At 59.2% G+C, this 53,935-nt stretch carries 61 protein-coding genes and 3 pseudogenes (1 of these 64 running past the window's edge); 36 read left to right on the top strand and 28 right to left on the bottom strand.

The window, feature by feature from the left end; genetic code table 11:
* Positions 1-269: 269 nt before the first annotated feature.
* The gene (locus tag ACS5Q1_RS03710; protein WP_473096925.1) at positions 270-503 is read right to left on the bottom strand and encodes a hypothetical protein; all 234 of its coding nucleotides are present in this window, start codon (positions 501-503) and stop codon (positions 270-272) included.
* A gap of 104 nt (positions 504-607) precedes the next feature.
* On the opposite strand from ACS5Q1_RS03710, the gene ACS5Q1_RS03715 reads away from it, so the two are divergent.
* Together ACS5Q1_RS03715 and ACS5Q1_RS03720 are read left to right on the top strand one after the other, a co-directional pair.
* Positions 608-1,537, top strand: coding sequence for an RNA-guided endonuclease InsQ/TnpB family protein (locus ACS5Q1_RS03715; protein WP_473096926.1), 930 nt, complete (start codon positions 608-610; stop codon positions 1,535-1,537).
* Positions 1,538-1,546: 9 nt separating this feature from the next.
* The gene (locus ACS5Q1_RS03720) at positions 1,547-1,825 is read left to right on the top strand and encodes a zinc ribbon domain-containing protein (RefSeq protein ID WP_473096927.1); all 279 of its coding nucleotides are present in this window, start codon (positions 1,547-1,549) and stop codon (positions 1,823-1,825) included.
* Between the two features lie 452 nt (positions 1,826-2,277).
* On the opposite strand, the gene ACS5Q1_RS03725 is transcribed toward ACS5Q1_RS03720, so the two are convergent.
* The gene (locus ACS5Q1_RS03725; RefSeq protein ID WP_473097004.1) at positions 2,278-2,466 is read right to left on the bottom strand and encodes a transposase; all 189 of its coding nucleotides are present in this window, start codon (positions 2,464-2,466) and stop codon (positions 2,278-2,280) included.
* A 695-nt stretch (positions 2,467-3,161) separates the two neighbouring features.
* Between ACS5Q1_RS03725 and ACS5Q1_RS03730 the strand changes: the two genes are divergently transcribed.
* Positions 3,162-3,317 carry a DUF1127 domain-containing protein gene (locus ACS5Q1_RS03730; RefSeq protein ID WP_473096928.1) on the top strand — a complete coding sequence of 52 codons (156 nt, stop codon included), beginning with the start codon at positions 3,162-3,164 and terminating at the stop codon, positions 3,315-3,317.
* Positions 3,318-3,574: 257 nt separating this feature from the next.
* Here ACS5Q1_RS03730 and ACS5Q1_RS03735 read toward each other — a convergent pair.
* The 3 genes and pseudogenes from ACS5Q1_RS03735 to ACS5Q1_RS03745 all read right to left on the bottom strand — a co-directional run.
* Positions 3,575-3,781: pseudogene (locus tag ACS5Q1_RS03735) on the bottom strand (DDE-type integrase/transposase/recombinase); the annotation flags it as partial.
* Between the two features lie 530 nt (positions 3,782-4,311).
* Entirely contained in the window at positions 4,312-4,500 is a 189-nt protein-coding gene (locus ACS5Q1_RS03740; protein WP_473096929.1) for a hypothetical protein, read from the bottom strand.
* 16 nt (positions 4,501-4,516) lie between these two features.
* On the bottom strand, positions 4,517-4,702 hold the full coding sequence (locus ACS5Q1_RS03745; protein WP_473096930.1) for a hypothetical protein: 186 nt from the start codon (positions 4,700-4,702) through the stop codon (positions 4,517-4,519).
* A gap of 964 nt (positions 4,703-5,666) precedes the next feature.
* On the opposite strand from ACS5Q1_RS03745, the gene ACS5Q1_RS03750 reads away from it, so the two are divergent.
* The gene (locus ACS5Q1_RS03750; RefSeq protein ID WP_473096931.1) at positions 5,667-5,876 is read left to right on the top strand and encodes a cold-shock protein; all 210 of its coding nucleotides are present in this window, start codon (positions 5,667-5,669) and stop codon (positions 5,874-5,876) included.
* Positions 5,877-5,958: 82 nt separating this feature from the next.
* Here ACS5Q1_RS03750 and ACS5Q1_RS03755 read toward each other — a convergent pair whose 3' ends face one another.
* The 5 genes from ACS5Q1_RS03755 to ACS5Q1_RS03775 all read right to left on the bottom strand — a co-directional run bounded on the left by ACS5Q1_RS03755 (position 5,959) and on the right by ACS5Q1_RS03775 (position 10,555).
* On the bottom strand, positions 5,959-6,633 hold the full coding sequence (locus ACS5Q1_RS03755; RefSeq protein WP_473096932.1) for a hypothetical protein: 675 nt from the start codon (positions 6,631-6,633) through the stop codon (positions 5,959-5,961).
* Between the two features lie 168 nt (positions 6,634-6,801).
* On the bottom strand, positions 6,802-7,869 hold the full coding sequence (locus tag ACS5Q1_RS03760; RefSeq protein WP_473096933.1) for a sulfate/molybdate ABC transporter ATP-binding protein: 1,068 nt from the start codon (positions 7,867-7,869) through the stop codon (positions 6,802-6,804).
* Entirely contained in the window at positions 7,853-8,734 is an 882-nt protein-coding gene (cysW, locus tag ACS5Q1_RS03765) for a sulfate ABC transporter permease subunit CysW (RefSeq protein WP_473096934.1), read from the bottom strand. The genes ACS5Q1_RS03760 and cysW overlap by 17 nt, the downstream gene beginning before the upstream one ends.
* Positions 8,727-9,575 carry a sulfate ABC transporter permease subunit CysT gene (gene cysT, locus ACS5Q1_RS03770; protein WP_473096935.1) on the bottom strand — a complete coding sequence of 283 codons (849 nt, stop codon included), beginning with the start codon at positions 9,573-9,575 and terminating at the stop codon, positions 8,727-8,729. Before cysT ends, cysW begins: the two co-directional genes overlap by 8 nt.
* Positions 9,576-9,577: 2 nt before the next feature.
* On the bottom strand, positions 9,578-10,555 hold the full coding sequence (locus ACS5Q1_RS03775; RefSeq protein WP_473097005.1) for a sulfate ABC transporter substrate-binding protein: 978 nt from the start codon (positions 10,553-10,555) through the stop codon (positions 9,578-9,580).
* A 717-nt stretch (positions 10,556-11,272) separates the two neighbouring features.
* Between ACS5Q1_RS03775 and ACS5Q1_RS03780 the strand changes: the two genes are divergently transcribed.
* The 3 genes from ACS5Q1_RS03780 to ACS5Q1_RS03790 all read left to right on the top strand — a co-directional run bounded on the left by ACS5Q1_RS03780 (position 11,273) and on the right by ACS5Q1_RS03790 (position 13,398).
* Positions 11,273-11,941: a peroxiredoxin gene (locus tag ACS5Q1_RS03780; protein ID WP_473096936.1), complete on the top strand. Its 669-nt coding sequence runs from the start codon at positions 11,273-11,275 to the stop codon at positions 11,939-11,941.
* 143 nt (positions 11,942-12,084) lie between these two features.
* Complete coding sequence (locus ACS5Q1_RS03785) at positions 12,085-12,519, top strand: OsmC family protein (RefSeq protein WP_473096937.1); 435 nt, start codon at positions 12,085-12,087, stop codon at positions 12,517-12,519.
* 18 nt (positions 12,520-12,537) lie between these two features.
* Positions 12,538-13,398, top strand: coding sequence for a sulfurtransferase (locus ACS5Q1_RS03790; RefSeq protein WP_473096938.1), 861 nt, complete (start codon positions 12,538-12,540; stop codon positions 13,396-13,398).
* 4 nt (positions 13,399-13,402) lie between these two features.
* On the opposite strand, the gene ACS5Q1_RS03795 is transcribed toward ACS5Q1_RS03790, so the two are convergent.
* The 4 genes from ACS5Q1_RS03795 to ACS5Q1_RS03810 all read right to left on the bottom strand — a co-directional run bounded on the left by ACS5Q1_RS03795 (position 13,403) and on the right by ACS5Q1_RS03810 (position 18,041).
* Positions 13,403-14,599 carry an O-succinylhomoserine sulfhydrylase gene (locus ACS5Q1_RS03795; protein ID WP_473096939.1) on the bottom strand — a complete coding sequence of 399 codons (1,197 nt, stop codon included), beginning with the start codon at positions 14,597-14,599 and terminating at the stop codon, positions 13,403-13,405.
* 91 nt (positions 14,600-14,690) lie between these two features.
* Entirely contained in the window at positions 14,691-16,307 is a 1,617-nt protein-coding gene (gene cysN, locus ACS5Q1_RS03800; protein WP_473096940.1) for a sulfate adenylyltransferase subunit CysN, read from the bottom strand.
* Entirely contained in the window at positions 16,307-17,293 is a 987-nt protein-coding gene (gene cysD, locus ACS5Q1_RS03805; protein ID WP_473096941.1) for a sulfate adenylyltransferase subunit CysD, read from the bottom strand. The genes cysN and cysD overlap by 1 nt, the downstream gene beginning before the upstream one ends.
* Positions 17,277-18,041: a phosphoadenylyl-sulfate reductase gene (locus tag ACS5Q1_RS03810; protein ID WP_473096942.1), complete on the bottom strand. Its 765-nt coding sequence runs from the start codon at positions 18,039-18,041 to the stop codon at positions 17,277-17,279. Before ACS5Q1_RS03810 ends, cysD begins: the two co-directional genes overlap by 17 nt.
* A gap of 184 nt (positions 18,042-18,225) precedes the next feature.
* Here ACS5Q1_RS03810 and ACS5Q1_RS03815 point away from each other — a divergent pair, with 184 nt between their 5' ends.
* The 5 genes from ACS5Q1_RS03815 to ACS5Q1_RS03835 all read left to right on the top strand — a co-directional run bounded on the left by ACS5Q1_RS03815 (position 18,226) and on the right by ACS5Q1_RS03835 (position 25,580).
* Entirely contained in the window at positions 18,226-18,687 is a 462-nt protein-coding gene (locus ACS5Q1_RS03815; protein WP_473096943.1) for an Lrp/AsnC family transcriptional regulator, read from the top strand.
* A 156-nt stretch (positions 18,688-18,843) separates the two neighbouring features.
* A complete protein-coding gene (locus ACS5Q1_RS03820; RefSeq protein WP_473096944.1) occupies positions 18,844-20,595 on the top strand; it encodes a diflavin oxidoreductase in 1,752 nt (583 codons plus the stop codon).
* 11 nt (positions 20,596-20,606) lie between these two features.
* Positions 20,607-22,325: an NADPH-dependent assimilatory sulfite reductase hemoprotein subunit gene (locus tag ACS5Q1_RS03825; RefSeq protein ID WP_473096945.1), complete on the top strand. Its 1,719-nt coding sequence runs from the start codon at positions 20,607-20,609 to the stop codon at positions 22,323-22,325.
* Positions 22,322-23,845: a siroheme synthase CysG gene (cysG, locus tag ACS5Q1_RS03830; protein ID WP_473096946.1), complete on the top strand. Its 1,524-nt coding sequence runs from the start codon at positions 22,322-22,324 to the stop codon at positions 23,843-23,845. Before ACS5Q1_RS03825 ends, cysG begins: the two co-directional genes overlap by 4 nt.
* An 811-nt stretch (positions 23,846-24,656) precedes the next feature.
* On the top strand, positions 24,657-25,580 hold the full coding sequence (locus tag ACS5Q1_RS03835; RefSeq protein WP_473096947.1) for a GGDEF domain-containing protein: 924 nt from the start codon (positions 24,657-24,659) through the stop codon (positions 25,578-25,580).
* A gap of 68 nt (positions 25,581-25,648) precedes the next feature.
* Here ACS5Q1_RS03835 and ACS5Q1_RS03840 read toward each other — a convergent pair whose 3' ends face one another.
* Positions 25,649-26,026: a hypothetical protein gene (locus tag ACS5Q1_RS03840; protein ID WP_473096948.1), complete on the bottom strand. Its 378-nt coding sequence runs from the start codon at positions 26,024-26,026 to the stop codon at positions 25,649-25,651.
* A 409-nt stretch (positions 26,027-26,435) separates the two neighbouring features.
* Here ACS5Q1_RS03840 and ACS5Q1_RS03845 point away from each other — a divergent pair, with 409 nt between their 5' ends.
* The 3 genes from ACS5Q1_RS03845 (at position 26,436) to ACS5Q1_RS03855 (ending at position 28,526) form a co-directional block, all read left to right on the top strand.
* The gene (locus ACS5Q1_RS03845; RefSeq protein WP_473096949.1) at positions 26,436-26,852 is read left to right on the top strand and encodes a hypothetical protein; all 417 of its coding nucleotides are present in this window, start codon (positions 26,436-26,438) and stop codon (positions 26,850-26,852) included.
* A 12-nt stretch (positions 26,853-26,864) separates the two neighbouring features.
* Positions 26,865-27,185, top strand: coding sequence for a DUF6894 family protein (locus ACS5Q1_RS03850; RefSeq protein ID WP_473096950.1), 321 nt, complete (start codon positions 26,865-26,867; stop codon positions 27,183-27,185).
* A 202-nt stretch (positions 27,186-27,387) separates the two neighbouring features.
* Positions 27,388-28,526, top strand: a protein-coding gene (locus tag ACS5Q1_RS03855; RefSeq protein WP_473096951.1) for an IS3 family transposase whose coding sequence is annotated in 2 segments (ribosomal slippage) — positions 27,388-27,655 and positions 27,655-28,526 — 1,140 coding nt in all. Because the reading frame shifts where the segments join, the coding sequence is not laid out codon by codon here.
* Between the two features lie 58 nt (positions 28,527-28,584).
* On the opposite strand, the gene ACS5Q1_RS03860 is transcribed toward ACS5Q1_RS03855, so the two are convergent.
* A complete protein-coding gene (locus ACS5Q1_RS03860) occupies positions 28,585-28,710 on the bottom strand; it encodes a hypothetical protein (RefSeq protein ID WP_473096952.1) in 126 nt (41 codons plus the stop codon).
* 243 nt (positions 28,711-28,953) lie between these two features.
* Between ACS5Q1_RS03860 and ACS5Q1_RS03865 the strand changes: the two genes are divergently transcribed.
* The 5 genes from ACS5Q1_RS03865 (at position 28,954) to ACS5Q1_RS03885 (ending at position 30,994) form a co-directional block, all read left to right on the top strand.
* Positions 28,954-29,223 (top strand): hypothetical protein, encoded by a 270-nt coding sequence (locus ACS5Q1_RS03865; protein ID WP_473096953.1) that lies wholly within the window; start codon positions 28,954-28,956, stop codon positions 29,221-29,223.
* Positions 29,224-29,687: 464 nt separating this feature from the next.
* Complete coding sequence (locus ACS5Q1_RS03870; RefSeq protein ID WP_473096954.1) at positions 29,688-30,032, top strand: integration host factor subunit alpha; 345 nt, start codon at positions 29,688-29,690, stop codon at positions 30,030-30,032.
* 26 nt (positions 30,033-30,058) lie between these two features.
* Positions 30,059-30,265 carry a hypothetical protein gene (locus ACS5Q1_RS03875; protein ID WP_473096955.1) on the top strand — a complete coding sequence of 69 codons (207 nt, stop codon included), beginning with the start codon at positions 30,059-30,061 and terminating at the stop codon, positions 30,263-30,265.
* A 100-nt stretch (positions 30,266-30,365) separates the two neighbouring features.
* Positions 30,366-30,635, top strand: coding sequence for a hypothetical protein (locus ACS5Q1_RS03880; protein ID WP_473096956.1), 270 nt, complete (start codon positions 30,366-30,368; stop codon positions 30,633-30,635).
* Positions 30,636-30,739: 104 nt separating this feature from the next.
* Positions 30,740-30,994 (top strand): hypothetical protein, encoded by a 255-nt coding sequence (locus ACS5Q1_RS03885; protein WP_473096957.1) that lies wholly within the window; start codon positions 30,740-30,742, stop codon positions 30,992-30,994.
* A gap of 229 nt (positions 30,995-31,223) precedes the next feature.
* On the opposite strand, the gene ACS5Q1_RS03890 is transcribed toward ACS5Q1_RS03885, so the two are convergent.
* Positions 31,224-31,490 (bottom strand): dodecin family protein, encoded by a 267-nt coding sequence (locus ACS5Q1_RS03890; protein ID WP_473096958.1) that lies wholly within the window; start codon positions 31,488-31,490, stop codon positions 31,224-31,226.
* 118 nt (positions 31,491-31,608) lie between these two features.
* Between ACS5Q1_RS03890 and ACS5Q1_RS03895 the strand changes: the two genes are divergently transcribed.
* The 4 genes from ACS5Q1_RS03895 (at position 31,609) to ACS5Q1_RS03910 (ending at position 33,857) form a co-directional block, all read left to right on the top strand.
* Positions 31,609-31,941 carry a hypothetical protein gene (locus ACS5Q1_RS03895; protein WP_473096959.1) on the top strand — a complete coding sequence of 111 codons (333 nt, stop codon included), beginning with the start codon at positions 31,609-31,611 and terminating at the stop codon, positions 31,939-31,941.
* A gap of 604 nt (positions 31,942-32,545) precedes the next feature.
* Complete coding sequence (locus ACS5Q1_RS03900; RefSeq protein WP_473096960.1) at positions 32,546-33,286, top strand: calcium-binding protein; 741 nt, start codon at positions 32,546-32,548, stop codon at positions 33,284-33,286.
* A gap of 89 nt (positions 33,287-33,375) precedes the next feature.
* Entirely contained in the window at positions 33,376-33,603 is a 228-nt protein-coding gene (locus tag ACS5Q1_RS03905; RefSeq protein WP_473096961.1) for a DUF6894 family protein, read from the top strand.
* Positions 33,604-33,734: 131 nt separating this feature from the next.
* The gene (locus tag ACS5Q1_RS03910; protein WP_473096962.1) at positions 33,735-33,857 is read left to right on the top strand and encodes a hypothetical protein; all 123 of its coding nucleotides are present in this window, start codon (positions 33,735-33,737) and stop codon (positions 33,855-33,857) included.
* 70 nt (positions 33,858-33,927) lie between these two features.
* Here ACS5Q1_RS03910 and ACS5Q1_RS03915 read toward each other — a convergent pair whose 3' ends face one another.
* From ACS5Q1_RS03915 to ACS5Q1_RS03925, 3 genes and pseudogenes are all read right to left on the bottom strand, one after another.
* Complete coding sequence (locus ACS5Q1_RS03915; RefSeq protein WP_473096963.1) at positions 33,928-34,215, bottom strand: excalibur calcium-binding domain-containing protein; 288 nt, start codon at positions 34,213-34,215, stop codon at positions 33,928-33,930.
* Positions 34,216-34,226: 11 nt separating this feature from the next.
* Positions 34,227-34,421 (bottom strand): sunset domain-containing protein, encoded by a 195-nt coding sequence (locus tag ACS5Q1_RS03920; RefSeq protein WP_473097006.1) that lies wholly within the window; start codon positions 34,419-34,421, stop codon positions 34,227-34,229.
* Between the two features lie 54 nt (positions 34,422-34,475).
* A pseudogene (locus tag ACS5Q1_RS03925) lies at positions 34,476-34,751 on the bottom strand (thermonuclease family protein); the annotation flags it as partial.
* A 91-nt stretch (positions 34,752-34,842) separates the two neighbouring features.
* Here ACS5Q1_RS03925 and ACS5Q1_RS03930 point away from each other — a divergent pair.
* From ACS5Q1_RS03930 to ACS5Q1_RS03940, 3 genes and pseudogenes are all read left to right on the top strand, one after another.
* Positions 34,843-35,103 (top strand): annotated as a pseudogene (locus tag ACS5Q1_RS03930) (site-specific integrase); the annotation flags it as partial.
* A complete protein-coding gene (locus tag ACS5Q1_RS03935) occupies positions 35,076-35,975 on the top strand; it encodes a tyrosine-type recombinase/integrase (RefSeq protein ID WP_473096964.1) in 900 nt (299 codons plus the stop codon). The pseudogene ACS5Q1_RS03930 and the gene ACS5Q1_RS03935, both read left to right, overlap by 28 nt.
* Entirely contained in the window at positions 35,968-38,226 is a 2,259-nt protein-coding gene (locus ACS5Q1_RS03940) for a tyrosine-type recombinase/integrase (protein WP_473096965.1), read from the top strand. The genes ACS5Q1_RS03935 and ACS5Q1_RS03940 overlap by 8 nt, the downstream gene beginning before the upstream one ends.
* A 343-nt stretch (positions 38,227-38,569) precedes the next feature.
* On the opposite strand, the gene ACS5Q1_RS03945 is transcribed toward ACS5Q1_RS03940, so the two are convergent.
* Positions 38,570-39,064, bottom strand: a complete 495-nt coding sequence (locus ACS5Q1_RS03945) for a P-loop NTPase family protein (RefSeq protein WP_473097007.1) — start codon at positions 39,062-39,064, stop codon at positions 38,570-38,572.
* Between the two features lie 84 nt (positions 39,065-39,148).
* Positions 39,149-39,637, bottom strand: coding sequence for a P-loop nucleotide/nucleoside kinase family protein (locus tag ACS5Q1_RS03950; protein ID WP_473096966.1), 489 nt, complete (start codon positions 39,635-39,637; stop codon positions 39,149-39,151).
* Between the two features lie 1,088 nt (positions 39,638-40,725).
* On the opposite strand from ACS5Q1_RS03950, the gene ACS5Q1_RS03955 reads away from it, so the two are divergent.
* Positions 40,726-40,926, top strand: coding sequence for a hypothetical protein (locus tag ACS5Q1_RS03955; protein WP_473096967.1), 201 nt, complete (start codon positions 40,726-40,728; stop codon positions 40,924-40,926).
* 651 nt (positions 40,927-41,577) lie between these two features.
* On the opposite strand, the gene ACS5Q1_RS03960 is transcribed toward ACS5Q1_RS03955, so the two are convergent.
* On the bottom strand, positions 41,578-41,754 hold the full coding sequence (locus ACS5Q1_RS03960; protein ID WP_473096968.1) for a hypothetical protein: 177 nt from the start codon (positions 41,752-41,754) through the stop codon (positions 41,578-41,580).
* An 87-nt stretch (positions 41,755-41,841) separates the two neighbouring features.
* Between ACS5Q1_RS03960 and ACS5Q1_RS03965 the strand changes: the two genes are divergently transcribed.
* The 5 genes from ACS5Q1_RS03965 to ACS5Q1_RS03985 all read left to right on the top strand — a co-directional run bounded on the left by ACS5Q1_RS03965 (position 41,842) and on the right by ACS5Q1_RS03985 (position 46,691).
* On the top strand, positions 41,842-42,822 hold the full coding sequence (locus tag ACS5Q1_RS03965) for an NUDIX hydrolase (protein ID WP_473096969.1): 981 nt from the start codon (positions 41,842-41,844) through the stop codon (positions 42,820-42,822).
* Between the two features lie 158 nt (positions 42,823-42,980).
* Entirely contained in the window at positions 42,981-43,979 is a 999-nt protein-coding gene (nadA, locus tag ACS5Q1_RS03970; protein WP_473096970.1) for a quinolinate synthase NadA, read from the top strand.
* Between the two features lie 9 nt (positions 43,980-43,988).
* Positions 43,989-45,584, top strand: a complete 1,596-nt coding sequence (locus ACS5Q1_RS03975) for an L-aspartate oxidase (protein ID WP_473096971.1) — start codon at positions 43,989-43,991, stop codon at positions 45,582-45,584.
* On the top strand, positions 45,581-46,456 hold the full coding sequence (gene nadC, locus ACS5Q1_RS03980; RefSeq protein WP_473096972.1) for a carboxylating nicotinate-nucleotide diphosphorylase: 876 nt from the start codon (positions 45,581-45,583) through the stop codon (positions 46,454-46,456). Before ACS5Q1_RS03975 ends, nadC begins: the two co-directional genes overlap by 4 nt.
* A gap of 82 nt (positions 46,457-46,538) precedes the next feature.
* Positions 46,539-46,691 carry a hypothetical protein gene (locus ACS5Q1_RS03985; protein WP_473097008.1) on the top strand — a complete coding sequence of 51 codons (153 nt, stop codon included), beginning with the start codon at positions 46,539-46,541 and terminating at the stop codon, positions 46,689-46,691.
* A gap of 197 nt (positions 46,692-46,888) precedes the next feature.
* Here the strand turns inward: ACS5Q1_RS03985 and ACS5Q1_RS03990 are convergent, their stop codons facing one another.
* Complete coding sequence (locus ACS5Q1_RS03990; protein WP_473096973.1) at positions 46,889-47,527, bottom strand: hypothetical protein; 639 nt, start codon at positions 47,525-47,527, stop codon at positions 46,889-46,891.
* 396 nt (positions 47,528-47,923) lie between these two features.
* On the opposite strand from ACS5Q1_RS03990, the gene ACS5Q1_RS03995 reads away from it, so the two are divergent.
* Together ACS5Q1_RS03995 and ACS5Q1_RS04000 are read left to right on the top strand one after the other, a co-directional pair.
* The gene (locus tag ACS5Q1_RS03995; protein WP_473096974.1) at positions 47,924-48,481 is read left to right on the top strand and encodes a hypothetical protein; all 558 of its coding nucleotides are present in this window, start codon (positions 47,924-47,926) and stop codon (positions 48,479-48,481) included.
* 314 nt (positions 48,482-48,795) lie between these two features.
* Complete coding sequence (locus ACS5Q1_RS04000; protein WP_473096975.1) at positions 48,796-50,016, top strand: HPP family protein; 1,221 nt, start codon at positions 48,796-48,798, stop codon at positions 50,014-50,016.
* 312 nt (positions 50,017-50,328) lie between these two features.
* On the opposite strand, the gene ACS5Q1_RS04005 is transcribed toward ACS5Q1_RS04000, so the two are convergent.
* From ACS5Q1_RS04005 to ACS5Q1_RS04015, 3 genes are all read right to left on the bottom strand, one after another.
* Positions 50,329-51,363, bottom strand: coding sequence for an RNA-guided endonuclease InsQ/TnpB family protein (locus ACS5Q1_RS04005; RefSeq protein WP_473096976.1), 1,035 nt, complete (start codon positions 51,361-51,363; stop codon positions 50,329-50,331).
* Positions 51,364-51,527: 164 nt separating this feature from the next.
* Entirely contained in the window at positions 51,528-51,857 is a 330-nt protein-coding gene (locus ACS5Q1_RS04010; protein WP_473096977.1) for a PilZ domain-containing protein, read from the bottom strand.
* A 256-nt stretch (positions 51,858-52,113) separates the two neighbouring features.
* Positions 52,114-52,464: an HU family DNA-binding protein gene (locus ACS5Q1_RS04015; protein ID WP_473096978.1), complete on the bottom strand. Its 351-nt coding sequence runs from the start codon at positions 52,462-52,464 to the stop codon at positions 52,114-52,116.
* 688 nt (positions 52,465-53,152) lie between these two features.
* On the opposite strand from ACS5Q1_RS04015, the gene panD reads away from it, so the two are divergent.
* Positions 53,153-53,605: an aspartate 1-decarboxylase gene (gene panD, locus ACS5Q1_RS04020; protein WP_473096979.1), complete on the top strand. Its 453-nt coding sequence runs from the start codon at positions 53,153-53,155 to the stop codon at positions 53,603-53,605.
* A 240-nt stretch (positions 53,606-53,845) separates the two neighbouring features.
* Here panD and ACS5Q1_RS04025 read toward each other — a convergent pair whose 3' ends face one another.
* Positions 53,846-53,935, bottom strand: partial view of a type II toxin-antitoxin system RelE/ParE family toxin gene (locus tag ACS5Q1_RS04025; RefSeq protein ID WP_473096980.1) — the final stretch only. The gene runs 252 nt beyond the window's last position; only the last 90 of its 342 coding nucleotides appear in the window; the start codon falls outside the window, past its right edge — the gene reads right to left on this strand; the stop codon is at positions 53,846-53,848.

The raw sequence follows: 53,935 nt of genomic DNA on the forward strand, positions 1-53,935 counted from the left end.
AAAGAGCGGAATGCCAGCCGGTGGACGAAGCAGCCGCCCTGGTGCCCTTCCGGCCTGAAAACCAGAGCATCGACATCTTGCCGCCATGTCGGGTCGTCAGAAGGCATTTTGGCGAAGGCCGTTCGCACATAGACATGGCTGACGCGCGATCATGCTTTGGCCCTCCTGCTTCAAGAGGTATATGTCCATGATCCAGTCCTTTTCCTCGCGGAGCGATTGATGGACATTCCCGATCCAATCCGCGACCTTCTCAATTCTACCCACGATGATCATGCTGATCGTTTCGTCCGGCATACCGCAATAGGCACCCAGTAGATGTAGGAATTGCGGACGATGCAACTGGTCAGATCCACGATGAAGCGACGGTAAATTTCTTTACGGACTTCGATAAGTTCGTTGATGGGAGAGCCATTGTCGATCATAAAGAAGATGTCGACTTTGTTGAGGGCCTCAATCGCCCGAACGGTCATAGGATCGAGATTTCTCGAGCCGAGACCGATCAAGTAGATCCTTTCATCGTTTCTTCGGCAGGAAACCCTGGCCTTTAGCCCTGGGGAGGAATGCCGCCCTTCTTGCTAACTGGGGCGAACGTATGTAGAACAAAGCCATGCTGTTCCGGCGCGGCTTTGTTTTTGAGCTTTACCCCGATTCGAGCCATGACGTGTTCCTCCGGCAGGGCATCGGCGTGTGCCGTCTGGTCTATAACCTAGGACTGGAACAGCGGCGAGATCACTACCGAAACTTCAAGCGGTCCACCGGCGGTAAGCTCAATTATGTGGCCCAGGCCCGGGAGCTGACGGCCTTGCGCCGGGAGTTCGACTGGATCGCAGCGGTGTCTCAGACGGCGCAGCACCAGGCGTTGCGGGACCTCGATAAGGCCTATCAGAATTTCTTCGCCGGCAGAGCAAAATATCCGACGCCGCGGAAGCGCGGTATGAACGATACGATCCGCTTTCAGGGCCGTGAGTGCGAGGTGAAGGCGCTCAACGCCAAGTGGGCAGCGGTAAAGCTGCCGAAGTTCGGCTGGGTCAAGTTCCGCCGCACACGGGATTTGCCAGGCGTGCTGAAGAACGTCACCATTTCGCTGAAAGCGGGCCGATGGCAGGTGACGTTCTGCTGCGAGTACGAGCGAGCAGTAGGTGCTCATCACGGTCCAGCGGTGGGCGGAGATGTCGGCATCGCGAACACGATCACACTGTCGACCGGCGAGATGATGTCACTGCCGATGGAGCGCATAAACGTGCTCAAACGGCAGCGGAAGCGAATTCAGAGAGCGGTTGCCCGCGGCCGGCTCGGATCGACGCGGAATCGGCGAGTAAAGCTGAAGGCTGCGCGGATCTCAGCCCGAATTGCCCGGATCCGGCGCCACTGGCAGCACGAAACCTCGAAGGCGTTGGCCGGGAGGTTCTCGGTGGTCGTGTTCGAGGATCTCAAGATCCGGAACATGACGGCGAGTGCGAGAGGAACCATAGAGGAGCCAAGTCGCAACGTCCGGCAGAAGGCTGGGCTGAACGAGGCCATCCTCGATCGGGGCTGAGGCGAGCTCGTGCGTCTGACTGAGTACAAGCTGGAAGAACGCGGAGGCCACGCTGCGTTTTCCGATCCGAGACGAACCTCGCAGGAGTGCTCCTCCTGCGGGCATGGCGATCCTGAGAGCCGCAAGAGCCAAGCGGTGTTCCGGTGTGTCGCCTGTGGCTTTGAACTCCATGCCGATGTGAACGCGGCGCGGAACATTTTACGGCGGTGGAACACACCGTTACGGGACGTGGACGGTTCTTGCTCTAAGCACCCGGACGAAGCGTCAACTCGAAAGGTGGCGGCGTAAGCTGTCACCCTGAAAATCCCCGCCTTTCAAGGCCGGGGAAGATGTTAACAAGAGTTCGTTTCAAAAAGCGAGTCACGGCCTTTTGGTCTTGGTCGACCGTATTGCATGATCAGCCGGTGAGCGTCCTCAGCCCACCGGATGTCTTTGCTTCAGCAGTGCGGACGGACTTCGGTCGCCTCAGGTCCAGCATACAACTGATGGCACGACCTGCAGTGGCGATCTCGGTCGCGGGATGCCGCCCCGCCCGCGAGTGTTGCGCTCCACCGACCACTCGTTTCGGCCGGCTGACGGCGGTCCTCACCAAAGCCCATCGAGGGTCCCCTGACCTCTTCTGCCAAGCCATGGTCCGTGATGCTTTGACGATGCCGATCACGCTAGGCCAGGTTCGCTTGTTACTGATCGCTCAACCCTGCCGCTGATCGAGGTGGAATGATCACATCAATATCAGAGTGTCACTCGACGACAGTGCGGTGGACGCCGGCCTGATTGTAGGCTCCATCTGCGACGAGGGAAGCAAGAGGAGCTGTCATCCGATCAGGCAAGGGCTCAACCTGCGTGCCATCGTCAACCTCGCTGGTCGTTAGTTCTGAGGCGAGAATCTGTCCGGTGTCTGCATCAACACCGATAGGTGCTTGCGCCAGGAGCGGCGCCTGCGGACATCATGCTTCCCGCCGGCCACTCGCCGGGCCCGCCGGGTCCCAGGCCTGTGCTGACCAGCCAGTGTGGTGCGAGGTGCGGCCTGCCAAGCGGAAAACGGTTCCGCGGAGAATTACACCGTGAGGCTTCCGCGCTGTCGCAGGGCAGTGTCATATCTGGCCTTGTTCCCCGCTTTGTGCCGCTGTCTGGGATGCAATGACGGCGAGCGCATGGACCTTGAAGGGCATGGCGGATCTTTGTCCAGACGGCGAACAGGCCGCTACGCTACCCGGCTCCGATCACCTACTTGCCCATGCGTGCAAAGGCCATCCGTGATCTCGGCTCAACTTGCACTGCCATTGATTGGGCTTGGTGCAGCCTTCCGGAGAGGATCCTCTCACTGGCTGCGGCACAAAATCTCCTACTTCCCACAGAGCCTCTGAACGGATTTTATGCGCCTCACCTCCTTGCTCACTGTCAGAAAGGAATGGAGGTAGAAGAAGCCTTCTACAGAACGCCCTTGTGATGCCCCGTGAGCAATCCGATTAACAATTTATGACAACAGCATGCATCGTGAGCATGTCTGCCTCAATTTTAGCATCACTGCAATTTTTTGCGTCGCACAGTTATAAATGTTGCACCGCACAGGCAAAAACAGCAGCTACCAGCCCTCACACTAGCGAATTGATAGGAGTTCCTCATGTTCGTGTCCCACGTCCTTGCTAAGTTCCGGGCTTACTGGCGTTATCGCGCGACAGTCAACGAGCTATCCAGGCTCTCCGATCGTGAACTCAATGACCTCGGCATCAGGCGCTTTCAGATCGACAGCATCGCTCGCCAAGCCGACTTGGGCTAATGTATATCTGCACTGCAGCAAAATTTCTCGCCCGCTCTTTGGCGGGCGTTCGCGTTCTAGACAACCTGCGTCATAGACTCCCCCTTCCCTCGGTTGTGTCTCTAGTTCGGAGCAATGGTGAGGAAACGACAACCTCCAACGAAATGGATTGAGATAAGTCCGCCTGCTCTGGGCTGGCAGATCAGACCCTAGCCGCTAGGGTGCTCCCGTACACTTGGGCTCGAGCTAACGAGTTGGAAGGGAACTTTGCTACACCTTCATGCCGCGATCTGCTCGAACTGCCCTGCAAGTGAGAGGTTCGAATGACAGGCGTACTTTACCTGCCCTTTGCGCATCATCTGAATCATCTCGATCTCGCCCACGATCACACGAGTGCTAGCCGGAGATTTGAAGCCGAGCATTGAACGAATGCGGCGTTTGATCCGCCGATGGTCCTGCACAATATAATCATTCAGATAGCGGCTTTATCACATCCGGATCGACTTCAGCTTGGGCTCTGACTTATCCTGCAACCGATTGCGATATCTTAGGATAGGATCGATTCTCGGTTGATCTGGCTGTCATCGATGCCGAGCCGCTCGGGACAGCGACGCCTCACTCGGCCATCATCTCCTCCAAGTTCTGCAGGCTCCGATTTTAGGCTAACTACCAACGGACGCAGAGAACGACCATTGTCTAATCGAAATACCTGCCCTTAAACACGTTGCCCTGCCTTTGAGACTTCAGTCGCAGTGGCGAGTAAGCGGAAATAAAAGTTGCGACTGAACCTTGAATACGTCAGGCAATGATCTGACAGACTATCTCGCAGAGAAAACCCATGACAAATGAGAAATATGGGAACCAAGGGAGACACGAGTGATGTTCCGGGTCGCAATCCACCCCAGTCTCTAATTCCGTTTCAAATATGGTTCGTTGTCGTGGATGCCTGCTTAGTCTAGATGTTGAACTGGCTCGGGCAGGACACCTCAAAACACCGGATGACGTGTTCGACCTCTTACGTCAGTTCCGTGCCCAGGCGCGAGACGATCAGGATCGTCTCGCAATGCCTCTGACCAACATGATTCCGCTTGAACTGATCCATGGTCACACGAGAAATTTCGTTGGCGGCCTGCACACGGAATGCTGAGAGAAAGAGCGTGGTCACAATGGCGACGACCGTAATCAATAGAGCCTTGGTGTTCATGCTGATCTCGGATTGTTTAGCGACGATACTTGGTGAACTTTGCGCGTGCGGCCCGGCTGGCATCCTCGATTGAGGGAAAGATCACCAGATCAAGCGACTTGAATGCCAAACCGGCAGCGAAGAAGCGGAAGCCGCCATCAGTGGCAACAACGATCCCGGCTGTAACGTCATCGACTTCAATGACATGCGTGGTATGTGACATGATGCAGGCCTCCTGCCGCCAGCAGGGAGCTGGCAGATGCAATTTTCTCAAGACGGAATCAGGGGCAGGATTTCAGAGGCGACACCCATCCTGGCTGTCGCGAAGCCGACACGCTGGGTGCCGCAGGATGAGGTTCAGCAACGGAACAATCATGACCGCAATCCTTTGATCGGATCACGAGGCACATGGTGCGCATCGTGACGCTTTAGCGTTTGGTGTCGCGGCGCAAGCTGCTCACTTCAAATCACCGCGGCTGCTTGAGTAGTGAATACGTTCAAACAGCCCAGTTATGGTGCCCGTACTCCCTCAAGCTGTCAACGAGAATGTTCTTTTAAAAGAACGCACGATTTGAAGACGTTTTACTCTCAAGCTACGCTTAGGATGAGAAGAATCTCTCCGTTGACAAGTTGGAAGCGGGATTTTCTTCGATGCGGTAAAACGTTCTTTCCCTTAGAAGTGCAACTCGTCTTGTCGGATGCTCGTTTCGTTTGAACAGTGCGCGTCACTCTGCACTATGCTCCTGATGGTCTCATCCTCAGCAGAAAAACGTAGCTGCTGGGAGCCGGTTGGATAAGACAGTATGATATCTGTTTGTGGTCTCATTGTCGGCGCTGACCGCGAGCCAGTTGTTTCGGTGACTAGGCGCTTCGTAGAGTGGCAAAGCACAGACGGTCAGCGATCGTTCCAGCCTCTGAAGGTGCTCCAGCTGTGAGCGCATTTAGAGGATCGCTACAGCTGATACAGCCACATACGCGAGCGCAGGACTTGCGAGTGCGCCTCTGAGCTGCACTTAGATTTTCTGAACTGCCTGCGTCTTCCCATTTTCGAAGCAAGCTGACTTGATCGCATCCGCTGAGCAGTTAGAATGCTCCTCGTATTGAGACGCTGCACCGCCCAACGCGAAAGCGGTATGGGTTTTGGATGTGGCCTCTCGCAGTTCTGCACAACAGAGGGAAGAATTTTCGTGGCGACAGGAACAGTCAAGTGGTTCAACGAGCAGAAGGGTTATGGCTTCATTCAGCCGGATGACGGCGGCAAGGATGTGTTTGTGCATATCAGTGCGGTCGAACGCTCGGGCCTGCGCGGCTTGGCGGAAGGGCAGAAGATCTCCTATGAGGTTCAGGCGGATCGCCGCACCGGCAAAGAATCGGCCGTGGATTTGAAGACGTCCTAATCAGGGCCGCATGCGCTCAATCGGGCCGCTCCGCAGGGGCGGCCGTCTGCCCCACCGAGAATTTCAGCGCACATCGGACGTATCAGCGCCCGCGAGGGCTCAGGGATCGGGCGAGTTCCCGGATGACGCTATCCTCGATTTCAAGGTCGTTCAGATCCTGCTCGTCGTCTGCTTCGGCCTCAGCCTCAGCTGACTTCAAGGGTGCAACAGGCTGAGGAGCCGCCGCTTGTGGCTGTTGGGCTCCAAAGCGGCCATCCAGGGTATCGAGCAGGCTATGGAGCGCCGTGTCTGTAACCTCAACCTCAGGCGCGGAAGGGGGCCCGGCCAGAGCCATGGAGCGGGCCTGGTAAGCAGGGTTCCCCGTGACCTCCGGGCCAAACCAGGCCAGCGGCTGAAACATGCGGGTCTGTTCAACTGTGACCGTAATTAAATCCAGCGGTCCCGGTGTGAGGAAACGGCGGAGAGTGACCGGTTGAGGGTCAATATTCAGGCTGACCTTCAGGTACTCCACCCGTCCAGCAGTCAGCTCCAGCAGAGCCTCTGCGTGAGAGCGGGGGATGTCCGTAGCCTGCTCGACTGGGCCGGCTGGTTGATTGGCGACCAGGATGAGCTGACCCGTCTCGCCCTCGATCTGCACATGAGTGCCGCGGCCCGAGCGATCCGGAAAGTAGCCCTGCCGGATGCGGTAGCCTCCCCTCTCCTTCTCGATCAGACGAGCAAGGGAGGGAGCGAGCAGAAAGACGCGAGCGGTGCTCATCAACTATCAGCCTTCCACAAAGGGTGTCGCTGGTTGCCCCAGCTAAGGTCAAGTTACGGTGTGAGGATGGATAGGAAGGGGGCAGCCACCGTTTCACGTCAGCAGATTGCCGGCGCATCTCGCTTGTCCTGTCAGCACGAAACCAGTCAGTGCCTGATGCCGGCACTCTCAGCCCTCCCGGAAGATCACACCGTCCTGGATGTCGAGACCGATCTCCTCGCCAACCCTTAGGTTCGTCACAAGAGGAGCCTCGATCTCGAGTCTCGTTCCATCAGCTTGCGTCACCTCGATCCGGCGCATGGACCCAAGGCGCCGAACGCCACTGATGAGGCCCTGATGATGTCCATGGCCGGCGTGTACCGGCTTCAGATGCCATGGACGGCAATAGAGGCTCGCCTGTCCAATGGTCGATTTCGGTGCAGCTACAGGAACAAGCTTTCCGTTCACCAGCACCCGCCCGTCGCGGATTTCGGCATTGAAGCGAGCAGCCTGACCGAGAAAGGTCATCACAAACGGCGTTGCGGGATGATCCTGGACATCATCGGGGCTACCAACCTGTTCGAGATGTCCGCGGTTAAGGACAGCGACCCGGTCTGCCAATTCCAGGGCTTCATCCTGATCGTGGGTGACGAAGACGGTCGTCTTTCCGGTGCGCTCGTGGATGTCACGCAGCCACGCCCGGAGATCCTTGCGCACTTTGGCATCAAGGGCCCCGAACGGCTCGTCGAGCAACAGGACGCGCGGCTCGACAGCGAGCGCTCGCGCCAAGGCCACACGCTGGCGCTGGCCGCCGGAGAGCTGCGACGGAAACCGGCTCTCGTAGCCAGAGAGCTGAACCAGATCGAGCAGCTCGGAAACGCGGCGCCGGATCTCGTGCTTAGACGGACGGTTTGCGCGCTCGCGCACCTTCAGACCATAGGCGATGTTGTCGGCAACGCTCATGTGCTTGAACAGGGCATAATGCTGAAAGACGAAGCCTACCTGACGCTTCTGCACCGGCAAAGTGGTGGCATCCAGACCACCGAAGAAGACCTGCCCCCGATTGGCCTCCACCAATCCGGCAATGATGCGCAGGAGCGTCGTCTTTCCGGAACCCGAGGGGCCAAGCAGCGCCAGGAGTTCTCCGGGACGGACATCCAGATGCACATCGTGAAGCGCGGCCGAACCCGCGAAGTGCTTCGTCACGCCTGCAATGCGGATATCGACCGCCTGGCTCCGCTCAATGGGATGAGCCACCGGCAAGATCGGCTCCGTGACGCCACTCGAGGAAAGACTTGAGCGCCAAGGTGACGAGGGCGAGGCCAGCGAGGAGCGAGGCAACGGCAAAGGCCGCAACGAAGTTGTACTCATTGTAGAGAATCTCCACATGAAGCGGGATGGTGTTGGTCAAGCCGCGGATGTGGCCCGACACGACAGAAACCGCACCGAACTCGCCCATGGCGCGCGCGTTGCACAGGAGGACGCCATACAGCAGCCCCCATTTGATGTTGGGCAGCGTCACCGTCAGGAACGTGCGCCAACCACTGGCCCCGAGGGTCAGGGCGGCCTCTTCCTCTGCCGTTCCCTGCTCCTGCATGAGAGGGATGAGCTGGCGTGCCACGAAGGGAAATGTCACGAAGATCGTAGCCAAGACGATCCCCGGCAATGCAAAGGCAATCTTGATGCCATGCGCCATGAGCCAAGGTCCGAACAATCCCTGCGCGCCGAAAAGAAGCAGGTAGATCAGGCCCGACACGACCGGCGAGACGGAAAACGGCAGGTCGATCAGGGTGATCAGCAGGCTCTTGCCCTTGAACTCGAACTTGGCGATGGCCCAGGACGCCATGAGACCGAATACGAGATTCAGAGGCACCGCGATTGCAGCGACTGTTAATGTCAGCTGGATCGCCGCCAGCGCATCGGCCTCCTGGAAAGCGGCAAGGAAGCCCCCGAGCCCTCGCCTGAAGGCTTCGGCGAAGACGACGACGAGTGGCAGAACCAAGAACAGAAGCAGGAAGGCGAGGGAAATCGTGATGGCCAGCCGCCGGATGAGCTTCTGCTCGGTCACGACGCTCTGCTGCGATGAAACCGGTGGGAGGAGAGCGGCGCTGAGATCAGACATGACCGAACCTCCTGCGGCTCCAAGCCTGAAGCAGGTTGATCAGCAAAAGCACTGAGAACGAGATCGCCAGCATAAGGGTCGCGATCACCGTCGCGCCGGTATAATCGTATTCCGACAGCTTGATCACGATCAGCAGCGGGGCGATTTCGGAAACATAGGGCAGGTTTCCGGCGATGAAGATCACCGATCCGTACTCTCCGACCGCGCGGGCAAAGGCCAATGCGAAGCCCGTCAGCACGCCGGGAAGAAGCGGAGGCAGGAGAACCTTCCAAAGAGTGTGCCAGCGCGAAGCGCCGAGGGTAGCAGAGGCCTCCTCCAGCTCGTGCTCGATTTCCGCAATCAGTGGCTGGACCGTGCGCACGGCAAAAGGCAGCCCAATGAATACCAGGGCAATGAAGATCCCTAAGGGCGTATAGGCCACCTTGAGACCCAGAGGCTCCAGAAGCGATCCCACCCAGCCATTCGGTGCGTAAAGCGCGGCAAGTGCAATGCCTGCGACAGCCGTTGGGAGGGCAAAAGGCAGATCGACAATGGCATCGATGAGCTTGCGGCCCGGGAAATCGTAGCGGGTGAGAACCCAGGCAATCAGGAGGCCGAAGAGAGAAGCGACGCCTGCAGCAAGCAGGGAGACACTGAAACTCGTCTCGAGGGCCGCAGCGACCCGGGGCTCGGTGGCAGTCGCAGCAATACCGGTGATCCCGATTCCTGAGGCCTTCACCACCAGCGCGCCGAGCGGCAGCAACACCAGCAATCCAAGGTACAGCAGCGTGTAACCGAGCGTGACGCCGAAGCCCGGCAGCACGCTCGCTTGCTTGAGACGCAGATAGGACGCAGAGCTCATGGTCAGCGCTTGCTGATCTGATCGAAGAGCCCGCCGGAATCGAAGTTGTTCTTCTGGATGTCGTCCCAGTTGCCCTGGAGCGACTCGATTGTGAACAGCTTCAGGTTCGGCAAAGCCGCGAGATCCTCCGGTTTGGCGGCTTCGGACTTGATCGGCCGGTAATGGTGCTTGGCAAAGATCGCCTGTGCCTTGTCGGTGTAAAGGAAGTTGAGGAAGGCCTCAGCCACCTTGCGTGTGCCCTTGGCGTCCACATTGCCCACGACGAGAGCGACCGGCGGCTCCGCCAGGATCGACAGCGTCGGCACCACGATCTCGAACTTGTCGCGCCCGAATTCGTCGAGGACGAGGAAGGCTTCGTTCTCCCATGCCGGAAGAACATCCCCGAGACCGCGCTGGGCGAAGGTCACGGTCGATCCGCGGGCGCCCGTATCGAGCACCGGAACGTTCTTGTAGAGGGCGGTCACGAACGCCTTCGCCTTGTCGACACTGCCGTCCTTGGTTTCCGAATAGCCCCAGGCTGCCAGGAAATTCCAGCGCCCGCCCGCGGAGGTCTTCGGATTGGGCGTGATGACCTGGACTCCTGGCTTCACAAGGTCGTCCCAGTCCTTGATCCCTTTCGGATTGCCCTTGCGAACGAGAAAGACGACAGTCGACGTATAGGGCAGCGAGTTGTTGGGCAGCTTGCTGCGCCAGTCGGATGGGATCTTCTTTGTCGCTTTCGCAATGGCATCAATGTCGGACGGAATGCCAAGCGTCACCACATCGGCGTCGATGCCGTCGATGACCGTACGAGCCTGAGCGCCGGATCCGCCGTGAGACGTCCGGATCGAGACGGTCTCACCCGCTTTTGCCTTCCAATCATCCGCAAAGGCCTGATTGATCTCGCGGTAGAGTTCCCGCGTCGGATCGTAGGATACGTTCAGCAACTGCGTCTGGGCCGATGCGGTGCTGGAGAGCGTCAGAAGGCCAGTGCATCCCATGAAAGCCAAACCGATAGCCGGCAGAATGGACCGCAACTGAGAATGTTTTTTCACTCCAGCGACTTCTAGAGAATTGCCTTGCATTCTACCCTCCCGGGTTGTGATCGAAGCGAGAGCAGGCAGCAAGCTACCGATGGCTCCTAACAGGGCAGAGAAATATCCGCTAAAAAGAACAAGTGTCAAATGACCTGGGCCGCTTGCTGTGTTGATTTCCTCCTGTCCTGTGTTCTTTTGTAGTACACAGCTGCAGGTTCATAGAATGAAGTTCTACCGCATCCCCGTTGCTGCAGTATGTTTGTACTAGAAACGGGGTTAATAGCGGAGGATAAATTTTTATTCGTTCGAGCATTTGCGGCAGAGGCTTTTTTATGTCTCAAACAGGTCCACAATAATCCTATTTAGAATAATCTTCTCCAAAAGAAGGTCTTTCTGGCAAACTATTTTATTTCCGCTTGTTCTATAAAAAGAACATTTTTATTGACTTAGTGCTTCTCCTGCCGGAAACTCCGATCCTGCCAGTAGGTGCATTCCCTGCTTCAAGTTAGCTTCCGGCACGATTCCATTCGCATTACATGGCTGAAGTCGAGATGAGGATCTGTAGCGTGCGCCTTGTGACTGGTAGCGAAGCGATGAAACACACGTGATCGGACCAATCGATTGCACCCTGCCTTGCAAATGCAGCGACCAATCCACGCGTAACGGAGAGAGATCCCTCCTATGACACTTCAAATCGGCCAGATTGCCCCTGATTTTGAAACGGTAACGACCGAAGGTCCGATTCGCTTCCATGACTGGATCGGCGATTCATGGGCAGTGCTGTTTTCGCACCCGAAGAATTTCACTCCCGTGTGCACGACGGAACTGGGAGAAGTGGCGCGGCTCAAGCCCGAATTCGATCGCCGCGGCGTGAAGGTCGTCGGCTTCTCCGTCGATCCCGTCGAGAAGCACGAGGCTTGGGCCCGTGACATCGAGGAGACACAAGGGGCAGCCGTCAACTATCCGATCATCGGGGATCCCGACCTCAAGATTTCCAAGCTCTATGGCATGCTCCCGGCCAATGCAGGCGAAACCTCCGAAGGGCGCACGGCCGCAGACAATCAGACGGTGCGCAACGTCTTCATCATAGGTCCCGACAAGAAGATCAAGCTGGTCCTCGTCTATCCGATGACAACCGGCCGTAACTTCGATGAGGTGCTGCGTGTCATCGATTCCCTTCAACTGACGGCCCAGCACCGGGTCGCCACCCCTGCCAATTGGAAGCAGGGCGAGGATGTCATCATCGCAGGCTCGGTTTCGGACGAGGAAGCCAAGGGCCTTTATCCGGGCGGCTGGAAGGCACCGAAGCCTTATCTGCGCATCGTGGCGCAGCCCGCGAAGGTGAGCTGATCCGATATCTCCACACTCAGCGAGGGGCGAAAGCCCTTTGCCTATAAAGTGGCGCCGTCAGCTCTATTGCGAACGGCGTCTCAATGCGCTAGCGGCCAGGTTGGCCGATGAGGGTGCCCGATGCGCCTATCCAAGGAACCGAAATGACCAGCATGAAAGCGCGCGTGTCCTGGGTCCAGGGCATGATGTTTACGGGCGAATCCGGGAGCGGGCACGCTATCGTGTTAGACGGCGCGCCTGAGAGCGGCGGCCGCAATGTCGGTATCCGCCCTATGGAGCTCATGCTGCTGGGGTTGGCCGGCTGCACGGCATTCGACGTGGTGCTCATCCTGAAACGCGGTCGTGAGCTTGTCACTGATTGCGTCGTCGAGGTCGACGCCGAGCGCGCGCCGACGGATCCAAAAGTGTTTACGACAATCCACCTTCAATACCGCCTCTCCGGACACGGACTATCCGCCGAGAAAGTGGAGCGTGCCATCCAGCTGTCCAAGGAGAAGTATTGCTCCGCATCCATCATGCTGGGTCAGGTTGCGGAGATCACGCACTCCTGGATCGTCGATCCTCGTCTTGCCGCGTAATTGGTCAGGGCCCTTGTCATGACGGCCTCACCCCTCATTTCAGCCGAATGGCTTGCCGATCATTTCCTCGATTCCTCGCTTGTGATCGTAGATATTCGCTCGACGGAGAGCGGCGGCCAGGAAGCATTCGAGGCTGGGCACATTCCCGGTGCTATCCACAGCGACTACGCCGCCGATGGCTGGCGGATCGCCGAAGGTGGCGCTGGCGGCCTGCTGCCTGATGCCGCCCATTTGTCCGCCCTGCTGAGCCGCATCGGAATGACGCCCGAGCATCATGTGGTTATCGTCTCGGCCGGGGAAGTCGCTTCCGATTTCAGCGCCGCCGCTCGGGTCTATTGGACGCTGGAAACCGTGGGTCACAGACAGGTGTCGATTCTCGACGGAGGCTTCAGAGCTTGGCGGGAAATAGGCGGCCCAGGGGAAACCGGGCTACCTACCCCGGTAGTAGGTCAACCTTATCCCGTGCAGCTGACAGGGAATCTGCGAGCAGAGATTCATGCTGTCGCGAAGGCTGTCACAAATGCCGATGCAACGCTTCTCGACGGGCGCTCACAGGCTCAATTCGACGGGCGTGAGAAGAGCCCGCAGGTCGTGCGAGCCGGTCATCTGCCAGGTGCCGTTCACCTGGATCATAGCAGAGCCTTCCAGCCTGGAACGGGACGTTTGCGGCCCGTCGCCGAACTGAAGCAGCTTTTCGAAATGGTTCCGTCCGGGCCTGTGATCAGCTACTGCAACACCGGTCACCTCGCCTCAACGAACTGGTTCGTGCTCTCGCAGGTGCTGCAACGTCCCAATGTCACGCTCTATGACGGCTCGATGTCGGAATGGACGCAGGATTCTGGCAGACCCGTCGTTACGGACGAAAGCCACGGCAAGTAGGCACTCAAACCTGCTCGAGAGCCTGCGTCAGGTCGTCAATCAGATCACCGGGATGCTCAAGGCCGACCGAGAGTCGGACCAGACCTTCCGAGACTCCCATTTCCGCACGCTCCTCTGCTGTGAAGCGCTGGTGCGTCGTCGTGGCTGGATGGGTGATGAGGCTCTTGGCATCGCCGAGATTGTTGGAGATCCGGATCAGATCGAGGGCGTTCAGGAAGCGAAAGGCCCCTGGTTTGCCGCCTTCGATCTCGAGCGCGATCAAGGTCGAGCCTCCCGTCATCTGTCGGGCAATGATATCGGCCTGCGGATGATCGGCGCGGCCTGGATAGATCAGGCGCCGGATCTTGACATGTCCTGCCAACGCGTCCGCCACGGTGGCCGCCGTCCGGGTCTGACGCTCGACGCGCAGGGGAAGTGTTTCCAGGCTTTTCAGAAGCACCCAAGCGTTGAAGGGAGACATCGAAGGGCCCGTCTGCCGGAGCAACGTATGGACGTGCGTCTGGATGAACTCCTCGGACGCAAGAATGACGCCACCAAGGCAGCGCCCCTGTCCATCGATGTGCTTGGTCGCAGAATAGACGACGCAATCAGCTCCGAGTTGCAGCGGCTTCTGCCAGATGGGGGATGAGAACACGTTGTCCACTACCAGCTTCGCCCCGGCGTTGCGCGCAATACCGGCGACGGCTTCGATGTCGATGACCTCCAGGGTGGGATTGGCCGGGCTCTCGAGAAAGAAGACCTTCGTCTCCGGCCGCACGGCCTTGCGCCACGCATCGAGATCCGTTCCATCGACCAAAGTGGCTGCCACTCCAAACCGCGGCAGGAGTTCGGCAACGACATAGCGGCATGAGCCGAAGAGGGCGCGTGCGGCGACGATGTGGTCGCCTGCCTGCAGCAGGCCCATGAGAGCCGCCGTCACGGCGGCCATGCCGGTTGCCGTGGCGCGCGCAGACTCTGCCCCTTCAAAGGAAGCGATGCGCTGCTCGAACATCGTGACCGTCGGGTTCGAGAAGCGGGCATAGAGAAAGCCTGGGCTCTCTCCCTTGAAACGGGCCTCACACTCTTCCGCGCTGGCATAAACATGACCCTGGGTGAGGAAGAGCGCTTCGGAGGTCTCGCCGAACTCCGACCGCAGCGTGCCTTCATGGACAAGGCGGGTATCCGCATGCAGGGGCCGGCTTCGGCGTGAGCGCGTGCTCATTGTTCGTCCTTCAACCTGGCCGGCTGCGTCTCCTCGGTGGCTCAGCAGGCGTTTGTCATGATGATTGGTGTTTCAGAAAGGGATCCGGTACCTACTTGGCGCCGGAACTCTGGGGACCGCCGCCGTGCTGGCCGGTTGCAACGGACAAGCCATATCTAATGCGGGCCCACAGACGCTCGTGGCCGTAATAGAGCACGAGCTTGGTCACCACCTCGGTCGCGCCAATAGCCGCGGCTAAGCGGATATCCTGGCTCAGGACAATTGCTGCACCTATGGTCGCAACCGATCCGATGACCCGCCACGACATGGCCTTGAGAGCGCTGCGCCGCTTTTGCTCGCCGGACCATTTGATCCAGGCCAGCGGAGCATTGTTGCGGACGACCTGGAGGTTGACCGGCTGCTCGGCCACTGCGCCATCCACTAGCCCGATTGCCACTGTGTCGAAGCTCTCCCGGTCGATGAGGATGAAGCCGCCGGTGCGACGGCTCTCCACATAGGGATCGAAGGCGATGGGCTGGTCCAGAGCAAGAACGACAGTGCCGATGTCGTTGGCTCCCAACGACGACACGGGCACAGAGGCGAGCGAGGCAAGATCGATCCTCTGACGCACACGGACGACCCTTGCAGGCACTGACGCTGCACCGATCTTCAACAGAAACTGGTCACCTTCCTTCAGATGCTCCGTCGCCATCCAGAACAGGCGGGCTTCGATCCTGTTAGCAACCTGAGCCTGCCTCTTCACGGAAGCAATGACGTCACCTCGCGAGATGTCCACCTCGTCGGACAGGGTGAGCGTGACGGACTGACCGGCAACGGCCTCATTCAGCTCTCCGTCCATCGTCACGATCTGCGCAACGGATGTCTCCAGTCCGGAGGGCAGGATTCGCACCCGGTCGCCGGACCTGACACGGCCGCTGGTGACAAAGCCGGCAAAGCCGCGAAAGTCCGGGTTGGGTCGGTTGACCCACTGGACCGGCATGCGGAACGGCTCCGCATCGGCTTTCTGCTCGACCTCGACAGTTTCGAGATAGGAGAGCAGCGTCGGCCCAGCATACCAGGATGCTTGCGACGATGGCTTGACGACGTTTTCGCCGTGCAGAGCCGACAAGGGAATGGCGGCAATCTGATCGAGGCCCAGATTGACCGAGAAGGCCCGGAACTCCTCACCGATCTGCTTGAATCTCTCCTTGGACCATTCCACGAGGTCCATCTTGTTGATGGCCAAGGCGACATGGCGGATCCCGAGCATCGACACGAGAAGGGCGTGACGGCGGGTCTGGCGCGTGATGCCCTTGCGCGCATCGATCAGAAGGATGGCCACATCAGCCGTCGAGGCGCCCGTTGCCATGTTCCTCGTATACTGTTCATGGCCGGGCGTATCGGCGACAATGAAGGTCCGCCTATCGGTCGAGAAGAAGCGATAGGCGACATCGATCGTAATTCCCTGCTCGCGCTCGCTTGCAAGACCATCCACCAGGAGCGCGAAGTCGATGTTGCCGCCCTGCGTTCCATGCTTGCGCGAGTCACGCTCAAGCGTTGCGAGTTGGTCATCGAACAGACGCTTGGACTCGTACAGCAAACGGCCGATCAGCGTGGACTTGCCATCGTCGACGGAGCCGCAGGTGATGAAGCGGAGCAAACTCTTCCGTTCATGGGCCGCGAGATAGTCCTCCAGCATGAAACTCTCGGGTGCGGGATGAACGGTCATCAGAAGTAGCCCTCTTGCTTCTTGCGCTCCATGGACGCTGCCGTGTCTTTGTCGATGGCGCGCCCATGGCGTTCGGATGTGCGCGCCTCGAGTGTTTCGCGAATGATGTCGGGGAGCGTGGCAGCCGTGCTTTCCACGGCGCCCGTCAGGGGATAGCAGCCGAGCGTCCGGAACCGGACGGATCGCAGCTGTGGCTGCTCACCGGGATGAAGCGGCAGTCTCTCATCGTCGACGAGAATGAGCATGCCGTCCCGTTCGACGACCGGACGCTCGGCCGCGAAATAGAGCGGAACGATGGGGATGTTCTCCCGGTGGATGTAGAGCCAGATGTCGAGTTCGGTCCAGTTCGAAAGCGGAAAGACGCGCAGGCTCTCGCCGCGGCGCTTGCGGCCGTTGTAGAGCTGCCATGGTTCCGGCCGCTGGCGCTTGGGATCCCAGCGATGATGGGCGTTGCGCAGCGAGAACACGCGCTCCTTCGCGCGCGATTTCTCCTCGTCGCGGCGGGCGCCACCGAAAGCGGCGTCAAAGCCATAACGCTCGAGCGCCTGCTTGAGCGCCTGGGTCTTCATGACATCGGTATGGACCTCGGAGCCGTGGCTGATCGGACCGATGTTGCGGGCAAGCCCGTCCGGATTGGTGTGCACCAAGAGATCGAGCCCCAGTTCCTTCGCTCTTCGATCCCGGAACGCGATCATCTCGCGAAACTTCCACGTAGTGTCGACATGAAGGAGCGGAAATGGCGGCTTGGCCGGATAGAAGGCCTTGAGAGCCAGGTGCAGCAGGACCGACGAGTCCTTGCCAATCGAATACAGCATGACAGGATTGTCGCTTTCAGCGACCGCCTCGCGCATGATGTAGATGCTCTCCGCCTCGAGGCGATCGAGATGCGTCAGGCCGGACCGAAGCAGCTTGCCCCCGGATACGGAACTTTGAGGATCGGGCAGCTTTGCGTGGCGCACGCTTTCTGCCTCACGCCTGCTGGTCATGGGAATGCTCCTGAATTTGATGGGTCGGCACGAGGTGCAGGCCGCACTCTTTCTTGGCCTCCTGCTCCCACCACCAGCGCCCCGCACGCTCGGGCTCACCCAAGCGGACCGCCCGGGTGCAGGGTGCGCAGCCGATGGACGGGTATCCCTGGTCGTGCAGTGGGTTGTAAGGAACGGCATTGTCAGTGACATACCTGACGAGATCCTGCCGGTTCCAATCCGCCAGGGGATTGACCTTGATCAGGCCATAGCCGGCGTCCTGCGCCGCCAACGGCACGGCGGCGCGAAAGGCCGATTGTTCGGCACGCAGACCCGTGATCCAGCCTGCGGCCCCGGTCAGAGCCCGCCCCAGGGGCTCCACCTTGCGAACATCGCAGCAGGTTTTGCGAGCCTCGACGGAATGACGGAAGCCGTTAATGCCTTGGCGTACTACTAAGCTCTCCAGATCAGCACGATCAGGACTGACGGCATTGATCCGGCGGCCGTAACGCTCCTCTGTCTGCGCCCAGAGATCGTAGGTCTCAGGAAACAGCCGACCGGTATCGAGGGTCACGAGTTCAATGTGAATGTCGAGGCCCGCTCTGAAGATCGCATGGGTGATCGCCTGATCTTCGAGACCGAAGCTCGTCGTAAAGACCAACCGGCCCGCGATCGAACGCGAGGCGAGAGCAAGTCTCTCGGGAAGGCTGGCGTCCTTCATGGCGCGGGCCAAAGTGTCGGCTCGCACGCCTCCTGAGCCCAAATCCATCGCAAAAACCTCCGCAGCGCAAAATCGAACTTGTTCTTAATAACGAACGATGTCAAGGTCGCGTCGTTCTGAGCTGGAGGGATGGCTGGCCAGTCAATAGGTCAAGTTATCCCAAGTAGAGAAGATTTATTCACCGGAAGACAGAACGAAAGAAATTCTATTCGATAAAAGGCGGGATGCAGAGATGGATCGCATCGACCGAAAAATTTTGGACCTTCTTCAGCAGAATGGCACGCTTTCTGTCGCAGACATCGGCCATCGCGTCGGTTTATCTCAAACGCCATGCTGGAAGCGGATTCAGCGTCTTGAAGCCGAGGGCGTGATTCAGCAACGGGTCGCGCTTCTGGATCCTGAAAAGCTGGGGCTCGGCCTGACGGTCTTCGTGTGCATCGAGGTCGGCGATCATACCCAGGAAGCCATCGACCAGTTCATTAATGCGATTGCGACCATGAACGAGGTCGTGGAGTTTCACCGGATGGCCGGCGATGTCGATTACATACTCCGCGTCGTTGTCTCGGACGTAAAGGCTTATGACTTGTTTTATAAGCGTTTGATCGGGATCGTTCCGCTCAAGAAGGTCAGCTCTCGCTTCAGCGTCGAGCGGGTGAAGTTCACGACAGCGCTGCCGATCGAGACAACGGCGTAACGAAGATCCGCGCTTGTCATATATTCCTATGTTCATAGATGAACAGAATTCTCTTCTCTCTTTTGAGACCCTGAGAAAAGAAGTTTCTATCAGGCGTCGTTCTTTAAAAAGAACATTCCATTGACTTGCACTGGAGCCCCGCGCGACACTCGAGCCATGTCAGCATCAGCCCTTCTGCCCCAAACAGCGCCCTTCGGAGATGACGATCGGCTCAGCCTCGATCGTGTCCTGAGTGCGGCCTCGCCGATCCAGCGCGCGTGGCTCGCCGGCTTTCTCGCCGGGATCGACGCAGGTCAAACGCCCCTCCCCCGCGTGGATGCGCCAGCCCGCGCGGCAGAGCCTCTCACGATCCTCTTTGCCAGTGAGTCCGGTAATGCGGAGCGGCTGGCGCAGGACGTGGCGAAGCTCGCCCGCAAGGGCGGCTTCAAGCCGAGGATTATCGACTTCGCCGATCTCGACATTGCCGATCTGCCCAAGCATGAGCGGCTGGTGGTGATCGCCGCCACTTGGGGCGAAGGCGAGCCGCCGGCCCGCGCCGCCCGAGCCTATGCAGACCTGATTGGGGGATCGGCGCCGCGCCTTGAGGGCACGAGCTTCGCCGTCCTGGCCTTGGGCGACACCGCCTATGCCGAGTTCTGCGGCGTCGGCAAAGCTATTGATGCACGGCTTGCGGAACTTGGAGCGGCGCGCGCGGTCGACAGGATCGATTGCGATCTCGACTTTGACGCTCCGGCAGCGGCCTGGATCAAGAGCACTCTCGAAGCCTTTGCTCCGGCGCAAGAGAGTTCCGGCAACGTGGTGGCCGTCGATTTCAGTTCCCGTGCCAGCACTGAGATCAGCCGCGAACCGGTGGCCGCCGAAGTGCTCGAGCATGTCAATCTGAACTCTTCCCGCTCCGACAAAGAGACCGTTCACCTGGCGCTCGGCTTTGACAGCGGAGCTCCAGCCTATGAGCCCGGCGACTCTCTTGAACTCTTCCCCGAAAACGATCCGACCCTTGTCGAATCCGTTCTTGCGGCCACAGGACTCGGTGGCGATGACGCTCTGCGCGCCACCCTGACGACCGAGCGGGATATCACCACGCTCTCCGTCAAGACGCTCGAAACCTTTGCTGCCGAGACGGGGCATGTAGATGTGCGCAAGCTTCTGGACAAGGGGCAGGCTCGCGCCTGGACCGAGGGGCGCCAACTGATTGATCTGATCGAGGCCTTTCCCGCATCCTTGACCGCTCAGCAACTCACGGCCTTCACGCGCCCATTGCCGCCGCGGGCCTATTCCATTGCCTCTTCGCGCAAGGATGTCGGCGACGAAGCCCATCTGCTCATCGCCACTGTTCGCTATGAAACGCATGGTCGTGCACGTGGTGGTGTCGCCTCGACCTTCGTGGCCGATCGCCTCAAGGCGGGCGCGGCAACCCGAGTTCGCCTGAAGCCGAACAAGCATTTCCGGCTGCCCGATCCCTCCACCGACATCATCATGATTGGTCCGGGTACGGGCGTTGCCCCGTTCCGCGCCTTCGTGCAGGAACGGCGGTCCGTTGGAGCCAGCGGCAGATCCTGGCTGTTCTTCGGCGACCGACGCTACACGCACGACTTCCTGTATCAGTTGGAATGGCAGGACGCCCTGAAGGACGGATCGCTGACCCAGGTCGATCTCGCCTTCTCCAGGGATACGCCGGAAAAGGTCTACGTCCAGCATCGTCTCTGGGACCGCCGCCGCGACGTCATCGACTGGTTGGATAATGGCGCCCAGCTCTATGTCTGCGGCGACGCCAAGGCCATGGCGAAGGATATCCGCGCGGCACTCGTCGCAGCCTTCGCGGACGTGAAGGCCATCTCGCCGGAGGCTGCCGAGCTCGCCGTCAGCGACCTTGAGCGCGGCCGCCGCTATCACCAAGACGTCTATTGAGAAGCGAAACGATGTCCAAGGAACTCTCGCGCAACGAGCGCATCAAAGAGGCGAGCGGCTATCTCCGCGGCACGCTTGCGGAAGGCCTCACCGACGTCGTGACCGGGGCGATTACCGAGGACGACCAGCAGCTGGTCAAGTTCCACGGCATGTATCTGCAGGATGACCGGGATCTGCGAGCCGAGCGCACGAAGAAGAAGCTCGAGAAGGCCTATTCCTTCATGATCCGCCTGCGCATTCCCGGCGGCGTCTGCACGCCGGCCCAGTGGCTCCAGCTCGACCGGATCGCTCAGGACTATGCCAATGGAACCCTGCGCCTGACGACCCGGCAGACTTTCCAGTTTCATGGGGTCATCAAGGCGAACCTGAAGGCGACGATGAAGGCCATCGACACGGCCCTTCTCGACACCCTCGCCGCCTGCGGCGACGTCAACCGCAATGTGCTGGCCTCCACCAATCCGCATCAGTCCCGCGCCCACAAGGCCGCTCTCGATCTCGCCCGGTCGATCTCCGACCATCTCCTGCCGCAGACACCGGCCTATCGCGAGATCTGGCTTGACGGCGAGAAGGTCGTCGGTGGCGAGGAAGTCATAGAGCCCGTCTACGGCCGGACCTACCTGCCGCGCAAGTTCAAGACTGTAGTGGCCGTCCCTCCGTCGAATGAGGTCGACATCTTCGCGCAGGATCTCGGCTTCATCGCAATCCTCGACAAGACAGGCGAGATCAAAGGCTGGAACGTGACGGTCGGCGGCGGCATGGGCATGACCCATGGCGAGGAAGATACCTATCCCCGCACGGCCGACGTGCTGGGCTTCTGCCGGCCCGAGGATGCGCGGGCTGTGGCGGAAGCGGTGGTGACGGTGCAGCGCGACTGGGGCGACCGTACGCTCCGCAAGCATGCACGCCTCAAGTACACCATCGAGGATCGCGGCCTCGACGCATTCCGTGCCGAGGTCGAACGGCGCATCGGCAAAGCCTTGCGCAAGCCGCAGCCGTTTCGCTTCGACAGCAATGGCGATCGGTACGGATGGGTTGAGGGCGAAGACGGCCGCTCCCACCTGACGCTCTTTATCGAGAACGGCCGCCTGCGCGACATCCCGGACGGTCCCTCGCTCATGACGGGGTTCCGCCGGATCGCAAAGGTTCATGACGGCGAGTTCCGCCTGACCGCGAACCAGAACGTCATCGTGGCCGATGTCTCGCCCGAGAAGCGTCCGGAGATCGAAGCGCTCGTGGAGGAATACGGCTTGACGAGCCATGCCACGGCGTTGCGCCGCAATGCGATGGCGTGCGTGGCCCTCCCAACCTGCGGCCTGGCGCTGGCCGAAAGCGAGCGCTATCTGCCGTCGCTTGTGACGGCCCTTGAGGAGCGCCTCAACCTTCGGGGTCTTGCCGAGGACGAGATCACGATCCGCATGACCGGCTGCCCGAATGGCTGCGCCCGCCCGTATATCGCGGAGATCGGTCTCGTGGGCAAAGGTCCCGGGCGGTACAATCTGTATCTCGGCGCCGCGTTCGACGGCTCCCGTCTGTCCAAGCTCTATGCTGCCGACCTGCAGCACGATGAGATCGTCGCCACTCTCGATCCGCTCTTTGCGGCTTATGCCCATGGCCGCAAGCCCGCCGAACGGTTCGGCGATTTCGTCATCCGCGCTGGCATTGTCGCCGCGACAGCCAATGGGCCGGACTTTCACGCCAATACAGGCCCTCTGGCCGAGGCGGCGGAATGAACGGGCCCCTGCGCCCTGAGGATCGGCGCCTAGCGCGCCTCAACACCCTCCCGAAGCTGCCGATCTTCGTCGATCTCGCCGGGCGCTCGATCCTTGTAGTGGGCGGGTCCGATGGGATCGCCTGGAAAGTCGAACTTCTCGCGGCAGCCGGCGGCACCGTCAGGATCCTTGCCGAGGATCCCTCGCCTGAACTGCTTGCGCTCGCCCAGAACGACCCGGAGCGGCTTACCCTGGTGCACCGGCCCTGGCGCGAGACCGACCTTGTCGGGGTCTCCGTTGTCGTAGCGGATATCGAGGATCGACAGGAAGCCGAACTCTTTGCCGACACGGCACGCAGGCACGGCACGCTCGTCAACATCGTCGATCAGCCTGCCTTCTGCGACTTCCAGTTCGGCACCATCGTCAACCGCGCTCCCGTCATCGTGTCCATATCGACCGATGGAGCCGCTCCCATCCTGGGCCAGGCAATCCGCCGGTGTGTCGAAGCCGTCCTGCCCTCTTCTCTCGGCATGTGGGCTCAGTCGGCAAAAGGCTTTCGTGATCGCCTGCGGGACATTGTGCCCTCGAAACAGAATCGACGCCGGTTTTGGGAACAGTTCGTGGATGCCGCCTTCACGAACAGAATTCATGAGCGTGAGTTGGACGGCGCACTGGATCAACTCGCATACGAAGCGCGTGGTGGCGCTTCGGAGGGGCGGGTGCTCGGCGAGGTCGTCATCGTCGGTGCAGGCCCAGGCGATCCCGAACTTCTGACTCTGAAAGCGATGCGCGAACTTCAGGCGGCCGATGTGATCGTCTATGATCGCCTCGTCACGCCTGGCATTCTTGAGCTGGCCCGGCGAGAGGCCCGACGGGTCCATGTCGGCAAGGAGGGCCATGGCGCATCCTGCCGCCAAGAAGACATCAATGCCCTGATTGTCGATCTGGCGCTTGCAGGTGAACGTGTCGTCCGCCTCAAAGGTGGGGATCCCGCCATCTTCGGCCGCACCGGCGAGGAAGTCACCGCCTGCCGGGAGGCTGGCGTTCCGGTTCGCATCGTTCCTGGCATCACGACTGCGAGTGCCGCAGCTGCCTCGCTCAACGTATCACTGACCCATCGCGATCATGCCCAAAGGGTCCAGTTCATCACCGCTCATGACCGGCATGGAGATCTTCCGGAAAACTTGAATATCGGCGCTTTGGCCGACCCACAGGCAACGACGGTGGTCTACATGGGCCGGCGTACCGCATCCAAGCTGGCGACGCGCCTGATCGAGAATGGCCTGCGTCCCGAGACGCCGGTTGTCGCGATCAGCAATGTTTCGAGGGACGATCAGAAGAGCTCGCATACAACCATCTGGAATGTTGCACGTGGCGTCCCCCTGCCTGAAGATGGGCCATTGATTATTGCGATCGGAGCATCCGTTGGCACTGCAAGCGAAGTTGCGCATCAAAAGAACCGCGCAATCAACGCTCTCAATGAGGCAGATCAGTTCGTTCCAAAGAATGAGCAGGCTGCCCCCGCTCTGCTAGATCATTGAGAAGGATTGAAGCTTCTTTCATAACGGCTTTGCCGATGCAGGCGCGGAAATCTGATCGAAATAAGCGATCCTGCCTGCGACAGCCGTTCCGACCGTGAGCCAGAAAAGAAGGATACCAATAATCATCTTGCGCGATGAGCGCGAATGACAGCGTGCCATATTTCTGAAGGTCGATTAGCTCTGCACCTTTGGTTATTATAACCGCGAGCATAAATCGTTCCAGTAATCTCATCGCTTCAAACGAAATTTAGAAGTTTATTCTTCTGCCGCTCGAGCCGATGCATGAACATTCTCTACCTTCTGATTAACTGGGATGAAACTTCTAAAGCCTGCAGCGGAGGAGCACGGCGCTCGCGTAAAGATCCAGACCAAATACAAAATGCCCGAGAATATCAGCACTCTAATCTGGGTCGCCGTCGGGCAAAGGGCTGAGTATGCGCTCGGACACGACGCATTGTGGGCAAAAGAAAAACCACCCTCTTGGAGCGCTTCAGCGTATCCGGTCCGGGGCCAATCAGGACCAGAGAGTCAGCAGTGCCAATTGGGCAGTGCGCTTTCACAGAACGACCCCATAATCTTCGAAGCTGGGCCGTATTCCCGCCAAGGTTAACTTTATGTTAACAGCTTCCCGTAGGGGCAACTGCGGGCCGGTGGGCCGCGTCTTGGTTCATCATAAGAACCAGACGCGGCTTTTTGCATTGAATGGCACGAGAATGACGGCCCTCGGACCCGATGGCATGAGGGTTTCTACGGATAGACGAGCACCCATGAGCTGATATGGGTCTGATACAAGTCTATAACGGTTGATGGCATGCCTGGGTTTGTTGCTGATCTGGACGACGAAACGCTTCGCCATCTGGTGGAGACACTGACCGAAAGCGGACAGGCGATTTGCCTCTACGATGCAGAAGACCGGCTCAGGTATGCCAACAAGACTTACCAGGACATGTTCCTGGGCGACTATGAAGGCCCGTTCACCTTCCCCGACATCCTTCGCTACGCTCACGCGCACGGGCGTGGGGTGAGGATCGATGATGGCGATGTGGAGGCTTTCATTGCCAGGACCCTCGCCCGGCGCCGGATCGTCCCGCGTAAGTCATTCCAGACTGACCTTGTGAACGGCCGCTGGTTCTGGATGGATCACACCATCCTGCCGAACGGCTGGTTGCTCACAGTGGGGGCTGACATTACGGCGCTGAAGCATGACGAGAGGTCCCTGCGACAGGCGCACGACGCAGCTCTCCTTGCCTCCAGGACCGACGTTCTCACAGGCCTGCCGAACCGCCGCTATATCCTTGAGATCCTTGACGAGCGTCTTAGAGACCACCAGCACGAAGGTTCCAGCCTGTGTGTCGCCCTGATCGATTTCGACTGGTTCAAGTCGATCAACGATCGCTATGGCCACGAAGTCGGCGATGTGGTGCTGCAGAACTTTGCAGCGGTATGCCGTGAGAGACTGAACCCTGAAACCTCCATTGGTCGAACCGGCGGCGAAGAATTTCTGATCTTGCTACCGTCTATCAGCCTTGAGGCGGCTGTCGGAACCTTGCACCATCTCAGGACAGACTTCCCGCTAGTCCGAGGTGAAGAGGATACTGTTGACCTTGCCTACACGTTCAGCGCCGGGCTCACGGAAGCCCTGCCCCAGGACAACAGGAACTCGATTCTGCATCGCGCGGATCGAGCCTTGTATGCCGCGAAAGCAGATGGTCGCAACTGCACGAGAGTGAGGTAGACAGAACGAAGCAGCGGCTATGCTGTTGAATCATCGGTCACACCAACTTGCCTCTTGGGCTGGTAGCCTCACCAAGCAGTCGGATGGAGGCGCCGCTTCCAACGCTCGTGCCTCGGAAGTTGCGCAGCCTTAGCCAGACGGTTGATCAGCCTAAGCTCGGCCGCCTTCGACGATGTCACCATCGGTGGCCGAATCATCTCGGCCTCTAGTATGCGCACTGGTCCTGGGGTGGGGTTGGATGCCATCATCTGTGCAACAGCTCCGGAACGCTTCTTCCGAGGCTTGCGTGACTTGGCCTTCACACTTTCTCCCGGTGCCGGCTGAACGTCATGGACGGGCGCTGCGTCCTCTTCAGCGGCAGGAGTGATCTCGGTCGGCGTCACGGCACCCGCAGGTTCCAGCGCTCGCGCGTGCACGTCCTTCACATCCTCAGAGGCTGTGGCCATCGGATCGAACTCGCTCTGTTCCTGATGAGCCTCCACTGAAGAGCGCTTGCGGCGAACAGACTGAACGGGCTCAGAAGCGTCTAGTACGGGCTCAAGGATGCTCGGCAGAATCCGAGGGACTACCACTCGTTTAGCGACAGCTTGAGGTTCTTTCTTCTGGAGAACCCTCGTAGGCTCATTTGGAACAATTGTGAACGAACGCCTTGGCGGAAGATGGCTACGGTGACCTTGCACACGGGACGTCTTGATCTCAACAGAGAAAGACTTTGAATTCCGCTTCATCTTCTATGCTGGCTATGAACTTGAAAAATGATGGCCTATGAGCTTGCGTGCATGACGTCAACACTAGAAGCACATGTTGCTTTTCATCCCAGGCACGAGCTCTAGTTAGGTCTAAGGAGGGCTGACGATGACTGATGATGAAGTAGAGGCCGTGGCGGCCGAACTTGCCAAAGCGGGTGGGGTCTCCTGGCACTCAGGTGAGGAGCGCGGTCCTCTGAAGGTGGTCATGAATCGTTACCGCGAGCGGGCGCGCCTCGCCCTCGCTACTCTCGAGCGCGTCCGGACAGTCAAGCAGGCTCACACTCTTGATCCGACCGAGATCGAGCAGGTGAGCCAGAACCCTCAAGCTGGCTCCGATCCTGCGTCGCCGCACGAGGAGGTCGCTGTTGGAAGCCTGGTCTTGTACCGCCCTCCAGGAGACAAGAGAGCCTATCCATGCCGGGTCCAGCGGGTCGATGGAAGCCGCGTCTACCTTGCCCCTGAGATCCCAACCTGCACCGGCTGGGTGGATCTTGCCAATCTTTCACTGTCAGTCATTCAGTAAGGCGTTCAATCCGTGACAAGTCTTACCAAGAGCAAAGTGGTGCCGACCGACGGCTTCATCGAAGCCGACCCGCTGGCTGGTTCTTTGGATGGGCCCGGACGAGTACGCTACTACTTCAATCTCACTGATGGCGAGACCATGATCCGCGATCAGGAGGGCATCGAGACGGCCAGTATTCAGGCGGCCGTGGTCTCGGCTATGGAGGCCGTCGAAGAGCTACGGGATCAGGATCCGTCCAATTCGGACGAGTGGCAGGGATGGCGGCTGGAGATTGTCGATGCATCGGGCCGAGCGGTGCAGATGATCCCGCTTGATGCTCGCTCCGCGCATTAATCGTGCATCAAACGGGTGAGCACTCGGCGATTGCCCTCGTGAACATCTGATTCGACAGCGGCAATCTTCTCTTCGCCACACGTGTCATAGGATATAGGCCTATGAGCTGATGAGGTGAGAGCTGGCTCGGAGAATTTGGACAGTTAGATAAGTGGAGTTTCTGCCTGACCGCAGCCAGAATGGCTGTCGAACAGGAGAAGCTATGAGCAAGCGACCGCGCCGGAACCACTCTCCGGCTTTCAAGGCCAAAGTGGCCCTTGCTGCTGTGAAAGGCGAGAAGACCTTGGCCGAACTGGCCCAGCAGTTCGACGTGCACCCAAACCAGATCACTCAGTGGAAATCGCAGCTTCTGGACGGAGCGGCCGGAGTGTTTGGGCCTGAGCCCAAGGCTGGAACTGACGCCCCGCCGGTGGATGTGAAGACCCTGCACGCTAAGATCGGCGAGCTCACTCTGGTCAATGATTTTTTGGAAAGCGCGCTCGGCAAAGCCGGACTGTTGCCGAGCGCAAAGCGATGATCGACCGCTCTCATGATCTGCCGCTGGCCCGGCAGGCCGAGGCGCTCGGGATCAGCCGGGGCAGCGTCTATTATGTGCCTCGGCCGGTCTCAGCAGCCGATTTGGCCGTGATGCGGCGCATGGACGAACTGCATCTCGACTATCCCTTTGCCGGCAGCCGGATGCTGCGCGACCTTCTCATGGCGGACGGCTTTACGATCGGACGCCTTCACGTCGCCACCCTGATGAAGCGCATGGGCATCGAAGCGATTTACCGCAAACCCGACACCTCAAAGCCAGTACCGGGACACAAGATCTATCCCTATCTGCTGCGTAAGCTACCGGTGACAAAGCCCAATCAGGTCTGGGCCATGGACATCACCTACCTCCCCATGGCTCGCGGGTTTGTCTATCTCGCGGCGGTGGTCGACTGGTTCAGTCGGCGCGTACTGTCTTGGCGGCTGTCCATCACTCTGGAGGCAGCCTTCTGTATTGAGGCGCTGGAGGAAGCCCTGGCCCGCTACGGCTGCCCTGAGATCTTCAACACGGATCAAGGAAGTCAATTCACCAGCCACGACTTCACCAGCGTGCTGCTCAAGAACGAGATCGCGATCAGCATGGACGGCAAGGGCGCCTGGCGCGACAATGTGTTTGTCGAGCGCCTGTGGCGCAGCATCAAATACGAGGAGGTTTATCTGAAAGCCTATGACAGCGTGTCCGAGGCCCGCGCCTCGATTGGCCGCTATCTGACCTTTTACAATGGCCGGAGGCCTCATTCGAGCCTTGACCGGAGCACACCCGATCAGGCTTATTTCAATCCGCTGCCGCAACTCGCGGCAGCGTAATCCCGGCAGGCGCTCCACTTAGCGAACCGAAAACGCTGTTCAGACAAACCGAGCCACCTCAGTGACCTGCGTATGCCAGCAGCCCGAAAGCAATGGGCAAACTGCCCCATCGGCAAAGAACTCCCAGGACATCGGTGAATGATGGCAGCGGGCGAGTGATGAGCAGATCCTTTTCGTCATCCATGGCCGCTTCTCATGAGCGCGTACCGAGGAGGCATTCCCTCAAGACGGTGCCACGACATGATCTGAAACGAACTCAAGACGTTCTTCTGTCGTGCATCAGACATTCATGCATTGCTCGCACACGTCCCAACATGAGATTTCATGTTAACTGGACAGTTACATCGATAACAAAGCTGACATCCGCGACCTCTGCCCCTTTTTCACAGCTTTGGTAGCATCCAACCATCATCCTCACTGCCGTCTTATGACCTACAGCCTGATCCAGCTCGCCCCTGGCGCCTATGACCTCCTCCTGAATGGTGAGGTGATGGGCAGTGTCGTGCGAACGGGCGAGCGCAGCAACAACACCGTCTGGACGGCGGAGCTGCTTGAGGATCTGCCGCACGGTCAGCGGCCCGCCCCCTTTGCGGAGGTCGAACATACCTTTCTCACTCTGGAGGCTCTCTGTGACTGGCTCGGAGATCCGCAGGTCAAGAGCAACTTCGGGCGCAGCGCGGTCGCCCGGAGCGCCTGAGTGATCCATCCGACCGTGATGGTGCAGGAGCCTGCAATGAGGCTGGTGGAGAGGTGTGCTGTATTCACTGAAGCTTCATTGAGACAGGATCATTCCAGGATAAGGGTTGCCCAACCGTATTACCGGCCAAGCCCCTGATCTCAAAATCCCTCACATTTATGGACTTCGCCAGGTTCAGGTTCTCGGTCCCTCAAACCGCCTGCACCTGTTTCAGCATCACTCGCTTCTTCGCAGCATCGGCATCGTGGCCCTGTGTCTTCCTGGTCACAACTTTTAGGAAAGTTCATCAAGAAAATTTCGTAAACGATTACATTGGCGCAATGAGACTTCAATATTCTGCTGGCTACGATAATGCCATTGCGCGGCCCGCACTACCCTGCAGGCCGTTCCTCTGAGGAAGTCGCTCCTCTCAAACTCCGGCTGCTAGAAACGGCAGCCCTTTTTCTTCGAGCGAGGCTGTCCTGATGACCGGCAAGAGTGTCACGCGCGCAGAGCTCGCTGAGGCTGTGTACCAACGGGTTTCCGTGACCAAGGATTATGCGTCAGATCTGGTTGATCAGGTCCTCGAGACGATCTGCGCCACGCTTGAACAAGGCGAGAGTGTGAAGCTATCGTCGTTCGGGGTGTTCACCGTGCGCCAGAAGGGCAAGCGCCCTGGTCGCAATCCCACGACCAACGTGGAAGTGGCCATTGAACCCCGCCAAGCCATCACGTTCAGCGCCTCGCCTCGTCTCAAGGCCCGCATAAACCAGCCTTCTGTCGCAAGCGTGCTCGTCTCGCCAGATTTTGAGAAGGGTGAAACAGCATGAAGAAAGGATCAAGACCGGAGCAGGAGATGAGCACGTCAAGCCTTGCTCTCTTCGGCTGCCTGATCGGCATCGCGGCTGTCGCGTTGCACCAAATTCACCATGCCGTTACCAACAACATCCCGGATGATGTCTACACCCATGTCTTTACTGAGCTGATCGTGGGAGCTTTCGGCGGCACGCTCCTGTTCGGCGCCATTGCGCTTCTCAGAAGGTGGTTCAAGGAAAGGCGCTAGGCGGGTCAACACTCACTGGAGGGCTTGTGTGAAGGGGGCTATCTCCATTGCAGCATGCAGCAGCGAGTGTGAGATTTTCTTACAGTTTGGGAATGACCTGATGTCTCCGGATGAAATCGAAGTGGTTGCTGCGGAACTCGCGCGGGCTGGCGGCCTGCCGTGGTTTCCTGGACGGGAGCGTGGCCCCTTGAAGCCGATTGCGGAGCGGTACCGGGAGCGGGCCCGTATGGCGATCGAGGCTCGCGACCGACACCGAGCGCGCAAGCAGGGCAGAGCCTGCGGCAGAGATGTCGGGAGCCTAGCGGCTGAACGACAGCAGCGTTCCGGTGTCTGCCCTCGTGCTGAGATTTCGGCTCGGGTTAAAGGCTAAGTCGGACGTCGTCCTCGTACGGTAGCCATCGAGGCGATGGATCAGCAGCGAGTACTGGGAATACGAGGGCGGTTTCACCCGGAAGGACACGAGAGGTGTAAAACATGCTCAACGCTGAGTTGGCGCGGCTTCGCGACTACAACACGGGAATTGCTGGACTGCTGGATGAGCTGGAAAAGCATTTGGCGCAGCCGCTCCCATCTGAGCCGCCCTACCGGGTCTTGTCGGAGGCCAATGCTCTCCAGGACAAGGTGTATGAGATGGCCAGAACGGTAGGCAGTGTGAAGCGGGCAATCCGTGACAAGATCCTTCAGCACACGCTTGCTATCGACATCCCTTCTCTGGAGGATAATACGTGAAAAGTCGGCCTTTGGCTGAGGGACGCTCGCCAGCGTTGCAGACCCTTCTCAGGCATAGCCAGATTTAGAAGGCTAAATTTTGCGGGAAGAGAGATCCCGCGCCAGTAGCATGGAAGCCGCCAAAGCGTGGAAATCTCCCGACACATTTTTCCAAGCGTCTTGCGCGCCTTAGACCTATAGCCGCTCCACCGCTAGGTCATTGAAGCGCTTAGAAAGCCGGCGCTCCGTGTTATGGGTACCCACCGTCGAGTGAAAAGTCGGCCTTGAGCACGACCCGATAGTGGCGGACGTCACGGTTCGCGATATGCCCGCGGGTCTGCACGACTTCGAACCAGTAGAGATTCCGACCGGAACCGTTGTTCAGTGTGCGAGTTTGGCCGTGTTGATGCGAACCGTACAACCAGTGATAAACACCATTTTTCTCGTGCCGGCTCGACCGCTCCAGCATGCCGTGGGGAGACAACTGGACCGCTTCAGCCAGCCGAAGCTTGGTCATCTGATAGTCGCTCTGAAGAGCCTAGAGAATTCTCAAGTCGATTTCGTCGAATTTCATGGCTATCTGGAATCCTAGGGCAATGTAATGGTTGCCCATGACAATTATCCGAGACAATCCCATGTGCGACCAAACCCGCCCCGCTCCCGACCAGAGCGCTGCTCCCTCACTGAAGGGAGCAGACCTGGTGAACTGGCGCCCCACCTTGACGAATGGCACGGTAGCGACAAAGCACAAGCTGCTGACAGAACAGGGCCTCGTGTGGGCATTGGCACAGAATCACGTCGCCGTTGCTCCGTCCAACGCGTTTATGGTGGGCGGGAGCAACACTGGCGGCATCCGTATTTGCACCGGCGGTCGCTTGTCGCACCTTGGCTTGAGCGAAGCCCTCCAAACCGTCAGGCGCACCCTTGAGCAACTGCCGCCGGTGTTCGACGTGGGCTCCATCGCATAAGCCGCGCTCTCATTGTCTCATGACGTTTCAACCGTTGAGAGGCCGGTGAGTAATTATCTTTCGTCTTGCGGGTGAGATGCCGCAGCAGGATGCGGCTCATCGCGAGATAGAGCAGCATCTCGCCGGTTTCGACTATGTGTCTGGATGCGAGGCCTCCTTGGCGGCGACGACTTGCAGAGCCTGGGGGAGGGAGAGCTCCGGGATCGGGTGGCTTGAAGCGCGAGTTGGTGAGGTTCTGCGGAGAGAATTATGGCGCGCCCACTCCTTCACCCGTACCCCAATCCTTATTCCTGGCGCCTTTCCTGAGAAATGTTGTTCTCGTCAGAAGCGCTGATCATTCCGTCGAGTCAAACCATAAAATAGATCGAAGATCGTTGTACTCTAGTTCCGCTGCGGAATTATTCTTGCGCTTGTTCGAAATAAATCTAGTTGTATACTTTGAAGATAAGCCAACAATACTAATAAATTTGAAATGAATATTTACCAGACATAGGATTTGATTTATAAGTTCCGTGTGGGGCGCTTACCACTGCACCCTGCTTCACGTTGATACTTGTGACCCGACGCGTCCTCTCACGTGACGCGCATATCAAGGAGACGAGACATGGCAACTTTAGGAGGCGGGGCGTTCAACGACTCGCTGCACGGCACTGCCACTGCGGACGTGGTGTTTGGGCACGGCGGTGATGACCTGATCTTCGGCGGAGGAGGTGGCGACGCTCTCTTCGGCAACGAAGGCCAAGACGTAATCTTTGGCGGGAGCGGAGATGACTGGACGTCCGGCGGCTCTGGAGACGACTGGCTAACCGGCGGCGAGGGAGCCGACATCCAGGACGGCGGCGAAGGCAATGACGTTCTGTTCGGCGGCAACGACGATGACATTCAACGCGGCGGTGCTGGCGACGACGACCTCCGCGGTGGTCATGGCAACGACATTGAGCTCGGTGGCGACGGGCATGACATCATCGAAGGTGGTTCCGGTGACGATCTGATGCAGGGCGGTGTTGGCAGCGACATCCAGCGTGGTGGCTCCGGAGACGATATCCTGGATGGTGGCGCGGGAGATGACGTGCTTCACGGCGGGGCCGGCAGCGACACCTTCGTGTTTACCGGCGGCGGCGGCAACGATGTCGTTCTCGACTTCAAGGCCGGCCAGGATATCCTGCAGATCTCGAAAGGGATCAACGGAACCGATATCGCATCGGCTGACGATCTTACGAGCCGCGTTCAGCAGGTCGGGCACAACACGGTGGTCGACCTTGGCAACGGCGACAGCATCACTCTGGTGAATGTCAACGCTGACGATGTTCACAACAACCCGGGCGATTACTTCTCCGTCCAATAGCCGCAAACGGGTGCTGCGAACTTCGGTCGTGGCACCCACCCCGGTGACATCGAGGCCAGCGGTCGACGACCTGTTGCTGAGGGCTGGTGATGCGCTGCTATTTCCACCTCGTGAACGATCAAGAGACCGTCCCAGACGATACGGGCGTTGAAGTGCCAGATCTTAAGTCCGCAAAGGAGAAAGCACACAAGGCCATCAGTGAGTTGCGACGGGAGTATGATGGGGCAATTGACGACTGGACCGGGTGGCGGCTGGATATCGTTGGCCTCGAAGGAACTCTTCTTGGCTCCTATCCTCTTACCAAGGCTCGGCGTTGAGAGGGGCACCGGTGTCTCACGCCATCGGCGATGGCAATCCTCCGGGATCTGCAAAGCGGCCTATACCATCCGATTGGCCGAGGTTCTGGGGATTGATCCGCCAGATGAGATCCGCCGATTGATCGGGCAGCATGAGACGACTTGGCGTTCGAGCCTACCTGAACAACCGCCAGGCAGCTTTCATCGCCGCCAAGGCTGACACTCCCAAAGCGATCGAGATCACTCTCAGCATGGTCAGGGCTTTCGTCTCCTGAGCCATGGCACAAAGGCAAATAACACCTCCCCAGCCTGAAGCTGGAGAGGAGCTGAGTCACTAGGACCTGACTAGCAGCCGATCCGCTGCTTGATCGCGTCGACCTGAGATTTTGAGCGGCAGACGCTTTCACAAGGGATGCCATCCTTGTCTCTATCCGCCCCGCTATAGCCCCCACACCACATCTCGACAGCTTCTTCGCAGGTGCTGGCAGCGCTGCAACTCCTGCGCTGCGCTACCACGAACTCCTTGACCTGTTCGACGCTGCGCTTGGCGGGCTGGTCAATCAGACCACCCGCTGCGCTTGCCTGCCCAGCAATTACCATTGCGGCGAAAGCCGCGATCAGCACCTGCTTCATAATAGGCCCCCTCAGCCTCCTGGGGCTCGCCAACCGGCGGCCCTTGCCTCATCTTCCGTACAGAACCAGCGCTCCCCACTGCCTTCATCGACCACGGTCCGGTCATAGTTCCGGCTTCCCGGCAGGTGGTAGATCTTTCCCGAACTCGAGATATTGCCCTTGATGGGGCACTTGTGGTCCGATCCCGTCGAAGCCTCTGAGGCCAGCCGCTCGCCTCGGCGCCAGTCCCACGGCTCGACGAACTTCCCGGCCCAAAGCCCTCGCTTGGCGTTCCGGGCCTCTGCCTCTTCATTGGCATAGCGGCCATCAGAGTATTGCTTGTACTCAAGGGCCCAGCCCTGCCGGATCAGCTCGGCATTGATTTCGCGGCCATTCGCCTGACAGATAGCGACACTCCGGCCATAGCGGTCGCGATCCTTTTCCTCACAGGTCACGCGTCCGTTCCGGCCAATGAGGGCGGAAAGGGCTTCAGCTGCCCGGGAGCCACAGAGATACCGGTTGCCAGCGGCATCATCGCAGGTCTGCTGACCCTCAGGCGTGTCAACGCCTTATCTCGTGCTTTTTGCTAGATTTTCATCTCGAGCTGATAATCTGAGGCATCTTCGGGATACACCGAGGAGGATCTGGATGACGGTTCTATCGGTAGTGCCTGGGACGGCATCTTACCTATTCAGAGTCGTTGACGCTGATGGGAATGATCAGCCCGATATAACATCTTATCTTCAGCATCTGGTTCTCAATGGCCTCTCGCCGTACACGGTGCGCAGCTATGCGTTCGGATTGGCTCATTTTCATATCTGGCTTGGCGGGCGAGACCTGGCATCGCTCGGCCCGGTTGATATCGCCGATTACATAAGTCATTGGCGCAGTTTGCCAAAGCCTCCTGCCCCGGCAACCAGCAATCATCGACTGACCGTCATCTCGGGATACTTCGGTTTCCTCATTCAATCCCGCTCGACAAACCCGGACTGGATGCACAAGAAGAATCCTGTTCCGGCCATCGACCGTACTGCGCGTCAGATCCCATTGCGGGCACGATATCGGTATGCCCGGGCCGATTTGCGCCGCCGGGTGCCTCGACCAGTGCCCTGCCATCTCAATCCCGTCGAGATTTTGAGGCTGTCGCCCGAAGCTGGCGGGATAAAGCGCTGCTGGCTTTGCTGGAGTGGTCTGGCCAGAGAATCGGCGACTGGAATGACGTGCATGGCCGGCATGGCATTCTTGGTCTGGCACTCAATGATATTGACCAGACCAACAGGACAATCACGGTCTTCCTAAAAGGGGCACGGGCCAGTCATACCGTCCCGGTCGGTGAAGCCTTCTGGCCGCTATACCGCGAGTATTTGCGCCTCGAGCGCGGGAAGCGTTCCCATGATGCCGCCTGGATCAGCTTGCGCAGCGGGAAAGGACGAATCCTTCGTTATGCGACCTTCGAGACCGCATTTAGGGATTTGTGCCGCCGCGCAGGAATTAACGGCGTTTCCGCGCATAGCTTCAGGCATAGCTTTGCGCAGAACCTGCTTGATACCACCGACAATCTGGCACTGGTGCAGGCATTTCTTGCCCATTCATCGCCGGAGACGACAGCCGCGATCTATCTGGACGTTCCCTTCGAACGATTGATCACGGCCATCCGGCAACTCGAAGATCGCGCAGCGCTTTCAGCCGTGCCGCACACAGAGCCGGGCTATGCGTTCGACTACGACCCGGCATCTGTCGCGGAACTCGAACGACTGTTCAAGGGGACTGCTCATGACTGATCGAGACTGGCCGGATCGGGAGAACTTGCGACAGTTGCGCTCGGCACGTTACCATCGAGCCACGCTAGAGCCCTTTGTTGCCGGTTGGGCGTCCTACCTGAACGATCCCGAGGTGCGGGGCAAACGTAACCCGACGGCATACCTGATCACGCAAGGGGTCGGTCACTTCTTCGATCACTTGGATCGTCTGCCCGGCGACACGATAGAGCAGAGATGGTCGCAGTTCGAGTTATACTGGATCAACAACATTAAGGGCAAAGGCCGCAAAGCCAAACATCTCGTCAATGACGTGTTTCTGACAGTCCTCGTAATGCGTCTGGTTGTTCCCTCGCGGACATTCCTTCAAGACTATAAGCCTCTCAACTGGGTCCGCACCCTACTGCCACCGGACGCACCGCTCCGGCGCCTGCTTGAATCACTGGTCACCGCGGTCGAGGGCCTGCCACTGCAGTCGTATAATGGAACGACCCGAGTAAAAGCCATCAATCTGGCGACGAAGATTGTCTTGGCAAACGACTATTGGACCGTCGAGGAATTCAGGGAAGCCGACCTGTTCGATCCAGATGACAGCCGCGAGCAGCAGTATACAAAAGGTGTTGACGCTCTCGATGCCGCTCTGTGCATGATCGGGGTGTTCAATCGAACGCCGATGAGAGGCATCACCCGAAGGACCCGGCCGAAAGAGGCGCCAACAATCCCCGAGATGATCGACAGATCGGCCCTTCCTCAGCAGTTCCGTGAAGTAACCCTGTATTACCTGCTGCACTACCGGGATCGGATATCTTCACGATATTCCACGCTGCGCGCCAAGCTGCAGGGTCTGGTCCGCTTCTGGCGGTTCATGGACAGCACCTTCCCTGAGGTTCGGTCGTCTGCTGGTGTGCGCCCAACCCATGTGCAAGCCTACATTCCTCACACTATTGCCTCAGCTCGTGCCAACAGTCGCCCCGGCCCAAGTGCGACAAGCGATGGCACTGTTACCGCCAACCACGACTTGGCATCCATCCGCACCTTCTTCAGTGACATTTCAGTCTGGTCACTGGAAGAGGGCTCCCCTTTCCGAATCCATGCTCCACCCGCACCGCCGCTCAGTTTCCGGGAGACACAATTGCCTGCCATGACTCAGGCATACCGGCGGCAGGAAGCTGCTTTGACACGCCGGATCATTGACCTAGAGCGGGAGATGCCGAAGGTCCGTGCTGTTGCCTTTGAGGAGTGGCAGCGGGCAAAGGATGCTGCGGCGAAAGCAGGTGGGGATCTAAAGGTTTGGCGTGCCGAGGCTATCGCTTTCTGGGACTGGGCATTTCTGGAATTGCTGGTGCAAAGCGGCCTGCGCCTTGAGGAAGCCCATAACTTGACGGTCTTCGACATTCTGCGCCGCACCGACAGCCGTGGCCGCACTTACTTTTTGCTGCATGTGGAACCCTCCAAATTCGACAAGGCCCGATTGATCCCGATCGGCGATTCCCTTGGGAAGGTCCTCTCCGAGATCATCATTCATGTGAAGCGCTTTTATGGGCGCGATCATGTTCCGCCCGTTGATCATTTCGATTTCCACGAACAAAAGCCCCTGCCCCGAGCGCCCTACTTGCTTCAGGGTAGGACGCGCCCGCATATGATCGGCAGATCCTCCATTCGCGCTTCTCTCAAGGAGCTTTCGAGAAAGGCCGGGGCCAAGTGCCATGACGGAAGCCCGCTCGATATCGCGCCGCACGATTGCCGGCGTGTATTCGCCTCGGAGCACCTGAACAACGGCACACCGCCCCATGTCATCCGGGCTCTTCTCGGGCACGAGCGGCTCGATACCGTAATGATCTATGCGAAGCTCTATCCTGGCACGCTGGTGGAAGAGTATCGCCGGCACATCCGGGGCGTGTATCAGGCCATTCACGGACCGGAGGTTCTGCGCGCCCCGACGGCAGCGGAATGGCAGGATCTAGAGCGGAGCTGCGATCTGCGGGATATGGGAACGCATCTTTGCGCGCTGCCTGCGGGTGACCATTGCCCGAAGGGACTCGTGTGTCTTGGGTGCATTCATGCACAACCCAAGAAGAGCGCCTTGCCATTGTTCCAGCAGATGCATGCCAATCATGCCCGTGAACTGGCAAAGGCAGAGGCTCGTGGTGAACCTCTGGGACAGATTGCATCACGGCGTCTGGAGCTTTCCCGGCTCGAGCAGGCTATACGGCGTGCCAAGGAGCTGTCCGTCGACGTTGCGCAAGCAATGGAACAAGCGCTCGCGGCTGCATAGTACTTGGGTGAGGGTGGCGGGCCATCTGAGCCGGCTTCTGGAGACAGATAAGCTGGGCGTTTATAGGAACAGGGCCGCCCACCAGAAAGGCGTCCTCCGAATACGCTTACACGATACCTTGTCCGGTCCCATATACTACAGCGAACCGATCGCGTATCCGCCGGCGATCCACCAAGGAAAGTCCGCCTCTGAGAACAACGAGCTGACCTCGGTCACAGACAGCGGCTGCCATGAGGACTCTGATTTTATAGCTATCCGGAAAAGTTTAGCAGATCAGCGTTCAAGAGGTTGAACAATCATACAACTGTTTCTACTCGCATTCCATAAATGAGTTCCCCCGAAACTAGGAGAATTCGCACTGCTCGAATTGTGAGACACGATCCAGATAGTCGGCAATCTCGGCACGGCTCCTTAGTAAGGCCTTCGGGCCAAGGAAGACGTCGAACAGCCTTTTATGCCCTTCGAACGAGTTCCAGTTCGTCCTAGTCCGGTACTCCGCCACCCACTGAAGCAGATCTTGAAAGCGCGTCTGGCTGCCCCCGCCTTGGATCCCGCGCTGCCGAATGTTGGCGATGCATTCGTCTTCGGGCAGATCGAGCCAGATCAAGGTCGTGACACGACCCAGCACCATCTGCACGAGCTGGCCGTAGACGCCCTCCATAATCCAACGATCAGCCTCAGCCGCCGTTTGCACGTCCTTGTCGCGCAACGACCGATCCCGAGCGATGCCATAGTTGCCCGGCTCCCAATGCAGATCGTCGAGATGGATGACCTGATGCCCGAGAACATTGCCGAGTTTGCGTGCAAGCCATGTCTTGCCGCACCCGCCATTGCCCATGATCAAGATTCGGGCAAAGTCTCCTCGTTGCTCCACTGCCACCTCCAGGAATTTCTCCGCATTTCATAAATGGGTTAACGGAAGTTATCTGATCGCAAGAACCACTTCGGCAGCCTGCTTGGCGCTTTGTTCAGGAGTCCGCCCTGCCGTATCAAGCACGGCGTCGCTGAAGGGACGGTTCTGGTATCCTTCCTCATACATCTCGATGATGCGCTCCCTCTCACCATGGGTGAGACTCCGCGCTCCCCTGTCACTGAGCGCCACCTCAAGGGGTGGTGCGAGCGTCAGAACTACAAGACGGGTTCCTCGCCTTTCTGAGGCTGCTCGAAGCCGATCGTAGTGCGCCTGATCCAGCGGGTATGCCACGATTAGATAGTCCCCTGCGGCCTCTGCGATCTGGTTCTCGATGCGCTCCAATGCAGTCTGGATCCTCATGGCGAGCGGGGCGTCATCCGGAGCATTACGATCATCACCGTCAATGAAGACGGCTCCCGGCAGAAGATCTGCCAAGGCACGGCCAACTGAGGATTTGCCGCTGTTGATTGGGCCGTTGAGGTGGATGACAGTCAACATTGTAGCTCTTTTCTACCGCAGCCACTCGCATTCTTTAAACAGCCTTATCGAAATTTACGCCCTAGAACCCGAATATCTATAGCATCTGCCTGGCTGCCGGCTCATCGAGGGTTCAGCTCGATGACGGTCAGGGAGGTTTCTTAATCTGCCTACTGCCTCGAATAGTGAGTGAATCACCAGCTAGTCTCAGGTGATGTGGCTTAAAAGTCCCTAAATCGACAGTCGCAACGTATCAAGACCAAGGACTCTGTCTACATCCTATTGATTTCCTACGACTTTCAATCTGCTGGATGTCGGATTAGTCCAGCCCTGCAACCCTGACCAGCTGTGCTGGACTAATCCGACGCTACGGAGCTCTATGGCCTCACCCTTCAACTCACTTAGAAAATCACGAGATAAACTTGCCATAGAGGCGGATCCTAGTTGTCCCGCCTCGGATTGACAGAGTGTCGCCATCGACAACGTCAGCCTGCCCCGAAAGGGCCTGAGCCTGAACTGCAGGGGAGATAATGATGGAAAGCCCGAGAGCGAGGAGGGCACGAGACTTCATACCTAAACGATGCACGAACCCAGGCCGTTCTACAAGGAGTTAATCCCATCGACCTTCTCCTCCTCCCGCTTCTCTCCCAGAGGCATAGGAATGCTCTCCGCTCTCCAGACAGGGAGGAAGAAGGCCCAGTCGCGCAGAAGGTGATAACGCTCCGCCAACACCACCCAATGCCCCCTTCCCAAGGATGGCACCCTAGCCATCGGCTCGTAGGTGCCGCCAACGTCCAAAGCCAGGTCCATTTTGGCCAAGCTGAAACCACTAAAGATCTAGGGCATTACTCCTAGCGGAAGCCGATCGTCCACGCGTGGCTTCCCGGAACGAGGGCCTCCTTATCTCCCTGGCAACGGCGGGTGAGGAGGCCTTCTTGTCTCGATGCAGTCATTAAGCATGCGGCCTTTGAAACCCTCTCTTCACCCTCCATGCCATACCTGCAGCCTGACCTGCTCTCATCATTTTCTCCAATGGAGTACCTCGGCGGAGCTAAGGAGGAGTATTCCTAAATAGGATATTCTACCTCGTGTGAACATAGGAGACTTGCATGACACAAGAGCAAGTCGATCACGTGGCACGAACGTTCTACGAGGCCGAATTTCCAGACCCCTGGAATGAGGCCCGAGAAGCAATCCAACAGCATTTCAGAGACCTAGCTCGTACGGCGATCGCCACTCTCAACCATCAGATTGCAGAGTACCGGTCGGCTACCAAGCCAGCGGCACGACGTACTGCCGCAGTTCCCTAATCCCTTAGGGGTTGGGGGCTCTATCTGCGCCGTCTTAAAATAGGAACAAGAGCGCACTTGGCATGGCCGGAGATGCCTCATCCCTATGTGGCAGCAATGGTTTACGAATCAACAAGGCGGGTGTGACGCTCGATCAGGAGCGACACGCGGTGGCAGAGCAATTGGCTCGGGAAACCCAATCGGCTGGGCCCCTCTGGCTGCCACTGCCTTTCTCATCATCGTCGGTACAGTAATAGTTGCCTCTACCTGTGTACGGCGACACATACGCAATCGCGAAGGGGGATGGCCTAGCGATCAAGAGGGATCGCCGTATCGGCGTCGTGGGCATTCTGGGTTCGATCAAGGCTGTCTGGCATCGGTACTTGCCCGAAGACGCCAAACTCGGAACTGCGATCCTGACGCGCCAGAACGAAAGTGGTTTGTTGTGCTCTCGGTCGAGGCCGAGTTCGTCGAGACATGCGGAACAGGATCGCTTGGAATTGATCTCGGCCTCGATTGCCTGATCGCAACCATTAACGGCGAGATGATTCCGGCACCGCGCTTCGCCCGAAAGGCTCACGCAGCGCAGCAGCGGCTTGCTGTCGCCTCGGCAGAGATCGCCAATCAGCGCCGCAATTTCGCGCATAAGCTGTCGCGGTCCCTTGTCTCGCGCTATTGCCGCGGATACAGCGCTGCGAGTGCGGCGTTGTCCTCGACCGTGACGTTGCGGCGGCAATCGTCGTGCATCAGAGGGCCTTCCCGCATGGAACGTGCGATCGGACGCCAAGCCAGTGGGTTGCCGTATGGCTGGTCCGAGAAGCTGTCGGCTTTAGCTGACAGAGTCTTCACCCCCAACCTATTCAAAGTTCATCTCGACCAAGGGAGCCAAGCGACCTATCGTGGTCCCTCTCCGATCCTGAGTCATTCTGCGTACCCATGGCGTCTTCCCTCTCCTCTCGGCAACAAAAGACCCGCGTGCAGTCCCCGGCAGCCCCAACCGTCGATCTCAGCGCCGTGATCATGGCGGCCACGCCGGACGAGCCGCGGGTTCTCACCGTCCGGGTTGATCAACTCGACGGCCTCCCCTCCGGGCCGTTGCGATCTGAGCACCGGACCCTGGAGGTGGGACTGCGCACGTGGGTGGCCGAACAGACCCAGTTGACCCTCGGCTATGTCGAACAGCTGTATACGTTTGGGGATCGCGATCGCGCTGAGGCGGACCTTCAGCGTACAGGGCATGCCCTGTCGATTGCCTATCTTGCCCTCGTACGGGAGGCGCGTCCGGCCGGACTGGCGCATGCGGCGTGGCGGAACTGGTATGCCTATCTGCCGTGGGAGGACTGGCGTGAGGGCCGGCCCAAGGCTCTTGCGGTCATTGAACCCGCGCTAAAGGCGTGGGCACGGGCGGGCGGCAAGCCCTTGAGGCAGTTCCGGGAGGAGCGGATCGAGCTTACGTTCGGGTTGGAATCCGGCACTTGGACCGATGAGCGGGTGCTGGAGCGCTATGAACTGCTCTACGAGGCAGGGCTCGTTCCTGAGGCCCTCCGCGACGCACCGCCGCCCGTCTCTCCGAAAGTGCGGCTCGCGCCTGGGCAGCCGATGGCGCTCGACCACCGGCGGATCCTGACCACGGCCATTGGCCGCCTGCGCGGCAAGATCAAGTACCGGCCGGTGATCTTCGAGCTGATGCCTGCCACTTTCACCCTGCTCGCTCTCCAGCGGACAGTGGAGGCCCTGTCCGGTGTCCGGCTGCATAAGCAGAATTTCCGTCGCCTGATCGAGATGCAGGGACTCGTTGAGGAAACGGGGGAGGTCACAACTGAGACGGGTGGGCGCCCAGCCCGGCTGGTGCGCTTCCGGCGCGAGGTGCTGGTCGAGCGGCCGGCTCCTGGCGTGCGACTGCCCCGCTTAAGGTGAGGCGTTGTTGCAGCAAATTGCGGGTTGACGTGAGCTTATACTCCCGTCTAGCATAAGTCATGCGCCGGCTATCCAGCCGGTTTTCTTGCGCGTCAACAATGCTCACATTGAGCATTAATCCGGCTCACTAATGCTCTCGTTGAGCATAGGAGACTTCCATGTCCGCTTCTGCTCCGATGGTGTCCGCGTCCCTACCCCTGCCCGATCTCTACGCCCGCGTCAGGCACCATGTCCCGGCCATGGAGTGGCCATTTTATGCCAGCGACATTGAGGCCATCCTCGCCCTCAAGCGCGAACACAACGCAGTTATCCTGGCTCACAATTACCAGACACCCGAGATCTTCCACACCGTGGCTGACATCGTCGGCGACAGCCTGGCACTGGCTCGTGAGGCGGTGAACACAGACGCCGATGTGATCGTGCTTGCGGGTGTGCACTTCATGGCGGAGACCGCCAAACTCCTCAATCCGGACAAGACGGTGCTGATCCCGGATGCCAAGGCCGGTTGTTCCCTGGCTGAGTCGATTACGGCAGACGATGTGCGCCAGCTGCGGGCGCGCTACCCGGGTGTGCCCGTGGTCACCTATGTGAACACCTCCGCCGCCGTAAAGGCCGAGTCGGACATCTGCTGCACGTCGGGCAATGCGAAGAAAGTCATCGAGTCCCTCGGTGTCGACCGTGTGATCATGCTGCCGGACGAGTTCCTGGCGCAGAACACGGCCGCTCAGGTGCCTGGCGTTGAAATCATCACCTGGGCCGGCCACTGCGAGGTGCACGAGCGCTTCACCGCCGAGGACATCCGTGAAGTGCGCCAGAGCTATCCGGATGTGGTGGTGCTGGCCCATCCGGAAGCACCGCCGGAGGTGGTGGCGGAAGCCGACTTTGCCGGTTCAACCGCCGGGATGGCCGATTTCGTCGGTGAGAAGCGCCCGGCCCGGGTGGCCCTCGTGACCGAGTGCTCGATGAGCGACAATGTGGCGGCTCTTTATCCCGAGGTCGAGTTCGTGCGGCCCTGCAATCTGTGCCCGCACATGAAGCGCATCACCTTGCCCAAGATCCGGCAGGCTCTTGAGCAGCGTCGGTACGAGGTCACGATCGATCCGGCGGTGGCCGAGCGGGCCCGGCTGGCAGTCGAGCGCATGCTTGCTGTTCGCTGAGGGCCAGCCATGAGAGCAGCCCATCCGTACGACCGTGTTGTGGTCGTCGGCGGCGGCATCGCGGGGCTGGCGACCGCCCTGCACCTCGCGCCGCTGCCCGTGACCTTGCTTGTCGCCTCTCTACTGGGACAGCAGGCCTCCACGCCTCTGGCTCAGGGTGGGATTGCCGCAGCGCTCGGGGACGATGACCACCCTGCCCTGCATGCGGCCGATACCCTGCAGGCGGGAGCTGGCCTCAGCGATCCTGACGTTGCAGTGCGTGTCGCAGCCGCCGCGCCCTCGTGTATCGAGTGGCTGATTGCTCAAGGCACCACTTTTGATCGAGCCGTGTCTGGTGACGAGCTGATCCTGGGACTAGAGGCTGCGCACTCGCGCCGGCGGATCGTCCATGCGGACGGGGACCGGACCGGCAAACGTGTTTTGGAAGCCCTCATCCATGCCGTAAGGAACGCCACTTCCGTTCAGATCATGGAAAACTATCGCGCCACGGATCTGGTGCGTGATGCTAACGGCGCAGTGGCCGGTGTGTTCTGCATGCCGCGAGGAGAAGGCGGCGGCGAACCTATCCTGATCGCAGGCCGGGCCGTGGTGCTGGCGACAGGTGGGATCGGAGGTCTTTACGCGCACACCACCAACCCCCTAAGTGCGGTAGGGGGCGGACTGGCGCTGGCGGCTCGTGCTGGCGCTGTCCTGCGCGATCTCGAGTTCGTTCAGTTCCATCCCACGGCCATTGCGGCTGGCGTCGATCCGATGCCGCTTGCCACCGAAGCTCTGCGTGGTGAAGGAGCTCTGCTCGTCAACAGCAGGGGCGAGCGCTTCATGCAGGAGGTTCCCGGAGCGGAACTGGCGCCGCGCGATGTGGTCGCCCGGGCGATCTTTGCCCAGATCTGCGCCGGGGAGCGTGTGTTCCTCGACACGCGCGCCGCCCTTGGAGAGCACATCACCAGCAAGTTTCCGGGCGTGACAGCGCTGTGCCGAGCCAGCGGCGTCGATCCGGTGCTGGATCCAATCCCTGTGCGCCCTGCCGCTCATTACCACATGGGCGGGATCAAGGTGGATGATCAGGGCCGAAGCTCTGTCGAAGGGCTCTGGGCCTGCGGCGAGATCGCTTCGACCGGCCTGCACGGGGCCAATCGGCTGGCGAGCAACTCTCTCCTTGAGGCGCTGGCCTATGCCGCCTGGATTGCCGATGACATTAGAGGAATGGAATGCCGGCTGTCGCTGGCGAAGCCCCCCTCACCTCCTCCTGCTCTACATCCGTCCAGTTCTGGTGATCAGCAGTCTCTGCATCTACGGCAGATTCGGTCGATCATGGATCAGCAAGTTGGTGTTCTTCGCGATGCGGCTGGGTTGCAGCAGGCCGTCGGTCACCACTATGCGATGATGCAAGCAGGGCGTTCAGAAGGTGCGCGCGACGCTACCTTGGTTGGCCTGCTGATCGCAACAGCCGCCTACACCCGACAGGAAAGCCGTGGCTCCCATCAGCGGCTCGATCACCCTGACCGCATGCCGGAACAGCATACCGAGACGACCCTCGATCAGGCGCTGCGCATCGCAGCGGAGATCGACAACCAGACAGCGGCACTTGCCAAGAGAGTTGCATGAAACCGACAGTCACCACACAGGATGTCTTGGCTTCTCTCCCGCGCCTGCTGGTGGAGCCTATCGTGCGCGCAGCGCTGCTCGAGGATCTGGGCCGGGCAGGCGACATCACGACCGATGCCGTCATTCCTGCCGATGCCAGACTGCACGGAGCCATTGTGGCCCGTGAGCCTGGGGTGGTCGCGGGCGTCGATGCGGCACTTCTGGCGTTCACATTGGTCGACCCTGCCGTTGCAGTCGTGATTGACCGTCCCGACGGCAGTCGGGTGGACCGAGGAGAGGCCGTTCTTCGGGTAGATGGCTCGGCTCGGAGCATTCTCTCGGCGGAGCGCGTGGCTCTCAATCTGCTCTGCAAACTGTCGGGAGTCGCAACGGCAACAGCGGCTCTCGTCGAAGCCGTTCGCCCCCATGGATATGCCCGGATTGTCTGCACGCGTAAGACGACGCCTGGGCTGCGTTCCCTTGAGAAGCATGCCGTTCGGGCCGGAGGAGGAGCCAACCATCGCTTTGGGCTGGATGATGCTGTTCTCATCAAGGACAACCACATCGCCATCGCTGGAGGCGTCCGACCGGCGCTGGAGCGAGCCCGTGCGGCCGTCGGCCATCTCGTCAAGATCGAGATTGAGGTCGATACCCTCGATCAGCTGGATGAGGTGCTGGAGGTCGGAACTGACGCGATCCTGCTCGACAACATGAGCCCGGATACCCTCTCGGAGGCCGTTCGGCGGGTGAACAAGCGAGCTATCACGGAAGCCTCTGGCCGGGTGACAGTTGCAACCGCACCAGCAATCGCAGCCTCAGGCGTGGATCTGATCTCCACCGGCTGGATCACCCATAGTGCCCCGATCCTGGATCTGGGGCTCGATGTAAGCTGAACACGTTCCCGGGGACTGCCGGCGCCCGAAGCCAGAATCCGGACGCGGCCGTGATGCGATCGGGCCCGGGTGGTGATCCAGCTTGTTCTCGCAACGTCCGTTCACGCTTGCGCGGTACCACGTGATGCAGCGTCTGATCTGCGTGATCGAAGACGTTGCGGGCGGCCTGCCGGATGCGCTGCTCGTTCTCCCCGAGGGTAATTCCACACGCAGGTTGCACGATGCACCGGAATAGCTTCGAAGGATGTTGGGACTATCCCTGCCACGGCTCCCAATTCGACGTGGAGGGACAGGTGCTCAACGGCCCGGCGGCGACGCCGCTCGCGTTTGTCTCGCAGAGCAGGCGACCAGGGGCCGCGTCGCGGGCTGAGATCCGGGACGATCACGCGCGGGCGGCAGCCGCCGCCCGGACATTCGCGCGGTGCGCGGACCTTAAGCCTTCGCCCCGAGCTGCTCGCGTACACGCGACGCGTCCTGGTGGACGAGGGAGCGACCAAAGGCCGTCGACGCGAAGATCGCGAGCGCGAGCAAGGTCGCATACCCAAGCAGAATGATCGTCGCGGGCACGACGAAGTTCAGCTGCGGAATTGCGCCGAGCCCCAAGGGCACGAACCAAGACGTGGCCGACACCGCGCCGGAGGCCAGCATCAATGAGCGCTCGCGTGCGCCCAGGCCGTCGAACAGGCCTCGACCGATCCTCGACTTCAGGAAGGGTAGAACACGGCGGTGGATGTAGACGCCGTTGAGCGAGAGGACGCCGACGATGGCCATCTTCGCCCAGACTTTCGGGTTGTCCAGGTTGGCGGGCGCAAAGAGCGCATAGTGGGCGAGAAAACCGAGCCCGGAGATCCACAGCATCACTAGGCCCACCGTGACAATCCGCGATGAGAAGCGGATGACCTTCCAGTGCTCCTCATGCACGCCCCCTTTCACCAGGAATTTGCACGTCACCAGGTCGATCAGCGTCGCAGCGCCTAAACCCAGCACCAACCCCAACAGGTGCATCAGGCGCAGGCCGCTCTTGATGGCCATCGCCGCCTCACTGGAAACGCTCAGGTGCACCACGCTCATTTTCGCCCGCCTTTATGCAATTGCGAGTCATTCGCAACTGGTGGAGTGCATACCGTGGCTATTGCACGCCTACAAGGGTAGAGTTGCGATGCATTCGCAAAATTGTTGCCGTCGAGCCGCGGCACGGCCTCGCTTCCAGTTGCGATGGCTCGCAAAAAACGGAGGAGACGCCGCATGCGATCAGACTTGAACGCAGCCAGCACCTTTTAGAAACTGGGATACGCAGATCACCTCGTCACCTGGAGCTTCGCTAGGTTCTGTCGCGAACGAATTGTTTCAGAAGGTCAGCTATTGCTCCCTGGGTCCAGGGACGGAGGGCGCGGTGTTCAAGGGCAGGCATTTTGATCAATCCGTTGAGACTGCCCGTGTCATCCTCGGTGGCATCGAGATATTCATATGATGCGCAAGCAACGGGCGAAGTACGTCCCCAATCCGTATCCCTCGCCGGCAGAGCAGTTCGAGATCCTTGTTGCCTTACCATTGGACGCTGTCCGGCCGCTTTCTTGGTACTCGGCAAAGTTTGTGAGGATTCCCGCCAATCACACTCAGGAAACGCTGGATCGCTTCGTCAACACAAGGTCGAGCATGAACGCGATGTTCGAGTCGCATCGGATAACTGGCGACGTGGACTATCTGCTCCAACTCGTCGCTTCCGACGCTGAGGCCGATGACTTGTTCTGCAAGCATTTGATCGGAATTGTCCACTCAAAAATGCCGGCTCGCGCTTCAGTGTCGAATGGGTGGGATCAACGGCGGCCCTGTCGATCGAAACAGCTGCTTGAGATCAGGAAAGGCGCGCAGACCTTACGCGACTCTATGCACATTCTCCGCTGGACGGACCAAACAGAATTCTCTTCTCTATCTGAGAAATACGAGAAAAGAAGCTTCTATCAGTCCCTGTTCTTTCAAAAGGACATTCCATTGACTTGGCTGAGGCGTCCGCGCGAGACATGAGGTCATGTCAGCGCTTGCCCTGCTCCCTCGAACATCATCCTCCGGAGACGATGATCGGCTTAGTCTCGATTGCGTCTTGGGTGCAGCTTCACCAATCCAGCGTACGTCGTTCGCTGGCCGTCTCGCTGGAATCAACACAGGCCAAGTGCTATTCCCCACGTGGGTGCACCCGCACGCCGGGCAGAGCCTCTTACGATCCTCTTTGCCAGCGCGTCCGAGAGCTCGGAGCGGCTGGCTCAGGTCATCGGGAAGCCCGCCTAAAAGGCGAGGCGCATCCCCTCTCCAGCAATCCCCCTCCCGTGCGACAGTTGCCCATGACTAAAGTGCTTCGGTCTCTATCGTGGGCAAAGCGCCTTGTTCCGGACCTGGCCCATATCAGTCGTCTGGAGCAGCTTCGCGTTTGCGCTGGAATATTAGCGGGCATCATGACGGTCGGATTCATCGGAGCAGCTTTTCTCGGCTCTCCGGAGGACCTGCCCCTCCTGAGTGCGCCTTTGGGGGCTTCTGCCATCATTTTGTTTGCCCTGCCTGCGAGCCCGTTGGCGCAACCATGGTCCCTTCTCGGCGGGAACATGGTGTCGGCAGCCATCGGTGTGACATGCGCCAAGTGGCTTGGAGACCCTCTCATGGCGGGCGCGCTCGCTGCGATTGCCTCGGTGGCTATGATGTTCTTTCTGCGGTGCCTGCACCCTCCAGGCGGAGCTCTGGCGCTTATGGCTGTTCTTGGCGGGCCGGCGATCAAGGCTGCAGGGTACGGGTTTGTCCTCTGGCCTGTCGCGCTCGGATCATTGATCCTGCTGGTGATGGGAGTTCTGTTCAACAATTTAACCGGTCGACGGTATCCGCATCTGACAAAGCCCTCCTCTTCCAATCTTCATAAGACCACTGATCCTGCACCCCTGCAGCGGGTCAGATTCAGGAGTGACGATTTGGATGCCATCCTGCGCGAAAACGACGAAGTCGTTGACGTGAGCCGCGACAGCCTTGAAGACCTGTTCAGAAAGGTCGAGGTGCAGGCATATAATCGCCGCTTCGAAAGGGTCACCTGCGCAGATATCATGTCTCGCGACATTATATCCGTCACAACAGACACTCCGCTGCGGGCGGCTTGGAGGCTTCTCCGTCAGCACAGTCTCAAAGCCTTGCCCGTTGTATCCGATCAGCACCGCGTCGTCGGGATGATCACCCAAGCCGACCTCATCAAGCACAGTGATTGGGATGCAAAGAGAGGACTTCGGATCGCCATCCGTCAAATGGCACGTCGGGTGATCCGGCTCGATTATGGGCAAACAGGTTCAGTGGGACAGGTCATGACAGTTCCCATCCAAACAGCCCGGCCCGATGTTGCTGTCGCCAAGCTCGTTCCCCTGATGGCCGATGCTGGGTTGGAGCAAATTCCGATTGTTAATGATGAAGACCGGCTCGTTGGCATCGTTGCACAGTCGGATGTGATCGCGGCGCTGTTTCGAACTCAGTTGGCCACGGCATCTGGATCACCCGAGCGTGGCAGACCGACCTTGTCGGTTGTCCAGTAACAAGGCTTATCCCTGAAGCTCATGGATCCGCTCGCCCTCTTGGATTGAAGCAGGGCGCCTGAATTGCTCGGCTTCATCGAAACGACAAGTCCTTGGCACTCTCGCCCGTGATAATTGGGTAAAGATACATGGGATGCCCGCAAGCGGCAGTGGTGCGTGAGACACAGCCCGCGCAACGAGCCGTTTACTCTGTGCGGTTACATGGGACGTCGGCTCAGTTAAGTATTGAGCCCCAAAGAAACCCCTGTTCGGTTGCTCAACCTAGGCGGGGTCTCTTCCACCTATTTCCTGGGCGAGTGATGCCTCCGCGACCTAAAGGACGCGGCTTCCAGGTCCCTTCAGACCCAGCGTCTCGCACCCGAGACGGGCAATGTTCAGAGCAGCGTTCCGATCGCGGTCGTGAACCGCACCACACTCGCTGCACACCCACTGCCTGACCGCAAGCCCGTCTCGACCTTGTGGGCCGCTGAGCGCATTGCACCCGGAACAGGTTTGCGTTGAGTAAGCCTCATCCACCTCTGCAAAAACAACGCCTGCGTGATCGCATTTATACTCAAGGACGTTGCGCAGGATGGACCAACTCACATCGTGCGTCGCCTTCGCGGCGCCCGATGCAATCTGCCAGGGAGATGAGATGTTGCCAACGAAGACGGCACCCGCGCGGTTCACCACCGCGCGGGAGAACTTGTGGAGGGCATCCTTTCTGCGGTTCCCGATCTTGGCATGGATCGTCTGGACCTGCCGCTTGCGGCCTCGCCTCTGCGCCTCGGCGAGTTTTGCCTCCTGATTGCGGTAAAACCGCGTTTGTGGCAGTTCCGGCCCGTCGGAGCATTGCGCTGCCGTCTTGTGCCCGAGGTCAATGCCGACGATGTGCGTCCGGTTCGTCGCCTGGCGCTCGACCTCGCAGACGACGTTGCAGTACCAGCGGCCGCGTGCGTCCTGCGAGAAGCTGCCGGACTTGACCCGGCCCTCGATCTCCCGGTGCTGCCATAGCCGGATCTTCCTGCCGCGGAACAGCGCGATCGAACCACTGATTTCGACATCCTGGTTGGTGAACGGGATCCAGCCGAGGGACCGCCGTGCACCGTGGCTCACCCGCCAGCGAAGCTTCGACCGGCGGGCCTGCTTCCGCTTGTCGATAAACACGTCGATGATCTCCTGGATCACCTGAGACGGCAGACCAAGTTCCTTGCTCGCGCCCTTGGTCAGATCCCGCAGCTGCTTTTTCGTCGCCCATTGCGGGCCACGGCGTGCTGAGCGCTCGCTGATCTCGTTGACGTAGTTCCAGACCGTGTTGGCCGCATGGCCGAGCGCGACCAAATGCTTGCCGCTCGTCGCGTCCTTCACGCGAAAGCTGAACGTCTTATAAAAAGGTTCTTGGTCTGTTCTGGACATCGCTCTGGATATACCGTCGCAATGACCAAGGTGCAAGGCAATGTTTGATGCGGCTTTCGCCGCATGCTCCTATCCACCCTCTCCCTGAAGAGCAGAGGACTTCCAGCGCAATTTTGCTAGCCTGTCTGCACTGAGGATCCCCAAGATCGATCAGGTCTGGCGCCCGCTGCGTGGTGGCTCATGTGCTGCCGCCAGAGAAACCTAACGCCGTAGTGCTCACTTCGGCTCCAGACCACACAAGCATCGACACGCAGGGCGAGGCTGGGAATCTCCAGCACAAACTCCGGCGGAAGAGCTGTAGCGGTCGCGAACCTGATCCGAACGCCGCCGGCAGATATGTTTTCGACGGTACAGGTCAGCGTTGCACACTGATTGGGGAGCACAATTTTGGCACTGTGATTCGACGGTCGTCGGTGATGCCAGCGGCGTTCGTCCTCTCTCATCATTGCGATCTAACGCCTCCAGGTGAGTCGGCTGCTGAGAATTGCCGATTTCTGGGATCCGTGATGACCGCGAACAGAATGGCGCCGCCTAAGACTCCCGCCGTCAGTTCGCCAACGACAGGGGTATCAATATCTTCTGGAATACTGGTTGAGATGGCGTGACGAACTTGATGGAACGCAGTAACCGCTAGGCCGACTAAGCAACCATCGATCGTACTCTGTGCGGAACGCAGATTCTGCTCCGGTCCTAATTCCGTTTTCATGCTGTCCGCCGTTCCCGAAACTCAAGATCCTTCGGGACACTGAGGGACGGAGAGAAAGCCCGGTCCATATGGGCGTTGCGAACGTTCGAGGGATTAAGCGCGATGACTCGGCGCGGCTTTAGTGGGACCTCGATCCCTGTTTTCCGGTTCCGCCCCACCCGCTTTACCCTATCGCGCACATGCAAGATGCCGGACTCCGACAGCTTCACACTCTCACCTGCTGCAAGAGTCTCGCAAATCTCTCCGAGAACCTGTGAGACCAGTTCTGCGGCCTCAGCTCGTGAGATGTGAACCTTTCGACAAACGGCATTAACGAGGTCTGTCCGGATTACGTTCTTGCCCGCCATGACCACACTCCAGTCACGTCAAAGAAATGGGCTGCCGTCGCCAGCAGCCCGAGTTTGGAAGGAACGGCCTCCTCAGAGGAGCGACACCGCATATGCACAAGGGGAAAGCGGGTCGCGAAGGCTTCTTACTATTAGAGCTGTTTCCACTTGCATATAATCAGCTATTTTCTTTGTTATGACGCATTTTTTGACGGCGAACCGGAGCCATTTCGCCGAAAAATTGCTCTAGGTGCTTTTCTTTGAGACCCCCCGTCGCCGATGTAATCGATTACGAAATTATCTTTTTACGAGCAGATTAAATTTGTGACGAGGAAGCCGCAGACTGCAGATGCGCTGGCCTCACCGGCCCTGTCGCGAATGGCTCGTCCCCATTGCTTGCGACAATCGACCCAAAAAGAACAAACTGACTGTCTGTGGTCCAGGATCAGCAAAAACGATCTCACTCGAAGGATGAATAGAGAAGATCTAACCCTTGAGCCCAGACTCGTTGCCACGCTAGAAGCTTGCGCAGAATGAGGGCCTTCTCTTATGTCATCTGGAGCCCGTGTGCGGCGTTGATGTCGGCGCTCCTCCTGAGAATGGAAGTCGATTCTTGCAGCACGGAATCGACCATGACTGCTTGCTGGAGCGATGACGCTGCCTTGCCATCCGGCCAGGTGCATCGACAGCCTTCAAGAAGGATTACGCCATGAGGAAAGTTGTTGCTGCTAAGTTGCATGGCATCCACGTGACCGAGGCAAACCTGAACTATCACGGCTCAATCACCTTGGATCCGGATCACTGTGAAGAGGCCGGGATTTACCCACTCGAGTTCGTGGAGATTTGGAACAAGAGCCCCGGCGCCCGAATCTCGACGTATGTGATTCTCGGTGAGCGCGGATCCCGGTGCTGCATCTTGAACGGGGCTGCGGCGCGAACCTGCCAGCCGGGGGATCAAGTGATCATCTGCAACTCGATTTACATTCCTGAGGGGCAAATCACCGAGATGACCCCGAGGATCTTGACCTTCGACCACGACAATAACGTCGTTGAACGTCTGAGCTATCAGGTGCGTGTCGATTCAACAGGACGCTATCAGTTTTCGATTCTCAGTGAGGCAGGCGTCAGGCAGCCGATCCCCCTTCTCACGAGCGTCGGGTGATCTCGCACGCATTGTTCACGACTTGGCGAGACCGGGCTTGCCCCGGCGGATCTCCTCGTCCTGTGCCGCCGGATCGAGCAGGAGCTAATGATCTTCACAGAGAGGTTGTAACATAGGATGGCAGGTGCCGTTGAAGAATTGAAGAAGCGGGCCGAACTGACCGAACGGCGCCGAGCCTTGGAACAGGGAATCGTGCAGAGCTATGATAATGTCGCCGCCATTGATCGCGTGTCCGTGCGGTCAGGCTCCGAGCAGCCTCCGCACCAATACCGACTGCATGTCGCGTCGGCCATCTGCGATCAGGTAAATGATGACCTGTTTTCCTGTCAC

The organism is Microvirga sp. GN3, assembly GCF_055792825.1.

Coding starts and splice junctions, on each gene's coding strand:
- nadC (WP_473096972.1), top strand. CDS start 45,581: ATGAAACCGACAGTCACCACACAGGATGTCTTGGCTTCTCTCCCGCGC.
- panD (WP_473096979.1), top strand. CDS start 53,153: ATGAGGAAAGTTGTTGCTGCTAAGTTGCATGGCATCCACGTGACCGAG.
- ACS5Q1_RS03895 (WP_473096959.1), top strand. CDS start 31,609: ATGTGCGACCAAACCCGCCCCGCTCCCGACCAGAGCGCTGCTCCCTCA.
- ACS5Q1_RS03835 (WP_473096947.1), top strand. CDS start 24,657: ATGCCTGGGTTTGTTGCTGATCTGGACGACGAAACGCTTCGCCATCTG.
- ACS5Q1_RS03880 (WP_473096956.1), top strand. CDS start 30,366: ATGTCTCCGGATGAAATCGAAGTGGTTGCTGCGGAACTCGCGCGGGCT.
- ACS5Q1_RS03755 (WP_473096932.1), bottom strand. CDS start 6,633: ATGAGCACCGCTCGCGTCTTTCTGCTCGCTCCCTCCCTTGCTCGTCTG.
- ACS5Q1_RS03945 (WP_473097007.1), bottom strand. CDS start 39,064: ATGGGCAATGGCGGGTGCGGCAAGACATGGCTTGCACGCAAACTCGGC.
- cysD (WP_473096941.1), bottom strand. CDS start 17,293: ATGACCAGCAGGCGTGAGGCAGAAAGCGTGCGCCACGCAAAGCTGCCC.
- ACS5Q1_RS03865 (WP_473096953.1), top strand. CDS start 28,954: ATGACCTACAGCCTGATCCAGCTCGCCCCTGGCGCCTATGACCTCCTC.
- ACS5Q1_RS03915 (WP_473096963.1), bottom strand. CDS start 34,215: ATGAAGCAGGTGCTGATCGCGGCTTTCGCCGCAATGGTAATTGCTGGG.
- ACS5Q1_RS03950 (WP_473096966.1), bottom strand. CDS start 39,637: ATGTTGACTGTCATCCACCTCAACGGCCCAATCAACAGCGGCAAATCC.
- ACS5Q1_RS03975 (WP_473096971.1), top strand. CDS start 43,989: ATGAGAGCAGCCCATCCGTACGACCGTGTTGTGGTCGTCGGCGGCGGC.
- ACS5Q1_RS03890 (WP_473096958.1), bottom strand. CDS start 31,490: ATGACCAAGCTTCGGCTGGCTGAAGCGGTCCAGTTGTCTCCCCACGGC.
- ACS5Q1_RS03965 (WP_473096969.1), top strand. CDS start 41,842: ATGGCGTCTTCCCTCTCCTCTCGGCAACAAAAGACCCGCGTGCAGTCC.
- ACS5Q1_RS03885 (WP_473096957.1), top strand. CDS start 30,740: ATGCTCAACGCTGAGTTGGCGCGGCTTCGCGACTACAACACGGGAATT.
- ACS5Q1_RS04010 (WP_473096977.1), bottom strand. CDS start 51,857: ATGATGAGAGAGGACGAACGCCGCTGGCATCACCGACGACCGTCGAAT.
- ACS5Q1_RS03825 (WP_473096945.1), top strand. CDS start 20,607: ATGTCCAAGGAACTCTCGCGCAACGAGCGCATCAAAGAGGCGAGCGGC.
- cysT (WP_473096935.1), bottom strand. CDS start 9,575: ATGAGCTCTGCGTCCTATCTGCGTCTCAAGCAAGCGAGCGTGCTGCCG.
- ACS5Q1_RS03860 (WP_473096952.1), bottom strand. CDS start 28,710: ATGGATGACGAAAAGGATCTGCTCATCACTCGCCCGCTGCCATCATTC.
- ACS5Q1_RS03875 (WP_473096955.1), top strand. CDS start 30,059: ATGAGCACGTCAAGCCTTGCTCTCTTCGGCTGCCTGATCGGCATCGCG.
- ACS5Q1_RS03990 (WP_473096973.1), bottom strand. CDS start 47,527: ATGAGCGTGGTGCACCTGAGCGTTTCCAGTGAGGCGGCGATGGCCATC.
- ACS5Q1_RS03900 (WP_473096960.1), top strand. CDS start 32,546: ATGGCAACTTTAGGAGGCGGGGCGTTCAACGACTCGCTGCACGGCACT.
- nadA (WP_473096970.1), top strand. CDS start 42,981: ATGTCCGCTTCTGCTCCGATGGTGTCCGCGTCCCTACCCCTGCCCGAT.
- ACS5Q1_RS03820 (WP_473096944.1), top strand. CDS start 18,844: ATGTCAGCATCAGCCCTTCTGCCCCAAACAGCGCCCTTCGGAGATGAC.
- ACS5Q1_RS03785 (WP_473096937.1), top strand. CDS start 12,085: ATGACCAGCATGAAAGCGCGCGTGTCCTGGGTCCAGGGCATGATGTTT.
- ACS5Q1_RS03795 (WP_473096939.1), bottom strand. CDS start 14,599: ATGAGCACGCGCTCACGCCGAAGCCGGCCCCTGCATGCGGATACCCGC.
- cysG (WP_473096946.1), top strand. CDS start 22,322: ATGAACGGGCCCCTGCGCCCTGAGGATCGGCGCCTAGCGCGCCTCAAC.
- ACS5Q1_RS03995 (WP_473096974.1), top strand. CDS start 47,924: ATGATGCGCAAGCAACGGGCGAAGTACGTCCCCAATCCGTATCCCTCG.
- cysW (WP_473096934.1), bottom strand. CDS start 8,734: ATGTCTGATCTCAGCGCCGCTCTCCTCCCACCGGTTTCATCGCAGCAG.
- ACS5Q1_RS03775 (WP_473097005.1), bottom strand. CDS start 10,555: ATGGGATGCACTGGCCTTCTGACGCTCTCCAGCACCGCATCGGCCCAG.
- ACS5Q1_RS03905 (WP_473096961.1), top strand. CDS start 33,376: ATGCGCTGCTATTTCCACCTCGTGAACGATCAAGAGACCGTCCCAGAC.
- ACS5Q1_RS03810 (WP_473096942.1), bottom strand. CDS start 18,041: ATGGATTTGGGCTCAGGAGGCGTGCGAGCCGACACTTTGGCCCGCGCC.
- ACS5Q1_RS03910 (WP_473096962.1), top strand. CDS start 33,735: ATGAGACGACTTGGCGTTCGAGCCTACCTGAACAACCGCCAGGCAGCT.
- ACS5Q1_RS03955 (WP_473096967.1), top strand. CDS start 40,726: ATGACACAAGAGCAAGTCGATCACGTGGCACGAACGTTCTACGAGGCC.
- ACS5Q1_RS04000 (WP_473096975.1), top strand. CDS start 48,796: ATGACTAAAGTGCTTCGGTCTCTATCGTGGGCAAAGCGCCTTGTTCCG.
- ACS5Q1_RS03840 (WP_473096948.1), bottom strand. CDS start 26,026: ATGGCCACAGCCTCTGAGGATGTGAAGGACGTGCACGCGCGAGCGCTG.
- ACS5Q1_RS03730 (WP_473096928.1), top strand. CDS start 3,162: ATGTTCGTGTCCCACGTCCTTGCTAAGTTCCGGGCTTACTGGCGTTAT.
- ACS5Q1_RS03715 (WP_473096926.1), top strand. CDS start 608: ATGCTGTTCCGGCGCGGCTTTGTTTTTGAGCTTTACCCCGATTCGAGC.
- ACS5Q1_RS03790 (WP_473096938.1), top strand. CDS start 12,538: ATGACGGCCTCACCCCTCATTTCAGCCGAATGGCTTGCCGATCATTTC.
- ACS5Q1_RS03740 (WP_473096929.1), bottom strand. CDS start 4,500: ATGAACACCAAGGCTCTATTGATTACGGTCGTCGCCATTGTGACCACG.
- ACS5Q1_RS03815 (WP_473096943.1), top strand. CDS start 18,226: ATGGATCGCATCGACCGAAAAATTTTGGACCTTCTTCAGCAGAATGGC.
- cysN (WP_473096940.1), bottom strand. CDS start 16,307: ATGACCGTTCATCCCGCACCCGAGAGTTTCATGCTGGAGGACTATCTC.
- ACS5Q1_RS03780 (WP_473096936.1), top strand. CDS start 11,273: ATGACACTTCAAATCGGCCAGATTGCCCCTGATTTTGAAACGGTAACG.
- ACS5Q1_RS03745 (WP_473096930.1), bottom strand. CDS start 4,702: ATGTCACATACCACGCATGTCATTGAAGTCGATGACGTTACAGCCGGG.
- ACS5Q1_RS04015 (WP_473096978.1), bottom strand. CDS start 52,464: ATGGCGGGCAAGAACGTAATCCGGACAGACCTCGTTAATGCCGTTTGT.
- ACS5Q1_RS03845 (WP_473096949.1), top strand. CDS start 26,436: ATGACTGATGATGAAGTAGAGGCCGTGGCGGCCGAACTTGCCAAAGCG.
- ACS5Q1_RS03940 (WP_473096965.1), top strand. CDS start 35,968: ATGACTGATCGAGACTGGCCGGATCGGGAGAACTTGCGACAGTTGCGC.
- ACS5Q1_RS03870 (WP_473096954.1), top strand. CDS start 29,688: ATGACCGGCAAGAGTGTCACGCGCGCAGAGCTCGCTGAGGCTGTGTAC.